Origin of the sequence: Hufsiella ginkgonis (assembly GCF_009834915.1) — a bacterium.
GTDB classification, from domain to species: Bacteria; Bacteroidota; Bacteroidia; order Sphingobacteriales; family Sphingobacteriaceae; genus Hufsiella; species Hufsiella ginkgonis.
This window is the reverse complement of the sequence record NZ_WVHS01000004.1, coordinates 230686-288356: the sequence shown is the minus strand read 5'-3', so window position 1 is coordinate 288356 and position 57671 is coordinate 230686. Positions and strand designations below refer to the sequence as shown.

Sequence of the window (57671 nt, the reverse complement as noted above, 5' to 3'; positions counted from 1 at the left end):
GTGGCAGAAGTGATATTGATCCAGAGTTTCGGCGGATTTGTCATTTTACCTATCTCTTCACCCAATAACCTGGTAGGTAAAAGCCGGGAGGCGAAGATCTCTTCCTTGTTTTTCCCGGTGTACCGGCAGTTCACATTTTTCCCGCATAGGTTAACGAGCAAGTCGGCGTTCTCCAGGCATGCAGCCCAGGTCCCGGTGGATTTTCCGTCCCAAAGCAGCGTTTTTACGTTCAGTTGGTCTGAAGCAGGCTTGCGGCTCAGGACGATCACTTCTTCCGCCAGGCTGCAGTAGTACCCGGCAAGTATGCCACCGAGGTATCCGTTCCCGCCGGCAAGCACTATTTTCTGGTAAGGTTTCATGATAATTGAATTAAGTGATGATGAAAAGTAAGGCGAGCCGGTACACGATCCAGCTGACCGTCATCAGCCATCCGAGCTCAAGGATCTTCATTCGCCGGATATGCTCGAGAAACATCAGGAATGCCACCCCCATAAAACCGACGGCGAAATAAAGAGGGGAGGCGCCTGCCAATTTGCCGCACCACATCACCGGCAGCAGGAGCAAAGCGCCGGCAAGTGAGATCGTCATCATGTTGCCTAGATAAGTCCATCGCTTTTCGTTTGCATAAAAACCGGCGACGATTCCCTGGAACAGGATCTGCCCGCCACATACAAAGTACTCGCGATACCAGGGGCCGGGAACTAAAATTCCCTTCAAATGCAGGGTATAACGGGAAAGAATATACGCCGTTACCAGCCAGGTAACGAACAGGTAGAACAGCCGATAATGTAATTTGAATGATGGTTGTACCATGTATTTCGCTTCGCCCGTGGGCGGAACGATCACCCGCCTGTTGAAGGAGATAAAAGCATATATCTTGCTCATTACCCAAACGAACGGTCCGAAGTGAAATAGAGCGCCGAGCACAGGCATGGCATTGGCCAATACCTTAAACAAGCTCCTGATGCCATAGGTTACTTCGCCCGTTTCGGTGTTTACCAGCGCAATTTCGTTTACCGCGCGCTGCATATCCACCGTTGCATATATCCCGGCCGAAATCTCCTGGTAGGAGGCACGTCCGTTTTTGTCCAATAACCCCGCTTGAGCGAGTCCCCTGGTATAAAGACTGCACATCGGGCACTCGGCATCATAGAGGATCGTATGGTTTTTAAGCGTTTTCACGATGGGGTTTTTAATTATTGTAATTTCAGAAAAAATTGAAAGTTTATGTCAAAAAAATTATTTAAATAGTTTGAATAAGCTTCCCCAAAACCAGCTTTCCTCTGCCTTCAGCATGGTCTCAAGTGTTTTATTTACATTTCCGGCGAGCTTATTGATATCTGCCACAGAAGTTTTGAACGTTTTATACGCCGGGTCTTTTTCGTCGCCGGTCACGGTGGTAAGCTCATTAAGCAGTTTGAGCACCGGGTCGAGCTCCCTCTTTTTGCGTTCCTGTGCTACCTGGCGGGCAATGGCCCAGGTATCTTTCTCTGCATAGAAATATTCTTTACGTTCACCGGGTTTGTGCTGCTTCTCCACCAGTCCCCAGCCGATCAGGTCTCTCAAAGTCATGTTCGCATTGCCCCTCGAGATGCTCAGCGCTTCCATGATCTCTTCGGTAGTTAATGCTTCGGGCGAAATGAGCAGCAAAGCATGTACCTGTGCCATGGTACGATTAATTCCCCACTCCGAACCTAACTTCCCCCAGGCCTCGATAAACTTTTGCTTTGCTTCTTGCAATTCCATGAAGCAAATATAAGGAAGTTTTTAAACTTTCAAATATTATTGAAAGTTTATTTTGTCTATTTTCCCGATTTGCTAGGGGATTGTCATAATTTAGGGAAGTGTAATCCCGTGGCCTGCCGGGGGCGGTTGAGAGAGGGGTTATCGCTATTTTTGAAAAAAAGCGATGAAAGTAGAGATCTGGTCGGATGTGATGTGTCCGTTCTGTTATATCGGTAAGCGGAACTTTGAAAAGGCGTTGACCCGGTTTCGGGAAGCGGGAGAAGTTAAGATAGAGTGGCATAGTTTCCAGCTTGATCCGGAGATGAAATCCGGTACCGGCAAGAGCGTGTATGAATATCTTGCGGAACGGAAAGGGATGACGTACGGGCAATCTGTTGCCATGCACGCGCAGGTAGTTGACGCCGCAAAAGCTGCCGGCCTTGACTATCGGTTCGACCTGGCAAAAGTAGCAAACTCGTTCGATGCGCACCGGCTAGTACAGCTGGCAAAGAAGCACGGTTTGGGCGACGAAGCGGAGGAAGCGTTGTTTAAAGCATATTTTACGGAAGGACGGGATATCAGCGATCATCCTACCCTCTCCGAAATCGGAGAAGCGATCGGGCTCGATAAAGAGGAACTGGGAGATCTGCTCGCTACAAACCGCATGGCTGATGAAGTAATGAACGATATCGGTGAAGCGTCGGCGATCGGTATCCGGGGCGTGCCATTTTTCGTGTTTAACAGGAAATATGCGGTTTCAGGCGCACAGCCGCCGGAGGTATTCCTGGGAGCATTAGAGAAGCTTAAAGCCGACCGCTAAACAGTACCGTTTACGGGGATCGCCGGTAGTCTGTGGGCATAGCCTTTGGCTTTCCCTTTCTTTTGCCGTTATTTGAGCTAAACCAATCACATACATATGTTTTCACACCACGTTCTATTTTACCTGAAAGAAAAAGATAACGCCGCTCACCTTGCCGAGCTTAAAGCCGGCTTACAGGGGCTGGTGAATATATCGTCCATCGAAAAGAGCTATATCGGGGTACCCGCCGGCACCAGTCGTGATGTGGTCGATGCTTCTTACTCAGCTTCATGGCTGTTGTTTTTCGCAGATGCTGCAGCGCACGATAGTTACCAGGTCGACCCGGTTCACCTGGCGTTTATCAGTAAGTGTGCTCATTTATGGGAGAAAGTGATCGTGTTCGACGATCATATCGGCTAAAAGTTATAACCTAAAAACGCTCCATTCGGAGCGTTTTTAGGTTATAACTTTATCCATTTATTGTTTTGGAGGAAGTCCGCCACGGCGCTCGGGCTGGGTAATTGCAGGCCATGCTCCGGGCTGACCGGTTCTCGGGTTGAGCGGAAGTACGCTTTTCTCACGTGAAGTTTTGGCCGGATCTTCGCAGGCCATCCAGACCAGGACCGCGGTAACGATGGCATTGCTTCGTACATCATCGAATACCACTTTATCGTACGTATCGCGGTTGGTATGCCAGGTGTAGCTTCCGTACAGCCAGCTATTGGAGCTGAGGGAGAAGGCCGGCGCCCCTGCTGCCACGAACGAAGCAAAGTCTGAGCCACCCCCGCCTGGTGAGCCGGGGAAGTTGGTTTCGATCTGCTGCCGCATCGGGGCAGGGACTTTAGACAGCCACCGACCGATATATTCATACGAATTGAGGAAGCCCTGCCCGGAGATATTCACAACACGGCCCGTACCATTATCCTGGTTAAATAAGGCCTGCAGGTTCTTTACTATTTCGGGATGGTCCTGTACGAATGCGCGGGAACCGTTTAATCCCTGTTCTTCGCTTCCCCAGTGACCTACCAGGATCGTGCGTTTGGGATTCGGGTAGAGTTTCTTTAAAATACGCATCGCTTCCATCATCGTGAGGGTACCGGTGCCGTTATCGGTAGCGCCGCTGGCGCCATCCCACGAGTCGAAGTGAGCGGACAGCATCACGTATTCATCTGGCTTTACCGTGCTCTTAATTTCTGCTACGGTATTAAAAGCGGGTACTGCTCCTTTTTCTTTGGATTCGGTGCGTACGCTGATCTTTGGATTGTCGCCGAATTCCGCGAGACGGTACACGAGGCCATAATCCTCCAACGAGATGTCTATTGTCGGGATTTTAGTCGTGTTTGCGCCAAAGATCTTGTTTGCACCAAATCCTGCCGACCAGTTGCAGGTTACGATACCTGCTGCACCCGCTTTTTCGAGTGCGAGATGAAGGTTTTTCACCGTCATGCCGGTTTTTCGGGTCCTGCCTGCCCATGCAGTCGTTTGTGCGGTTCGGGCTGCTTTCATTTTATCGAAAGATTCTTTGGTGGCAAATTCCTCCCAGTTGTAATCCGGCCGCCCGGTGGGCTGATTCATCGATACCAGCACGAATTTCCCCTTTACAGAAGGCATCCAGCTTACATACGCCATGGAATCCGCCAGGTCGGGCAGGATCACCACCTCACCGGTAATGGTCTTTCCGTTCGTACCGGGGCTCCATGCCAGCTGCATCCCCTCGAGCGAGCGTACCCGCGGAGATATAAGATCGATATGTGAGATGCCTCTTTCCCAGCCGCGCCATTCCCCCCATTGCTCGTTCCGTGCCTCAATTCCCCAGGAAGTATATTTTGCCACGGCCCAATCATTGGCCTGTTTCATTTGTGGAGTACCCACCAGGCGTGGGCCGATCACGTCGAAGAGCTCATGCGCCAGCTTTTCGAGCTGCGAATTGTCTGTCGCTTCCTTCATGATCATTTGTACAAACGGGTCCGGGGGTGGAGGCGGACCGAAACCAGGGCGCTGTGCAAATGCAACGCTTCCCTGGATAAACAATAGTGTTAAGAATAGCTTAGAGATTTTCATTCCCTAAGCTATAAAATCCTGTGTAAAAAAGGATGAACGACATCATTTTTTATCAACAATGCGGTAACTGTCCTGCTCTATGCTGTATTGTGAGTAAAAAAAATCAATGGTATGGAAGCGTATCATAATTATTACACGTCGGCTCCGGTTAATTCGAATTATAGTGATTATCACATATTTAGCCCGATTAGCTTACGGTTCTAAAGCGTATCAAAATTTTTATAATACGCTATTAGTCAGCATTTTATGAAAATATTTTCTTGTTTTTTGTTTTAAACTACCCTAGTTTTACGGCACCAATGAAACGGCTGTACTGCAGTCCGGAACTAACTAACTTTTATAAATCTTATTTCTATGACAAAAAAAATTACGTTATTGATCATGCTCCTATGTTTCGGTTTCACATTTGCGAGGGCGCAAAATGTAACCGTTAAAGGTGTGGTAAACGACTCGCAGGGCCAACCGCTGCCCGGTGTGTCAGTAGTGCTTAAAAGCGATAAAAAGGTAGCTACTTCTACCGGTATCTCGGGAGGTTATTCCATCAGCGTACCGGCCAATGGTACCCTGGTATTCTCGTTCGTGGGTTATGCCAGCCAGGAAATTCCCGTAAATAACCAGTCTTCCGTTAACGTGCGACTGAGCGACGACGTGACCAACCTGAGCGAAGTGGTTGTAGTCGGTTACGGCACGCAGAAAAAGAGCGTGGTTACCGGTGCGATCTCCAGCGTTAAAGCTGCAGACCTCGAGACGATGCCGATCAACCGTGTTGAGCAGGCGTTACAGGGCCGTACTTCGGGACTTACCATCGCCGCAGGTAACGGTCAGCCCGGAACCAGCTCGACCGTTCGTTTGAGAGGGTATACCACCTACTCGGGCAGCGGGAACAACGATCCGCTGTGGGTGATAGACGGTGTGATCGTAGACAACGGAGGGATCGGTTACCTCAACCAGAACGACATCGAATCCATCGAGGTACTTAAAGATGCTGCCTCGCAGGCGATCTACGGCGCCCGTGCCGCAAACGGGGTAATCATTATTTCCACCAAAAAAGGTAAATCCGGGAAGCTCCAGATCAACTACAACACTTTCTACGGAACGTCCTCCCCGGCAAAAAAACTGGACCTGCTGAACGCGACCGAGTATGCCACCATCCGGAACGAATCCGCATTGGCCGCAGGCAAAGCGGCACCTTACGCTACGCCATCAACCTATGGCGTGGGCACAGATTGGCAATCGCTTATTTTTAATGACAATACCGCCCGTCAATCGCACGAATTCAGCGTAGCCGGCGGAAATGAAAAACTCAATTTCTATTCTTCTTTCGGCCTGATCGACCAGGATGGGATCGTAGCCACCGAGATCTCCAAATGGAAAAGGTCGAACGTGCGCATCAACTCGACCTTTAAGCCGGCTAAATGGATCTCCTTCGGCGAAAACATGGGCTATAGCCATGCCAAGAACAGCAGCCTCGGAAATACCAACAGCGAGTTTGGCGGGCCGTTAAGCTCTGCCATCAACCTTGATCCTATTACGCCAGCCGTGGAAACAAACCCGGCCCTTATCGCCGCATCCCCGTATATCTTGCCAAACGTGCTGAGAGACGCGAACGGAAACCCTTACGGGATCTCTTCGGCCGTAGGCCAGGAAATGAGCAACCCGCTTGCTTATATCCGCACCCGCCTGGGTAACTACAGCTGGGACCATAACGTGGTTGGAAACGTCTTCGCTGATATCGAGCCTTACAAGAATGTAAAGTTCCGCTCCAGCCTGGGCTCCAAGATCGCCTTTTACGGTGGCGAAGGTTATACCCCGCTTTATTACCTAAACTCTTCGAGCACCAATACCAAAACACAGTTCAACCGTTCGATAAACAGTGTGTTTGCCTACAATTTTGAAAATACGCTGAGTTATACCCGCAGTTTTGGGAAACATAACGGCATGCTGCTGGTCGGCCAGGGCGTTTATATGGATAACGATACCAAAAGCCTGAACGTGAACTTTGCCAATGTGATCGCTACGAATTTCGACCAGGCGAACCTGAACTATAAACCGGTTGCAGGTGACCGTACTGCGGATGGCGGCGACGGTACTTTCCACAAAGTGAACTCGCTTTTCTCGCGTTTAACCTATAACTACGACGAAAAGTACCTGGTAACTGCGCTCATCCGCAGGGACGGATCTTCCCGTTTCGGCGCAAATAACAAGTACGGGGTGTTCCCTTCGTTCTCCCTCGGATGGGTACCTACCCGTGAAACCTTCTGGCCGGAAAATAAGGTGGTCAACACCCTGAAGATCCGCGGTGGTTACGGCGTTACCGGTAACGACGTGATCGGCGATTTCGCTTACGTTTCGCTGGTGGGCAGCGGTCGCAATTATACTTTTGGCACCACAGACGCCAGCACCATCGGCTGGAGCCCCGCAGCAGCATCCAACCCGGATCTGAAATGGGAAGAAACGCGCCAGACCAACATCGGCTTTGATGCTACGCTGTTTACCAACATGACTTTCACCGTCGACTTTTACAAAAAAGAGACCGTAGGCATCCTGCAAACCCCTCCTGTCCCTGCTTACCTCGGCGTAGGCGGCAGCGCACAAAACGTAGGTGCCATGCAAAATACCGGTGTTGAGTTCGAGCTGGGTTACCGCAAGAAGATCGGCGATTTTAACCTGGGCTTAAACGGAAACAGCTCCTTCCTGAAAAATAAGGTGACCAAGCTACTGCCAGGTATCCTGTTCATCCAGGACAACGCGGCAAGCTTCCAGACCATGGGTAACTTCACTCGGACCGGACTGGGCCGCTCGTTCAACGAATACTTTGGTTACGAGATGCTGGGCATCTTCCAGACACAGACAGAAGTAGATACCTATGTTGGACCTAACGGGACTTCGAAACTCCAGCCTAGCGCTAAGCCTGGCGATATCAAGTTCGCTAACCTGAACGGCGACAACGCCATCGACGCGAATGACCGTACTTACCTCGGCAGCCCGATCCCTAAAATGACTTATGGTTTAACGCTGAACCTTGGTTATAAGGCATTCGATATGGTGGCTTTCGGAAACGGTGTTACCGGCAATAAGATCTTCCAGGGATTGCGCAGGTTAGATGTAACTTATGCCAACTACCAGAAAGAGATCCTGGAGCGCTGGACCCCTACCAATCCTTCAAACACCATGCCCCGCGTAGTAGAGACCGATCCAAACGGTAATAATACCAAGTTCTCTAAACGTTACCTGGAAGATGGCTCTTACTTCCGCCTCAAAACATTCCAGCTGGGCTACACCCTGCCGAAGACGCTCACGATAAAAGCCGGAATGAACCGGGTGAGGGTATATGCCATGAGCGAAAACCTGTTCACTGCCACTAAATATACCGGCTATGATCCTGAGATCGGCGGTACCGTATTCAGCGTAGACAGGGGTGTTTATCCGCAGGCAAGATCATTCATGTTAGGTTTAAATGTTGGATTTTAATTAAAGAATAAAGCAGAAATGAAAAATAAATTAGCATATATCGCAGCCTTTACCCTGGGTATCCAGGTACTGGCAGGTTGTAAGGATTATCTCGAGGTAAACCCGAGAGAACGTGTATTGGTGTCGAATTACTATTCAACGCCGGAGCAGGCGTACGCATCGCTGGTTTCAGTGTATGACATATTCGGCAGCCAGGCGGGCGGCTACTACGCTAAGTTCAGTATCATGAACGTGGCTGCAGACGATAACCTGGCGGGCGGCGACTCCCCGTCAGATTTTGGCGACTTCCAGACAGTGAACACTTACACGTTTACGCCGAGCTCCGGCAATGGCTGCAGCGCGTATCTCTGGAGCAAAGGATTTACCGGCGCTTTCAGGGCCAATACCTTCCTGCAGAAGATCGGCGGCATTAATATGGACGCTAACCTGAAGAAACGTTATGTAGCGGAGGCGAAAACCCTGCGGGCCATCTTCTATTTTGACCTGGTACGCTTCTTTAAGAACATTCCGCTCATCCTCGAGCCCATAGAGACCGAGAAAATGTACGACGTTACCCAGGTGGCGCCGGCGGAAGTTTACAAACAGATCGAGAAAGATCTCAGCGAGGCCATGGCTGATCTTCCTGCAACCGTGCCCGCTGCTACAGAAGGCGGTCGCATTACCCAGGGTGCCGCCCACGCCGTGTTAGGTAAAGTTTACCTCTGGCAAAACAAATACGGACCGGCTGCTGCCGAGCTGGCCCTGGTGAACGGACCTACTCCTGGTGCTGTCAACCCCACTTACGGTTATAAACTGCTCGCTAACTTCGCTGATCTCTGGAACGTGAAGAATAAGTTTAATACCGAGTCGGTACTCGAGATCGTGTATAACTCTACTTCTAACGCAGGCTGGGGCAACTATTCTTCCGGGTCGGGAGAAGGCAACGTGATCGGTATCATTGTTGGTCCGCGTAACTACATCGCCCTGAAACCGGCACAAGCGCCCGACTATGTTTCCGGCTGGAGCACACAACCCTTCACCCAGGAGTTCTTCGACCTGATCCACTACGACCCCCGCAATAAGCCTACCGTGGCTAACCTCGACAGCCTTGAAAAAGCAGGTATCGTATCTTATAAACATGCTTACCAGAATACCGGTTACTTCATCGAGAAGTTTGCGGGACGCGTGTCTACCAAGGCCGCTTCGGGACAGCTTGAGCTGAACTTCCAGCAAGATATCTACGAGATCCGCCTGGCAGATACGTACATGCTCGAAGCGGAAGCGTTAATGCAAAGCGGAGCGTCGGTAGCAGCAGGCAGCCGTGCCTACCAGTTGCTGAATGCAGTAAGGGCGAGAGTAGGCCTCGGACCGGTTGCGGTTACCCTTGATAACATCATGAAAGAGCGCCGCATCGAGCTCGCTGCCGAAGGCCATCGCTGGCTGGACCTGGTGCGCTGGGGCAAAGCGGCCTCCGTACTTGCGTTTAAAGGCTTTGTAGCCGGGAAAAACGAGATATTCCCCGTTCCGCAGAACGAGATGAATAACACCAAGTTACAACAAAGTAAAGAATGGGGCGGAACCCTATAAAAACACTACATCCGTAAGAAATCACCTGGTACCAGGAGGCGGGATCCTGCTTCCTGGTACTTTTATGAAGTGAAGAGCGTGAAAAAACTAACCCCTCGCAATACCACGTTTGCTTGTGTTGCCGTACTGATGATCGCCTGCTCCGGGAAAAAAGACCCGGTTGGCCCCATGTACCTGCCCACACAACCCATTGTGCTTAAAGATTGGAAGTTTGAAACCAAACCTTCCTTTGCGGAGGAGTTTGATTATACGGGTAAGCCCGATCCGGCGAAGTGGGGGTACGACGTTGGCGGCTCAGGCTGGGGTAATAACGAACTGGAATATTATACGGATAATCTCAGCAACGCCGGTGTTGCCAATGGTAAGCTCACCATTACCGCCCGCAAAGAGGAGATCGGAAACAGGAACATTACTTCCGCCCGCCTGGTCACCAAAAACAAGGCGGACTTTTTATACGGCCGCTTCGAGATCAGTGCCAAATTACCTTCAGGAAAGGGCACCTGGCCGGCAATCTGGATGTTGCCCACCGATTGGGTGTACGGCGGATGGCCGCAGTCGGGCGAGATCGACATCATGGAACATGTAGGCTACGAGCAGGATGTGGTGCACATTACCACCCATTGCGAAGCTTACTATTTTAAGATCAACACACAGAAAACAAGTACGAAGAAAATTGACGGGGTTTCCACCGCCTTTCACAAGTATCGCGTGGACTGGACACCGGACGCGATCCGTGGTTTTATCGATGACCAAATGATCTTCGAAACCTTCAATGAGAACAAAGGCCCGAAATACTGGCCTTTCGACAAACGGTTCCATATCCTGCTGAACCTTGCCATCGGTGGCGATTGGGGAGGCGCCAAAGGTGTGGATGACAATATTTTCCCCGCATCCATGGAAGTGGACTATGTGCGCGTGTACAAACTTATCGAACAATAAAATGAACAATAGAGCAATAGCCGTTTCCCTCCTTTTACTTAGCTTTACTATCCCTCTTTTCGCGCAAAAAAAAACGGTTAAAGATGCCATCGACGTTAAGGTAGAAGCCTTACTGGCGAAGATGACCCTTGACGAAAAGATCGGGCAATTAAACCAGTACACCAGCGACCGCGACGCCACCGGCCCGATCAGTAAAGGCAGCAACAAACTCGAAGAAATTAAGCAAGGCAAACTGGGCTCGATGCTCAATGTGAGGGGCGCAAAAGACACGCGCTTTATTCAGGATGCCGCCATGCAGTCACGACTGAAGATCCCGATGCTGTTCGGGCTCGACGTGATCCATGGCTACCGGGTAACATTCCCGATCCCGCTGGCTGAAGCGGCAAGCTGGGACCTGGAAGCAATTGAGCTGGGCTCGCGCATTGCCGGACGCGAAGCTGCGGCCGCCGGTGTGCACTGGACCTTTGCACCCATGGTGGATATTGCCCGTGATCCCCGGTGGGGACGCGTAATGGAAGGCGCCGGCGAAGACCCGTACCTCGGATCGCTGATCGCTGCCGCCCGCGTAAAAGGATTCCAGGGCAATGGCCTGGGAAACCTGGACGCCATTATGGCCTGTGCCAAGCATTTCGCCGCATATGGCGCCGCAGTGGCAGGCCGTGATTACAATACCGTAGATATGAGCGACCGCATGCTTTGGGAAGTATACCTGCCGCCATTTAAAGCGGCCTTAGATGCCGGTGCGGCCACCTTCATGAATTCATTTAACGAGCTGAACGGCATTCCCGCTACCGCGAACAGCTACCTGCAGCGCGATATCTTAAAAGGGAAATGGGGCTTTAAAGGGTTCGTGGTAAGCGATTGGGGCTCTATCCGCGAAATGATCGCTCATGGTTATTCGAAAGACAACGCAGAAGCGGCCCGGCAGGCGTTAACGGCAGGAAGCGACATGGACATGGAAGGCCGCGCTTACATAAGCAGCCTGGCTAAACTGGTTGCCGATAAGAAAGTGCCTCTCGCCCTGGTAGACGATGCCGTGAAACGCGTGCTTCGCAAGAAATTTGAACTGGGGCTCTTTGATGATCCCTACCGTTTCAGCAATGCGGAGCGGGAAGAAAAAGAGCTGAATTCGCCCAAAAACCGCAAAGCGGCCCGTGATGTGGCCGCAAAAAGTATCGTATTGCTAAAAAATACGAACCAGCTGCTGCCGCTGTCAAAAAACGTCGGTGCTATTGCAGTGATCGGTCCGCTGGCAAAATCTAATACCGATATGAAAGGCTTCTGGTCCGTACAATGGGATAACGACCAGTTGGTTTCCCTATACGACGGGCTGGTGAACAAGCTTGGCGGCGAATCTAAACTGATCTACTCCAAAGGCTGCGGCATTAAAGACACTACCCGCAGCGGTTTCGCCGAAGCGGTGGCCGCCGCAAAAAAAGCGGATGTAACGATAGTAGCCGTAGGTGAGGCGTTCGACATGAGCGGCGAAGCAAAAAGCCGTGCCGATATTCACCTGCCGGGAATACAGGAGGACCTCGTTAAAGCCCTGGTAGCCACCGGTAAGCCAGTAGTGGTGCTGGTAATGGCCGGCAGGCCGCTGATCTTTAACTGGACCGCAGACAATGCTTCGTCTATTTTATACACCTGGTGGCTGGGCAGCGAGGCCGGGAATGCCATGGCGGATGTCCTTTTCGGAGATTATAATCCTGCAGGCAAGCTCCCTATTACTTTCCCGAGGTCGGAGGGACAAATTCCTATCTATTACGCTTCGAAAAGTACCGGGCGCCCGTCAACCAGCGACAAAGACATCGTTTATCGCTCCGCGTATATCGACTCGCCGAACAGCCCAAGGTTCGCGTTTGGGTTCGGTCTCAGCTATACCACCTTCTCTTATACCGACCTGAAGCTCAGTAAAACCCAGGTAAAGAATAACGAAACATTTACGGCCAGCTTTACCCTCACCAATACCGGTAAATACGCCGGTGAGGAAGTCGCGCAGCTTTATCTCCAGGACCGATTTGCAAGCGTAACACGGCCGGTAAAAGAGCTGAAAGCCTTTGAAAAGGTTATGCTGAAAGCGGGCGAAAGTAAAACGGTCACCTTTACCATCGATAAAGAGAAGCTTTCGTTTTATAACGCGCAAATGAAATGGGATACCGAGCCGGGCGAGTTTAAACTGATGATCGGGACGGCTTCGGACAAGATTTTGCTCGAAAGCAAATTTGAACTGCTATAAGGCAACGCTATGAGACGATCTATTATCAGCCTGGCGCCGTTGTTCCTGTGCCTGCTCCTGGTGCCGTTTATTGTTGTGGGCTGCAAGAAAAAAAGCGGTAACGGCGATCAGCCCGCGCCGGTAGCGCCCGTGGTTGTCGTACCCGTGAAGCCGCTGAAAACCGATGTCGCGTTTTGGCTCACCACGCCCGACCAGTTTTCGCTCTTCCAGAAGCAGAACGAGAGCCTTGTTTTTACCGCTACAACCAACCAGTTCCCGTCTGTTGAAGTAGACACGGCACAAACGTTTCAAACCATCGACGGTTTTGGCTATACGCTTACCGGTGGCAGCGCTTCGCTGATCAATGCCTTGCCCGCTTCGGCGAAAGACGCGGTTTTGAGGGATCTCTTCGCCGTAGATAGTACTTATATCGGGGTAAGTTACCTCCGGATCAGCATCGGTGCGTCAGACCTGAGCGCTTCGGCGTTTACATACAACGACATCCCGGTGGGGCAAACCGATCCTGACCTGCTGCAGTTCAGTATCGATAAGGAGAGAACGGACCTGGTTCCCGTGCTTAAAAAGATCCTTGCCATTTACCCGGGCATGAAGATCCTGGGATCGCCATGGTCGGCGCCCTTATGGATGAAAACCTCCGCTGCTTTCGTAGGGGGAAGTCTTAAGCCGGAATATTATCCCACCTATGCCCGGTATTTCGTAAAATACCTCCAGGCAATGCAAGCCGAAGGCATCACCATCGATGCCATTACCCCGCAGAATGAGCCGCTACATGGCGGGAATAATCCAAGTATGGTGATGACCGCCACTGAACAGGCTACGTTTATCAAAAACCACCTCGGCCCGGCGCTCCGTGCCGCAGGCCTGCAAACCAAGATCATTATTTACGACCATAATGCCGATCGCCCGGATTATCCCCTCACCGTCCTGAACGATGCCGCAGCCAGGCCGTTTGTAGACGGCTCGGCCTTCCACCTGTATGCCGGCAACATCAGCGCATTATCGCAGGTGCGCGATGCGTATCCCGACAAGAACATTTACTTTACGGAGCAATGGGTAGGCGGACCGGGGAATTTTGCGGGCGACCTGAAGTGGCACGTAGAGAACCTGGTCATTGGTGCTACCCGCAACTGGAGCCGCAATGTACTGGAGTGGAACCTGGCGGCCGATCCGTTATACCGTCCCTACACAGCCGGCGGGTGCAGTACCTGCCTGGGAGCGCTTACGGTGGGTGCATCGGTCTTGAAAAATGTATCGTACTACGTGATCGCCCATGCGTCGAAATTTGTTCGCCCGGGATCGGTAAGGATCGCCAGTAACCTGCCTGCCGGCCTCCCGAATGTGGCGTTTAAAACGCCCGAAGGCAAAAAAGTGCTCATCGTGCTGAATACGTCGGCAACCGTGCAAAATTTTAACATCAAATTTAATGGCAAACTGGTGACGAGCAGCCTCGCAGGCGGCGCCGTAGGAACTTACACCTGGTAAACATGCAACACACACATACATATACATGAAACAGTTCTCTTTTATTCTTTTGGTTTTAGCCGCATCTTCCCTGGCACAGGCGCAGCAGAAAACTGCCGTTAAAAAACCGCCTTTCGCCATCGCAAATAAAACGGCCACGGTGTATACCACAGCCGATCATTCGGACCTCCGTATTTCGAATACCGGTACTTTGACGTTCAAAGACCTGAAGCAACCGCTCGAAACACAGGTGGCCGTATTTGTGGACCCGGTTACCACGTTTCAAACACTGGTGGGCATCGGCGGAAGCCTGACGGACGCCACCGCGGAAACTTTTGCCAAGCTCCCGAAAGAGGCACAGGCGGAATTCCTGAAAGCCTATTATGACCGTACCAATGGTATCGGGTTCACGCTGGGGCGGACCAATATCGCCAGCTGCGATTTTTCGAGCGATATGTATGATTACGTAGAAGTTAACGATGCGGCATTGAAAACGTTCAGCGTGGCACACGACGAGAAGTTCAAATTTCCGCTGATGAAACGCGCCATCGAGGCGGCAGGAGGTAAGCTGACCCTGTTTGTTAGTCCGTGGAGCCCGCCCGCCTGGATGAAATCCAACAACAACCGCCTGCAGGGCGGCACGCTGAAGCCTGAATTTATGCAGAGCTGGGCTAATCACTATGTGAAATATATTAAAGCGGTTGAATCACGCGGTATGCCGGTTTGGGGCCTTTCCGTGCAAAACGAGCCTATGGCCACCCAACGGTGGGAATCGTGCGTTTTTACCGCCGAAGCAGAGCGCGACTTTATCAAGAATTTTCTCGGGCCAACACTGCAGAAACAAGGAATGGCCTCCAGGAAGCTGATCGCCTGGGACCATAACCGCGACCTGATCCAGCAACGGGCCAGCGTGCTGCTGGGTGATCCGCAGGCGGCAAAATATATATGGGGAATCGGCTACCATTGGTACGAGTTCTGGACCGGCAGCGATATGCTGTTTAACAACGTAAAAAGCGTACACGAATCATATCCCGGTAAGCAGCTGTTCTTCACCGAAGGTTGTAACGAGAAATTTAACGTAGACAGCATGATGCAATGGCGCCTGGGCGAACGTTACGGTTACTCCATGATCAACGACTTTAACAGCGGTACGGCGGGTTGGACCGATTGGAACATGTTGCTCGATGAGACCGGCGGGCCGAACCACGTAGGTAACTTCTGCTTTGCGCCGCTGCATGCAGATACCAAAACCGGCAAGCTGATCTACACCAACGCTTATTATTACATGGGCCATTTCTCCAAATTTATCCGCCCTGGCGCGAAACGCGTGGCCACTTCGGTAAACCGCGATAAGTTAATATCAACCGCATTTATCAACACCGACGGCAAGCTGGCCGTGGTGGTGATGAACCGCACCGCGGAAAAGCTCCCGTATAAATTATGGATCGGCGGAAAGGCAGCTGACGCCACCAGTTTACCACATTCTATTTCCACGTTCATTATCCAATAATACGTATGAAACGTCTTGGCAGCATCTTCTTTTTCGCGGCAGCAATATTCGGGTCGCCGGTAAACCCTGTGCTGGCGCAGGAAAAAGGCACGGTTGATCTGTGGTTAACCAAACCGGACCGTTCCGCACTTTTCGCGCAACAGCCCGCACTTAGCTTTACAGAAACTGCTGCAGCCGGACCGGTGATCGAGGTGAACGAAAAACAGGTATATCAGCCCATCGATGGGTTCGGATTTGCCCTCACGGGCGGAAGCGCCATGCACCTTGTGCGGATGAGCGCCGATAAGAGGGCCGCCTTGTTAAAAGAGTTGTTCGCTTATGATGAGAAGAATATCGGCATCAGTTACCTGCGGTTAAGCATCGGCGCGTCAGACCTGAATGAGAAGGTGTTTACTTATAACGATCTTCCGCAGGGGCAAACAGACCCGGAGATGAAGAAGTTCGATCTTGGGTTAGACCGCGCCGACGTGATCCCCGTGATGAAGGAGATCCTGGCCATTAACCCGAAGATCAAGGTGCTGGGCTCACCATGGTCGCCGCCGGAATGGATGAAAACCAGCTTCGACGCCCGCGGCGGCATGTTGCGCCCCGAGTATTTCGGCGCCTACGCGAAGTACCTGGCACGATACATTAAAGATATGAAAGCGGAGGGGATCACCATCGATGCGATCACGGTCCAGAACGAGCCGCTGCATCCGGGCAACAATCCCAGTTTGCTGATGCCGGCGCCGGACCAGGCGATCTTTATTAAACAGTACCTCGGCCCGCTGTTCCGGGCTGAAGAGATCAAGACTAAGATCATTATCTATGACCACAATGCCGACCGGCCCGATTACCCGATCTCTATCCTCGACGATCCGGAGGCGCGCAAATATGTTGACGGGTCGGGATTTCACTTATACGGCGGTACGATCGATGCGCTGAGCGATGTACACAACGCACATCCCGATAAGAATATATATTTCACCGAGCAGATGGTGACCGAGCGCCCCAACAGCCAGCAGCTGAACATCGGCTCACCCGTGCGGCGCCTGATCATTGGCGCTACCCGCAACTGGAGCCGCAACGTGCTGGAATGGAACCTGGCCGCCGATCCGCAAAACAGGCCCTTTACAGACAGGGGCGGCTGCCCATCGTGCCAGGGCGCGGTAACGATCGATAAAGACCTGGTGACACGAAACGTGGCCTATTACTCGGTGGCGCATGCATCGAAATTTGTACGGCCGGGTTCCGTCAGGATCGCCTCGCCGGAACCGGAAAACCTTCCCAACGTAGCCTTTAAAACGCCCGACGGTAAAAAGGTGCTGATCGTATGCAACGCCGGGCAGGCCGCACAGGTTTTCGCTATACGGTACCAGGGAAAAACGGCTGCAGCCACGCTGGAGCGGGGTGCGGTAGCTACTTACGTTTGGAAATAACCGGGCAATGAAAAGAGTTTTAGTTACCTGCTGCTGTTTACTGGTCGTGATTGTGGCCGCAGCCGCCACGCCGAAAAGCCGTTCGTTCTACCAGCAACGCCTCTGGGACCCGGATGCCGTTTACTTCACTCCCGGGAATTTTAAGATCTCCGCAGATGGCAAAGCCGATGTGTCTGATGCATTGCAGGAGGCCATCAACCAGGTGAAGATCAAATACAATTTCGGGGTATTGTTCATTCCCGAAGGCACTTACCTGTTAAGTAAAACGATCTGCATTCCGCAGGCCGTGAGGGTGATCGGATACGGGAAAAATCGCCCGGTTTTTGTGTTGGGAAAGAGTTCTCCCGGTTTCCGGGAAGCCGACCCCGGCATGAAAGGGCAGGCGAAATACCTCTTCTGGTTTACCGGCGGGATAGTTCAACCAGGGCAATCGCCACGTGATGCGGGAGCAGGAACATTCTACAGCGCACTTTCCAACGTGGATATCCGCATCGAAGACGGCAACCCGGCGGCGGTGGCGCTCCGGGCACATTTCGCGCAGCATAGCTTCATCGCCCATGTGGATGTGAATATCGGCAACGGCAAGGCGGGACTGTTCGATGTGGGGAACGAGATGGAAGACGTGCGTTTCTTTGGCGGCGACTACGGGATCTATACCACCAAGCCGTCGCCGGGATGGCAATATATGATGGTGGATACATATTTTGAAGGACAACGAAAGGCCGCCATAAAAACCCAGGAAGCAGGTTTGACCATTGTGCGCCTGCAGGCGAAGAATGTACCCACGGTGATCGAGATCGATCCAAACTACCACGAGAAGCTGTTCATGGAAGACTGCCTGTTCGACAAAGTGACGGGCCCGGCGATCGTGATCAGCAACGAAGGGAATGCGTTTAACCAGGTGAGCCTGCGTAATGTGGTGTGCCGGAACGTGCCTGTGCTGGCCAGCTACCGCAGGAGCGGAAAGCAAACGCCAGGAAAAGGCGCAATCTATCGCATCAGCAACTTTATTTACGGCCTTCATATCGACGGGATCGACGCGGCACCGGTATTTAAGACCACCGAAGATCTTACCCAGCTGAACGCACTTCCCGCGGAAGCGGTAAAAGATATTCCCGAACTGCCTGCCATACAAACCTGGGCCAACCTGAAAACGCTGGGCGCAAAAGGCGACGGCGAAACGGACGACACCAGGGCGATACAGGAAGCCGTAGATAAATACCCGGCCGTATATGTGCCGCAGGGATGGTACCGGATAACGGAAACGATCAGGTTAAAGCCCAATACGGTATTGATCGGGCTCAACCCGGTGGCTACCCAATTTATCCTTGCGGATAATACCGAAGCTTTTGGAAGTTTCGGTCAGCCGAAGGCCATGGTGGAAGCGCCTGTAAACGGGACCAATATTCTAACCGGCATCGGGCTTTCTACCGGCGCCTGGAATAATCGGGCGGTAGCCTGTAAGTGGATGGCAGGCGAAAAATCGTACATGAACGATGTAAAGTTTATCGGCGGGCATGGCACTATGAACCGTCCCGGTCCGCAGGGAGGAAGCCAAAACCGCGGTAGCGGGTTTAACCAGCAGCCATCCCGGGTACTGCAGGGGATGGACGTAGCCTGGGATACGCAATATTGGAGCTTATGGATCACCAACGGCGGCGGAGGTACTTTTAAAGACATCTGGACGGCCAATACTTTCGCAACATCTGGCATGTATATTTCGAATACAGCTACACCCGGAAGGATTTATGCCATGTCTGTGGAGCACCATGTGCGCAACGAAGTACGATTTAAAAATGTATCGAACTGGAAGATCTACGCCCTCCAGCTCGAAGAGGAGAGCCGCGAAAGCAGCAATGCACAGCCGGTGGAGCTCGACAATTGCAGCAATATGGTTTTTGCCAACCTGTATATGTTCCGGGTGATCAGGGTGAACACCCCGTTTTCGGCCGGGGTGAGGACCTGGGACCCGCAGAATATCGAGTTCCTGAACGTGCACAACTACAGCCAGACAAAATATACCACCACCCTGCCCATCTACGACATCAATTCTGATAAAGAGATCAGGCCCTGGGAGTTTGTTCGACTGAAGCTGGATAAGAGCACGGTACCGGCTTCCCCCGCGCAGGTACGGCTGCTGGCCAAAGGCTTTGAGTTTGCCGACGGGATGTGCAGCGACAGTAAGGGCAACGTTTACTTTAGCGAAACACGCTTAAAAAGGATCTATAGATGGTCGGCAGCGTCCCGGTCGCTGAGTTTGCTGGCCGACTTTCCGTGGGAACCGCTTTCCCTTGCCTGCGATAAAAATGACCAGTTGCTGGTGGTGTTCAAGTATACTCCGCGACCCGGTTACCTGGTAAATGGCAAGCCGGAGGTGTTCCCGCTGCCGGAAGATGCCGGCGGGACATCGTTCAGCGGCTGGGGAAATTCAGGCTTCGGTACCCTGGTATATTCGGTAGACCCGGAGCATCCCGAGGAGACTATGACAGCTTTAAAGAAAGTGCCAATGGGCTCGATCGCTGATGTGTACAAAGCGCTGTATCCGGCTAACCGGTGGCGCGATTACCATGATTTTAACACGGTGACCGTAGCCCGTCCAAAAGAAGCGTTTGTCGCGCCGGACGGTGTAACCATCATCCCGGTAGTGTACGATCTTGCCAGGTCAAATTCGCTGGCGGAAGCATTCCCCGGGAAACCGGTATACCTGGCGGACGAATATGACAAGCGCACCGTAAAATGCAGCGTAGACGCCGCAGGGTACTTGTCAGATCTAACCTACTTTGTAGAAAATGGGGAGTATAGTTCTGCAACGGACGCGCAGGGCAACCTCTACGTGGCCGATGGCGAGATCTACGTATTCGATAGAACCGGGAAGCAAACGGGCGTGATAAAAACACCGGAACGGCCGGTAACCATCGCCTTTGGCGGAAAAGAAAGGGAATACCTCTTTTTTACGGGAAGATCAGGCTTCTACCAAACAAAGATCCGGTAGTTAAACAGATTAACGTACATATTTAGTTCCTTTGGAACACCAATTTATTAGCGTTCGCAACGACCAATTATTAGCACATGTTAAAGAAACTGACCATTTTATTTTTCCTGGCCGGCATCACCTCCATCCAGGTGGCTGCCCAGGGCTTTTTGCACGCCGATGGTAAACGTATCGTGAACGGTAAAGGTGAGAATGTGTTGCTCCGCGGAATGGGGCTTGGCGGCTGGATGTTACAGGAAGGGTATATGCTTCGGATTAACCGCGAAGGGCAGCAATACCGCATCCGCGAAAGGATCGAAGAACTGATGGGGGCTAAACAAACGGAGGAGTTTTACAACCTCTGGCTTGCTAACCATACCCGGAAGACCGATGTTGATTCGATGAAAGCCTGGGGATTTAATTCCATCAGGTTGCCCATGCATTTTAACCTGTATACGCTGCCCGCAGACAAGGAACCCGTCGCCGGAAAAAATACCTGGCTGGAAAAAGGCTTCGCTATTACAGATAGCCTGCTTTCCTGGTGTAAAGCGAACCGGATGTACCTCATCCTCGATTTACATGCGGCGCCCGGCGGACAAGGCAACGACCTCAATATTTCTGACCGCGACCCTTCCAAGCCCTCCCTTTGGGAAAGTGAAGCCAACCAGCAAAAAATGATCGCTTTGTGGAGAAAGCTGGCGGAACGCTACGTAAATGAGCCCTGGATAGGCGCTTATGATATTATTAACGAGCCGAATTGGGGATTTGAAGACCTGGCCAATGATAAGAACGGCATCAAAGAGAAAAAGAATGTGCCGCTGCGCAAGCTGATGGTCGATATTACCAAAGCGATACGCGAGGTAGATAAAAATCACCTGGTGGTAATTGAAGGGAACGGCTGGGGAAATAACTATAACGGGATCCTGCCCGCCTGGGATAACAACATGGCCCTGAGCTTTCACAAGTACTGGAGCTATAATGATCCGGGCTCGGTAAACCACATGCTAAAGATGCGCGACGAATACAACATCCCGGTGTGGCTTGGCGAAACCGGCGAGAACTCGAACGTTTGGTTTACCGAGGCGATCCGCCTGTTCGAGACCAACAACATCGGCTGGGCCTGGTGGCCTTTAAAAAAGCTCGGGTTCAATAACCCCATGGAGATCCGCTCGAACCTGAACTATGATGCGGTGGTAAACTACTTTAACGGTCGTCCGGGCGCCGGGAAACCGAAAGAAAGTAATGCTTATAGCGGCTTGATGGAACTGGCCACCTATACCCGGCTGGAAAATACCACCATCCACCGTGATGTGCTCGACGCCATGTTCCGGCAGCCTTTCTCTGCTGACGCGAAACCGTTTAAAGCGAACAAGATCATGCCAGGCGCCGTGGTTAAAGCGGTCGACTTTGACCTGGGCAGGAATGGAGTGGCTTATTTCGACAAGGATACGGCAGATTACCATGTTTCCACCGGTAAAAACACGCCGGGTAACCGGGGCCGGGTGTACCGCAACGATGGGGTCGACATCCGCAAAGATTCTACCCTTTATGAACAGTATTTCGTGAACGGTATCGAGGCAGGCGAATGGCTTCAGTATACCGTTAATGTAATCAAAAAGGGAAAATACAACCTCAGGCTGCGGGTTTGTGCCGATAACGCGAACGGGAAATTGTCTGTTTCCAGCGGGAAGGTGACGTTTGCAAAAGAAGTGGCCGTTCCAAATACCGGCAACGAGAAGAACTTTACATTCGTGGAAATAAAGAACGTGGCGCTTAAAGCGGGCAAACAAGTGATCAGGATCTATGCCGACAGCGGCGGATTCGGGTTTAGCGAGATCCGGTTTACCAACTAACGTTACATAACATGAAAGGAGCTACCCGTTTGTTCCTGGTGCTGGGCCCGATCATGCTGCTGGTAGTGGCATTTTCACAGTGCATGGACGGGTTTGCCCGGGAGGACCCGCGGGGAGCCGAATATGCCGGCGCCCAAAGCTGTAAAAAATGCCACGCAGGAGTTGCGGCTTCTTACTTTCATACCGCACATAACCAGACGTCGATGATGATCGACAGCGCCAAAGGCCTCGAACATGTGATGGGCGCCGATCCCCTGTTCGCTTTTAACGACCTGACAAAGATCCGCGTGGAAAAACGCGATAGCGGTATTTACCAGGTAGGATACTATGATGGCAGGGAAGTGCGCAAAGAACGTTTCGACCTGAAGATCGGCTCGGGCGCACATGCGCAAACATACGCCTATTGGAAGGGAAAACGGCTGTTCCAGCTGCCGCTTTCGTATTTCAAACAGGTGAACGGCTGGGCGAACAGCCCGGGTTACGTACCCAACCTGATGTACTACGACCGGGTGGTTCAAAGCAAATGCCTCGAGTGCCATAGCTCGTTTATCGGGCAGAATTTTGTACAGGATGGCGCCCTGAAAGTGGCCGAAGAGATGGAAAAAGGCTCATTTATCGCGGGGATCGATTGTGAGCGCTGTCACGGTCCGGCGAAAACACATGTGGAGTTTCATCTCGCCCATCCCGAAGAAAAGAAGGCGAAGTTTATGGTAGCCTATCGTTCGTTGAGCCGGCAGCGGCGGCTGGAGACCTGCGGGGTTTGTCATTCGGGCAACGACCTCGAATCGCAGCGCTCCACTTTTGGCTTCCGCCCGGGCGACACGTTATCGCAATTCTACATCCTGCAGTTCGGCGCCGCAACGTCCCGCGAAGCGGATGTACATGGCAAACAGGTGCAGATGCTGGCGGCCAGTAAGTGCTTCCGCGAAGCGAAAACCATGGACTGCCTTTCTTGTCACGACGCACACGATGGTGCGAATGCCAGTCTTGCACTATATTCGCAGAAATGTATGAGCTGCCACAATGCGGCTTCGCATGCGGCGGTGGGATTAACTCCCGCTGTGATGAAGGCGAATTGTATCGATTGCCATATGCCGCAGCAACCGTCGAAAGTGATCACTTTTAAAGTGGCCGGGAAAGAAGGGGTTACACCCTATTTATTGAGAACGCATCGCATTGCGGTGTACGGGAAAGACGGTGTTAACGGCCGCCCGCCCGCAGCCAGTTCCGGCGATGTGCGTTAAGTTTTTTAAAATGAGGATGATGTACAGGACGGGCTTGTTTTGTTTGTGGATATTTTTGGGGATAATGGCCGTTCCCCGGCAGTTGCGGGCGCAGCAGGTGGTAAACTATAGCGACAGCCTGGATGAGCATATTTTCTCGTACAAAGAGATCGAGTACCTGGAAGACCCGCAAAGCAAATTCACGCTCGGACAGGTAACCGGTCCGCTGGCACATTCGTTTAAAGGAAGCGAGCTCTCGACGCCGAAAAACTTTAATATCCGTTCTGCCTATTGGTTCAGGGTCAAGATCAGGCGCGCCAAACATACCGAACGGCAGTGGATCCTCGAGTTTTTCGATCAGACGATAGACGATATCGCCGTGTTTTCGCCGGGTAAGGACCATATTTTCCGAAAGACCAGCTTCGGGAACAAGCGGCCGTTTAACATCAGGCAATATCACCACAAGAACTTTACGCTGATCCTGGATAATTCGCTTACAGGCGAGCAGGTTTATTATATCCGCATCAAATCGCACCAGCAGGCCAACGTGATCGTGGTGCTCCGTTCTGTGAACTGGTTTATCCAATATGCGCTTGACGAGTATTTTTTCTTCGGCGTGTTTTACGGGATGATCCTGGTATTCAGCTTCTACAACCTCATGATGTTTTTTGCCATGCGGCAGAGCCAGTACGTATACTATATCTTGTATAACCTGAGCATCGGCTTGTATGAAATGAGCGCCGATGGTGTGGCGTACCAATATTTATGGCCCAATTCCCCGGGCTGGAACCAGTATGCGTATGGCATAGCCCTATACCTGGCCAGTACTTTCGCCCTGTTATTTACCAGGAAACTATTGTACCTCCGTTCAAAAGCGCCACAGCTCGATAAACTGCTAATTGGCACCATCGCACTGCGCACGCTCTTTTTGCTGGCTTGCCTGCTGGTAAATCGCAACTGGTTCAACTATAAGATCATCGAAGCCCTTCCGTTGCTGGTGGCCTATTTTTCAGGTTGGTACGTGTTTAACGCAGGGTACCGTCCGGCGCGGTTTTTCGTGCTCGGGTATAGCTTCCTGCTCATTGGCTTTGTGATTAAGACGCTCATCGCGTTCGATCTCGACTGGATCCCATTTGGACCGGTAACCCATTATAGCCTTAGCTTTTGCTTTGTTACAGAAATGGTTTTTGTATCGTTCGCCATCGGCGACAGGGTGAGGTTGTTAAGAAAGAAGAAAGAAAAGGTGCAGCGGAGGATCTTCCAGCAGATGAAGATCAACGAGGACCTGAAAGATGCCCTGAACAAAAAGCTCGAATCGGAAGTGCTTGAGCGCACACGGGAGGTGATCGAAAAGTCGACTATCATCGAGGCGCAGAACCACGAGCTGCTCGCCGTGAACGACCTGCTGAAACAACAAGCAGAAGAAATTACGCGGATGAACACGCTGCTGGAGCAGGATAACCAGGAGCTGCACGAAAATATCGATAAGGTAACGCGCGCCCGGGTAATGTCGCTCGAGGTGGATTTTACCGAGTTCAGCAAGATCTACCCGGACAACGAAACCTGTTCCCGGTTCCTGGCGGATCTTAAATGGGGTAAGGGATATGCTTGCCGGAAATGCGGCGGAATGCATTCTATCCACGGGCACCTGCAGTTTAGTCACCGGTGCGCCAAATGCGGCTACGAAGAGTCGGTGACCACCAACACCATCCTGCAAAATTGCCGCATCCCCATCAACAAGGCGTTTTATATGATCTTCCTGATTTATTCCTCTAAGGGGAAGATCTCCTCGCATAAGCTTTCCGAGATCCTTTCTATCCGCCAAAGCACTTGTTGGGCATACGGTATCAGGATCAAGAAAGTGATGGAAGACCGGAAAAAAGAGCTCAAAAATGCCGGGGAGGCAGGATGGAGCAAGCTTGTACTGGAAAATTAGTAATGCAAGATGATTTATCGTACGAATGAACCTTAAATTGATTCAGAACAACGAAAAACTTATCCGGCGAAAGACAATAGCCATGATTAAAAGACCGATCCGATTTCTACTGAGCCTGGTATGTTTGCTGGCCGTACTTTCAACTGTCGAAGCACAAGACCGCATCTCCCAAACCATCAACTCCAACTGGCAATTTTACAAAGGCGATCTCCCGGGGTTCCCTGCCTCACCGGCGACGGTAAAATGGGAGACCGTTTCCGTACCGCATAGCTGGAACACGACCGATGTACTGGACGATGAGCCCGGCTACTACCGCGGCACAGGCTGGTACCAACGCCGCATCTTTGTTCCTTCCTCCTGGAAAGGCAAGGATATTTACCTGTATTTTGAAGGAGCCGCGCAGGCAGCCGAGGTGTATGTGAACGGAAAGAAAGCCGGCGGGCATACCGGGAGCTATACGTTTTTTAGCGTTCCCGTAAAGGAACTGCTGCAGTTCGCAGCATCGGGCAGCGCGGTGAACGAGATCCAGGTTAAAGTAAACAACAGCCATAACGAGGATGTTCCGCCATTATCGGCGGACTTTACATTTTTCGGCGGATTGTACCGCGACGTACACCTGGTTGCTGTAAGCCCGGTACATTTTGATATGGACAACAATGCCACCAACGGCGTTTTTGTAAGCACGCCAAAAGTGACCGCGGGCAGCGCCGATGTAATGGTAAAAGGCAGCTTCGTTAGCAATTTGCCTAAAGCGGGCAGGGTACGGGTTCGTACTACGATCGTAGACGGCGACGGAAAAACGGTGGCCGAGCAGCAATCCATGGTGAAAACGGTGCCCGGGGCTCAGCTAAGTTTTTCGCATAACCTTTCCAACCTGCTAAGCCCGCATCTTTGGTCGCCGGAAACGCCGTACCTCTACCAGGTGATCTCCAGGCTTGAGGACGCCGATACCAAAGTTAAGCTCGACGAAATATCGAACCCCTTAGGCTTCCGTTGGTACGTGTTCGACCCGGGAAAAGGTTTTTTCCTGAACGGCCAGCCGGTAAAGCTGGTAGGAACCAGCCGTCACCAGGATTTTAAAGACATGGCCAATGCACTGCCCGATGCCATGGCGATCCGCGACGTGGAACTGCTGAAGGCCATGGGAGGCAATTTCCTGCGTGTGGCGCATTACCCGCAGGACCCGGCCGTATTACAGGCTTGCGACAGGCTGGGGATCCTTACTTCGGTGGAAATCCCGGTAGTGAACCAAATTACAGAAAGCGAGGCGTTTGCAGAGAACTGCAAGGTAATGCAGCGCGAGATGATCCGGCAAAACTACAACCATCCGTCGGTGATCATGTGGACCTACATGAACGAAGTATTGCTGCGCCCGCGTTATGACAATGGCTCCGAAAAACGCGAAGCTTACATCCGTGCCGTGGCGAAGCTTGCGCAGGAACTGGAAGACCTCACCCGGGCTGAAGACCCGTCGAGGTATACCATGATCCCCAACCATGGGGCTTTCGAGCTCTATCATAAAGCGGGCTTGACAAGGATCCCGAAACTGGTAGGTTGGAACCTCTACCAGGGCTGGTATGGCGGCGAACTGGGCGGGTTTGCGAAATACCTGGACATGCACCATAAAGAGCTTCCCGATAAGCCCCTGCTGGTTACGGAGTACGGAGCGGATGGAGATCCGCGCATCCATAGCTTCGAACCGGTTAAATTTGATAAGTCGCTGGAATACACCTTGCTGTATCACCAGGCTTACCTGGAAGCCATTATGGAGCGGCCTTTTGTTGCCGGTGCGATGATCTGGAACCTGGCGGATTTTAACTCTGAACAGCGGGCGGAAGCAATGCCCCACATCAATAATAAAGGCATTACCACCATCGACAGGCAGCCTAAAGATCCGTACCTGTTTTACCAGGCGAACCTGTTAAAGCAGCCGTTTATCCGCATCGGCGCGGCCGCCTGGACGCTACGCAGCGGGATCGCCGCCTCCGAAACGTCGCTGGTATGTGTGCAGCCCGTGGAAGTATTTACCAACCAGCCGTCGGTTTCTCTGCGGTTGAACGGCAAACTGATCGGTACCGCCGCCGCCCGGCAGGGTATCGCCCGGTTTAACGTCCCGTTCGCAGATGGCGTGAATTTGCTGGATGCTTCGGCGGGCACAGACCTGGCCGACCAACTCAGGATACAGTTTAAAATGATCCCCAAAGACCTGCGGAGCGCCGCGCTGCCTTTCCGGGAGATTAACGTGAGCCTTGGCTCGAAGCGTTACTACGCCGACGAAAAGCTGCGGCAGGTTTGGCTCCCGGAACAGGCCTATACACCCGGGAGCTGGGGGTATGTTGGCGGACAGGCGTTCGCCATGAAGGGCGGAAGCCAGAGCTACGGCTCGAATAAAGACATCCTTGGTACCGAAGATGACCCGATCTACGAAACCCAGCGCACCGGGCTAAGCCAGTTTAAGCTCGATGTACCGGCAGGGGAGTACGAGGTGACCTTGCTGTTTGCCGAGCTGGTATCAGGAATTAAACGGGAGGCCCTGGTGTACAACCTTTCGAACACCACGCAAAACGAGGAAGCGGCGACCCGAATTTTTGATGTAAAGCTAAATAATGTACCCTGGCTGGAAAATCTCGGTACCGCTACTTACCTGGAGCCCGAGCGGGCATACGCTACCAAAACAACCGTGAGCGTAAAGGGAACAGCGGGGATTGTGATCGACTTTACAGCGAGAAAAGGGGAGGCGGTCCTGAACGGGGTGCAGGTGAGGAGGGTGCTTTAGGGGTTCACGAAAAGGTGTGAATGTTACGCAAAAAACACGGAGAATTAATCGTCGCGCCCTTTATGAACATCTCCGCGCCCTCCGTTAAATTCAGGACCATCATAACGATTTTACACTTCCCCGGCAGGAAATTGTTAGAAAATGCTGATCTTTAGGCGGTTTGATAAGATCAACTGCACTGCTTGTATTTACACCTGCTCTCCACTGTGAATTGCCTGCCGAACCCCAGGTGCGGCCTGTTTGGCTGTCTTTTACTCCTGTTCCTGCTTTCCTGTTCCAGGAAAGAAAACCGTATTTCCGACCTGCAGATCGAGCATGACCTGCTGCGTGTCGATAGTCTTTATATTAACCGGAAATTCGGGGAAGGTACCGCATTACTTAACTCCCTGGGGCTGCGGATCAAGCGCAACAGTCCCCAGTCGGTAAACTACTACCGGCTTAAGGTAGTGCATTATGAAGGGAACGCCGCCATGATGAGAGCCTATGCAGACAGCGCGCTTTCGTTCTTTTCTACCCCCGAATTGACCGAGAAATATAAAGAGCAATACGTGCAGGTGCTGCTCATGAAAGGCGACGTATGTATGCGTGAGCGAAAATATAACGATGCCCTCACCTACTTCTATCGCGGAAAGGTATTGCTTGAGCGTAACAAAGGAGCCTGCGGCATCAGCGATTTTACTTCGGCCATGGCCGGATTGCTGTATGGACAGAAAAAATTCGCCCAGGCGGCGGCTTATTGGGTCGAAAGTTACCGCTGGATGGAAAAATGCAAAACCGAAGGTACTGCCCAGCGCTACTTTCATATCCAGCAGGGAACGCTCAACAACGCAGGATATGCTTTCGAAAACGCAGGCATGATCGATAGCGCACTGTACTATTACCAGAAAGATGTAGACCTGATCAACGGGGCGGAAGGCAGTAAAATTATTTCGCGGCGCGCCCTCAACTCGGCCCGACTGGCGGTGTACGATAACATAGGCAGCGTTTATACCAGGCTGAATAAACGCAAACTGGCGAAAAGTTTCCTGCTAAAAAGTGTAGCCCTGGACCTCCGCCTGGATGGCGCCGTGATCCCGCCGTTGGTTAAACTAGCCAGGATCCATTTAATGGACGGCGACTACAAGGCCGCCGATTCCGCCTTTCAGCGAAGCCGCCTGCTGCTAAATAAGTTTAAAGATGCAAACCTAAGCTCGGAGATCAAATGGTACAAGTTCCGGTCGGAATATTATTTTAAACAGCACAAGCTTGCGGAAGCTTACCGTACCCTGGAGGCATACATCCGCATAAAAGATTCGGTAGAACGCATCGATGCCGAGCTGAACAAAATGGATGTGAACAAGGAGTTCAAATCGCTCCAACAGGAAAGCAGCCTTAATAACCTCGAGAAACGCGAAGAATATAACCGCTACTACCTGATCGGTGCGGCTATTTTCCTGCTCATGCTGGTGATCATCGTGATACTGGTCAGCAAAAACCTCGGGCAGGTAAAAAAGAACAGCCGGGTAGCGAACCTCAACAACCTGCGGCTGCAGCGAACGCTTTCGGAGCTCGAGCTGGCCAACAAGAACTACATCCGCATTATGCGGGTAATGGCGCACGACCTCAAGAACCCGCTATCGGGCATTATCGGCCTCGTTTCGGTGCTGCTGGAAGAGGATGGCTTTACGGAGGACCAGATTTCGATGCTCAAACTGATCGAAAGTACCGGCTCGCATTCTATCGGGATGATTAACGAGCTGTTAAAATCGGGCCTGGCCGATGAGCGCGAGCACATGGTTAAAACGCCCGTTAACCTGCAAACGCTGTTAAACGACTCGGTAGAACTGCTCCGGTTCCGCGCCGGTGAAAAACACCAGGAGATCGTTTATGAGCACACAGAGCCTGTCTGGGCGGAAGTGAACCGGGAAAAGATCTGGCGCGTATTTAATAACCTGATCATTAACGCCATAAAGTTCAGCCCTAATAACAGCAGGATCAAGGTGGAGATCAGGCAATTTAAGCGGAAGGTAGTGATCGTGGTTTCTGATAGGGGAATAGGTATCCCCGACGAAAATAAAGAACTGGTGTTTGAAATGTTCACGCCGGCCAAGCGGATGGGCACCAATGGGGAGCAGCCGTTCGGCCTGGGCTTATCGATCTCCAAACGCATCGTCGAACTGCACAACGGCAGGATCTGGTTTAAGGATAACCCGGATGGCGGGACCGAGTTCTTTATCGAGCTGCCGGTATAAAGCCCGGTAAACCGATAGGTGCTGCAACCGTTTCACCACGATTTTCCGGTTGCGGGTGCGGGCATGATCAGCATAACCTCCTTCGCCCTCGTTCCGGCGTTTATTTTTTTTCTACAGCAAGCACTTTCCGTGCCGAGCCAAGCGCACCTTGCATATCGCTGCCTTCTACAATCACGGTGTAAGTACCCGGGAGATCGGCGGCAAAGAACGAAACCGTAGCCATGCCGTCTTTATCCGTGACGATATCCGGCGCCCAGAAAATGGTAGAACGGCGGTCGGATCCCGCGGCAAGCGTGGTTTTTACATCGTACCGCGGACTGTAAAAAGTGGCGGGGACGCTTAACGGCAACGGGCGGAATACGTACGTCCCCGTTGTTTTTTTCATAAACGGGCCATGACCGGTACGTGTGGTCACCTCGATAAAACAATGTTCCCATGGGATAGATAGCGGGGGCAGAAAGCGGGTATTGTAGCTCATCTGGTACTTGCCGGTGCGCATTACTTCGATGCCTTTAATGTCGTCTGCGCTATAGTAGGAAAAAAAGGTCTCGAGGTGTTCGCGGTAGGAGGTGCCCTCCATGCGGGTAAAATCCACGTTGGTACCGTCAATGATCAGGTGTACCAGCATGTCGTTTACCATGTAGAACCAGCGGCCGCCCTTAAAACCTTTTAACGCGAAGCCTTTAACGTTCTCCTTCAGCAGGTCGCCGAGAGTTTTCCGGCCGGATTTAACCATAAACTCCTCATCCAATATCAGGTCGGCCTCGCCGGGCCCGTTCAGGTTTTTCGAGCCGGTGATCACCCTTTTCGTGCGGATGGCTACCTCGTTCATTAAGATCCCGCCGTATTTTTTAGCGTCCTCCTTTTTCTCCTGCACCTTGTGGGTAATAAAGTTCAGCCGCAGCGGGTCGGTGTTCAGGTACCAGGGCGCAATACGTTCCTGGGGTTGCGTAAACATAGGCGGAACAAACTCGTTCACTTCGATGCCTACGTTAAAACTTTTGCCTTTCTTGTTCCGGGCCTGCAGGAAAAACGCCGTACTATCACTTACCGGGAGGTTCCTGAACGTAAAAATGCCTTGTTCATTGGTTACGGTATCTAATATGGCGGTCGGTTTTTTGGATAGCAGTACAAGACCGCTGTTGGCGACGGGCTTGTTCATGATGTTGGTTACGCGTCCCCTTACGGTAAAAGATTTTTCTGCTTCGAACGGCGGGGCCGACGGTTTGCCGAAAACCTGCAGCCAGCTATAGCCAACCCAGCCCTGGGTGAGCATCAGGTGGTCGATGTCACGCGAAACACCCGCGCCGGCAGTAAAATAATAACCGGGATCTTCTACGGCGCCCTTCAGGTCGGAGGTGAGCAGCATGGAAGCAAGCAGGCTGGTCTCCTTCGTGCTGTCGCGTTTAACCTGCGAATCATCGGTTACTGCCAGCGAGAAAGTTCCGCGTACCGGTTCACCCGTTTCGCCGGTTACCTGTACCCGCAATGCGATGCTGTCGCGCACCTGGTATTGGGGTTTTGCGTAAATAGCCAGCCTTAACTGGTCATGGTGGTTAACAAATACGATCCGTTCATTTAGCGGCGTTTTGGTTTCGTTAAGCAGCGTAAACCGTACGATCCCCGTGGCAAACAATTTCTTGCTGAGCTTCATCGTGGCGGTTCCCTTGCTGGCGTTAAAAGAGGCGCCATAGCAGGGCACGCCCCGGGTTTGCGCCACCAGGTAGTACATAGCGGCGGCTTGCACCAGGTCTTCAGAGAATGCTACGGTAACCTCCAGCGAGTCGCTTCCGGCGATGTCGGCAACGCGGAGCACGGTACCGGTGTTTTTTACCGCCGGCAGCGGATATGTTTTTACGGCTCCTCCCGGGAGCACGACCTTTGCGGTGTACGTTTCGCCGGGGAAAGGATCCAGGGGAAATGCACCCATGCCGAGATGCCCGGACTTAAAGGCGCCAACTTCCTGGAGCTTGCTGTTGAGCACGGTACCCGAAATGTTCCTGCCTTTCCCATCCTCGCCGATGGCTTTAAAACCGACCGTAGTTTCAAGGTGACCCACGAGGTTTCCCCCTTCAGGCAGGAACTGGAGATCGATATTTTCCAGGTTTTCCGGCGTTACCGGGAATGAAAGCTTACGCTTGCCCTGTCCGTTCCGGCGATCCTCTACCAGTACCGAAAGGTTATCCGCTATAGAACGCTGCCCCAGCGGGAGAGTCACCTCCAGCGAGCCATCTAATTTTGTTTCCAGGTCCTCTTTATAGAGGGTTTTCTTCCCGGCCAGTACGCTCAGCCGCATTTCGCGAAGCGCTACCGGTTCTTTGTTAAGGTCGGCAAAACGCAAGGCGAGCCTGGCACTGTCGCCGCTGCTTTTTTTCTCCACCCGTATGCGGGCGTTCACCATCCAGTCTTTTTCGTTAAGCTCCGAAACTTCGAAACGCGCAACCGGGATAAAATCTTCGCCGAAGTTTCGCATCCAGTTGGTGTATACGCGCAGGGTATAGCTCCCGGCGGGAAACGTTTTGTCGATCGCGATGTTCGCACGCCCGAGCCCATAAAGTAGCGGGATCATTTCGCGTTTTATCACTTTATTGCTGTCGTTGGCAACTTCCGTATAAAGCAGGCCGCTCCTTGTCGCGCCCGTGAGGTCCTTTGCGTTGAACAGGTACGTTTTAAACCAGAGCGTATCACCCTGCACATACCACGGTTTATCAAGCTGTACATACGCTTTTTCGATGGGATGGCTCTCGGCGAAACTGGTCATCGCGCCAAGGACCACCCGCACGCTTTCCCTGGTCGGAATTTGTGCATACGCAGTCCCCGTTCCGTAAAACGCGAACGATAACAGGCAGTATAAGCGAAGGGATTTCATGCCGAAAGATAGTAATTAATGGCCTTATTGATCGTTTTTCACGGATAGTTAGCGCCGCCAAACGCCGTGTTCCGGTCGCACCGGCATATAGCCGCCTTCGAACACCACGGTCAAGTGTTTTTTTTAATGGAAAGCTCGGCAACCGGCCATGGCCCCGGAACACCATGTGCGCACTTTCGCCGGCAGGATACTGCGCTTTGGCGCCTGCGTACGGGAAGATGAGAAAAATGACGGCAAACAGACACCCCGACGGGTAGCTTCATGCTGAAAGATAGGGATATTTCCTAAAATTGCACTAAATCACGATCATCATGAAATACAACCTATTAGGCAATACGGGCCTCAAGGTATCTGAGCTTTGTCTTGGTACCATGACCTTTGGCGGCAAGGGCGGGATCTGGACCCAAATCGGCGACCTGCAGCAGGAACCCGTGGATCAGCTAATGAAAAAGGCGGTCGATGCCGGCATCAATTTTATTGATACGGCTAATGTATACTCCGAGGGATTATCAGAAGAGCTTACCGGGAAAGCCATCCGCAACCTGGGCCTCGATCGCGACGACCTCGTGATCGCCACCAAGGTACGCGGCAAGATGGGTGATGGCCCGAACCAGGTCGGTCTCTCGCGCAAGCACATCTTTACGCAGGTAGATGCCAGCCTGAAACGTCTGGGTACCGACTATATCGATCTTTACCAGATCCACGGATATGACGCGCTCACGCCTATAGAAGATACCGTGGATGCGCTCGATGCCCTGGTGCAGGCCGGCAAGGTGCGCTACATCGGCGCCAGCAACCTGAGCGCCTGGCAGATGATGAAGGCACTCAGCTATTCTACGTATAACCGTAAGGCGAAATTCGTATCGCTGCAATCCTATTACACGCTTGCTGGCCGCGACCTGGAACGCGATATCGTACCCATGCTTACCGATCAGCAGGTGGGTTTGATGGTCTGGAGCCCGCTTGCCGGCGGCCTGCTCAGCGGCAAATTCAACCGGTCGGGCGAAGCGGAAGCCGGCTCGCGGCGGGCTACGTTCGACTTCCCCCCGGTGAATAAAGACCGTGCATTTAATGCAGTGGATGTGCTGCAAACCATGGCGAACGAAAAGGGTGCTACCGTGCCCCAACTCGCCCTGGCCTGGTTGTTGCACCAGGAAGTGGTAACCACGGTGATCATCGGCGCGAAAAAACCGGAACAGCTGGAGGATAACCTCGGAGCGGTAAGTGTGACCTTTACCCCCGAAGAGCTTCAGCAGCTGGATGAGGTGAGTAAGCTCCCGGCGGAATATCCCGCCTGGATGATTGAGCGACAGGGCGCAGACCGGAAAAATAACTAAGATGGCGTTGTGCGTTTGACGTTGTACGTTCCTGCAAAATACTTAAAACAGGATCGGTAACGTCAAACGTACGTCTAACCCAAGCGCGTATGAGCAAGGTCAGCCAAGAGAAGATCATTGAATCGCGGATGAAACTGCGTGCCAGGTTCGAAGAAAAAATGCGGTTAACCCCGTCTGTTGCGGACGACAAGCCCAGGGGTTCGGGACCGGAAAACAGGCATGGAATGCCGCAGCTGCCCATCGGGCAAACCGCCACCAGCAAATGGCCGGTGCTCGATCTCGGCTACCAGCCGGAAATTGGTTTGGGCCGCTGGCGGCTCATGGTAGATGGCGAAGTAGAGAACCCCGTCCGCCTCACCTGGAACGAGTTTATGGAGATGCCGCAAACTGACGATGTTTCTGACTTTCATTGCGTTACCACCTGGTCAAAGCTTAATATGCGCTGGCGGGGGGTGCGGCTGCTGGATATCGCCGCATTGGTGCAGCCCAAAGATACCGCCACCCACCTCTTATGCTATGGGTACGATACCTATACCACCAATATTTCGTTGGAAGAGGCCCTTAAACCTGATGTATTGCTGGTCCACACCTTCGAAGGAAAGCCCCTGGAACGCGAACACGGCGGCCCTGTGCGGATGATCACGCCCCAGCTTTACGCCTGGAAAGGCTCAAAATGGATCAAACGCATCAGGTTTATGAATGCCGACGAAAAGGGATTCTGGGAAGAACGCGGCTATTCGAATACCGCGTACCCCTGGCGGAATGACAGGTATGATGATGAGGGGTAGCAATAACGGCCTGCGGCTAAATTTGGCGCCCTGTTAAGTGATCTTCCTTCTGGTACACCTCTTACCTAGCCAGCGGCCACCGATGTGATCCACCAGGTATTGCCGAAGGGATCGGTTACCCCGCACGTCCTTCCGTAGTTTTGATCGCTCAGACCCATTATTGAAACGGCGCCGTTTGCGAGTGCGCTTTCATAGCTGTGATCCGCGTTTTCTACGTATACGAACAAGCTGGCCGGTACGGGCGGCCAGTCGTCGGACGCATCGCAAAACATGATGGTCGAGCCGCTGATCTCGACCTCCGCATGCATGTACGTGGTTTGATCGTCGCGTTTAACCTCGTTAATGACTATTGCGCCGAACACTTTCCCTGTAAAATCGATAAAACCGGTGGCATTGTTTAGCATCAGGTAGGGCATTACCGACTGGTGTCCTTTTGGAATTTCCATGTTATTTGTTGTTAGTGAGGTAAAGATAGGATAACTCGCCTTAGAAATTTACCATAAAGACACAATTAAGGATGCGATTGTTGATAAATTGCGTCCTTTTCACCCTGGTTGTTTTTCCACGTTCCGGTGGCAGCAATCAGGCATATAATTGTTAATAACTTATGGAATTAGGTATCAGCAGCTTTGGTGAAATAGTCCCCGACCACGTAGCAGGGAAGGCGGTAAATGCGCACCGGCGCATACAAGACCTGTTGGAGGAAATTAAACTGGCCGACGAGATCGGTCTCGATGTGTACGCCCTGGGAGAACATCACCGGCCTGATTACGTGATCTCGGCGCCCGAGGTGGTGCTGGCTGCGGCGGCTGGCGCTACACGTCGTATCCGTTTGTCGAGCTCCGTCACCGTGTTAAGCTCCGCCGACCCGGTGCGTACGTTCCAGAATTTCGCTTCTTTAGACCTTGCTTCCAACGGAAGGGCGGAGATCATGGCCGGCCGCGGATCGTTTATCGAGTCGTTTCCGCTGTTCGGGTATAACCTCGACGATTACAACGACCTGTTTACCGAAAAGCTGGACCTCCTGTTAAATATCAACAGGAACGAGATCGTAAACTGGCAAGGGAAACACCGTGCTCCCATTCGTAACCTGGGCGTATACCCGCGGCCGTTACAGCCGGAAATTCCCATTTGGCTTGCGGTAGGAGGAACGCCGGGCTCGGCCGTGAGGGCAGGGAAAATGAACCTGCCTATGACACTGGCCATCCTTGGCGGCCAGCCGGACCAATTCATCCCATTCGTGAACCTTTACCGGCAGTCGGCGGCCGACGCAGGACACGACCCGGGAAAACTGCAGCTGGCCATCAACGTGCATTGTTACCTCGCAGCCGACCCGCAGCAGGCGGTAACGGAGTTCTACCCGTCGTACGAAACCGTGATGAACCGCGTAGGCAGGGAAAGAGGCTGGTCGCCGCTTACCAGGCAGCAGTTCGAGTACCTGCGTACCAGCGGCCCATTAATGGTTGGCACCGCAGAGCAGGTGGCCGAAAAGATCATTTACATGCATGGACTGTTTAAAAATACGCGGTTCCTGGCGCAGGTGATGAACGGCAGCATTCCGCATAGCAAGGTAATGCGGTCGATCGAGCTGTTTGGAACGGAAGTAGCGCCGATAGTGAGGAAGGAATTAGGTGCGTAGCCGATCTTCGTTTTTACGCTTGATCCTTCTTTCTGCCGCGGTAAGATCTCCGCGCGTCCCGACCGCGTGATGTTAGGCTACCCCGTGATCTCCTTCGGGGAGTTTGCACACATGAGTTAGCCGGCTGGCAGACACCGTTAGGATAACAGGACGGAAAGAACCAGCATTAAATGAGATAATCCCGGCCACCCTGCCGGGTTCGGTCCATCTAATCAACACGATCCTGCAAATATTTCATCCTACGGGGTTCAGGGAAGCCCGTTCACATCATTTGTCGCAATCATCCCGCATTTTGTCGTTCCGGGATATGCTGCGATTCTGCGGATACGAGTATGTTTGTATAAACTAAAGCAACAATTGATCAACATGGAAACAACAGGAAAAACCGCTATCACCGTAGAGTCAACCGTTAACGCACCGGTAGAAAAAGTTTGGGAGATCTGGGGAGAACCCGAACACATTAAGAAATGGAACAGCGCTTCCGACGACTGGCATACCCCGCACGCGGAAAACGACCTGCGCACCGGCGGAAAATTCCTATCGACAATGGCGGCAAAAGACGGCAGCTTCAGCTTTGATTTTTCCGGGGTATATGACGAGGTGGTAGAACATAAAAGCATTGCCTACAGCATGGCCGATGGCCGGAAAGTTAGCGTAACCTTTACCCCGGAGGGCGATGGCACCAAAGTAACCGAAATCTTCGACGCGGAAACTCAGCACTCCGTAGAGATGCAAAAGGCCGGCTGGCAATCTATCCTGGATAACTTTAAGAGATATACGGAAGCGCAGGCGTAAGAAGGATACCGTTTCCCTTATTCCCTGTTTTTGTGCTGCTGCTATCGCTACCTGCTGGTTAAGGCGAAGGATGACGCCGCCCATACGGGGGGATAAGGTGGACGTATATTATCTTTCGTCAGACCGTTTCCCCTGGGCGCTGGATATTCCTGCTGCCGGATTTAACTACCCCTGTGAGTCGGTAAATATCAATAACGCTTACCTGAAGTTTGGTGCCTGGGTAAATTCCGGGGGTACCGCTTACAGCGACTGGTACAGCAATACCGTCCAGGGTTACCGGAATACGGAGAATATTTTCCCATGAGCGGGAAGTTTTTAGCCGGCTAACCCCGGTTATTTCAATCCCGGTTCGAACACCTCGAAGTATTCGATAGGTATAGGCCCGCCCCCCTGCGGGATAATTTCCAGCGTATGCGGCCCATTGACGTCGGCCTCCTGATGCGATCTCTAACCTGGTAAGGACCATCCATGTGCGCCGCTGAGTGCCGGAACAGCCGTACCTCCGGAAATGCTGATGTGGCACCTCAGCGAAAAGCCGGAGATTGCCGCCCTGCAGCTGTTAAATATCCTGTTTACGGTTCCGCAGATGTACGGGCAGGCAGGTGAGCCTTGCGAAAATAAATATGACTAAGGATGGCATCAACTGGCGGTGCCGATAGCGGGTATCGTGACCCTACAATACAGAAATTCAATTTTACCTGTATAAATCTTCAAATTTACCCATATTAGCAAGGCGCCAGCTACTAACCAAAATACTGTCAATGAAACGATTACTCTTATTGTGCAGCCTTACGGCGATGTTGTTTCTCCAGGTAAGCGGAAAACAGGTAAAACAACCGCTAACCGCTGACGTGGTCATTTATGGCGGTACTTCAGCGGCGATCACCGCCGCGGTGCAGCTGGTAAGAATGGGAAAGAGCGTGATCGTGGTATCGCCAGACAAACACCTTGGCGGGCTCTCTGCCGGCGGGTTAGGGTTTACCGACACCGGCAACAAACAGGTGATCGGCGGCCTTTCACGGGAATTTTACCAGCAGGTATATGCTCACTATGAAGAAAATAGCGCATGGAAATGGCAGCCAAAGGCGGAGTATGGCAACAAAGGGCAGGGCACCCCGGCCATAGATGGCAGCCAGCGTACCATGTGGATCTTTGAGCCTCATGCAGCGGAAAAGATCTTCGAAGATTTTGTAAACAAATATCATATCCGGGTGGCCCGCAACGAATGGCTGAACCGTGTTTCCGGGGTTAAGAAGGCGGCTGGCCGCATCATTTCCATTACCACCCTTAGCGGGAAAACTTATACCGGCAAAATGTTCGTCGACGCTACCTACGAGGGCGACCTGATGGCGGCTGCGGGCGTAAAATACCATGTGGGCCGCGAGGCCAACAGCGTGTATGGCGAGGAATGGAACGGCGTCCAGGCAGGCATCCTGCATCACGGCCACCATTTTAAAATGGACATAAGTCCTTACCTGGTACCCGGTAAGCCGGCAAGCGGGTTATTGCCCAACGTTTCTGCCAAAGACCCGGGTAAAAGAGGCGAAGGCGACCACCGCATCCAGGCTTATTGCTATCGGCTATGCCTCACCAACAACGCGGGTAACCGCGTGCCGTTCCCCAAACCCGCGGGATATGACCCTAAACAATACGAGCTCTTGCTGCGTGTGTTTAACAGCGGCTGGCGCGAAACCTTTAAAAAATTTGACCCGATCCCCAATAAAAAGACGGATACCAACAACCACGGGCCCTTCAGTACCGACTTTATCGGGGCAAACTATGATTACCCGGAAGCGTCTTACGCCCGCCGCAAAGCGATCCTGAAAGCGCACGAAACCTACCAGAAAGGGTTGATGTACTTTATCGCCAATGACCCGCGCGTACCCGCCGACGTACAAGGCGAAATGAAGACATGGGGCCTTGCCAAAGACGAATTTACCGATAACGGCAACTGGCCTCACCAGATCTACGTGCGGGAAGCGCGCAGGATGATCGGCTCGTACGTGATGACCGAGAACGAGGTGCTGGGCAAACGTCCCGTTCCGCAATCCATCGGCATGGGATCCTACACCCTCGACTCGCACAACGCCCAGCGCTACATAAAACCGGACGGCTTTGTGCAGAACGAAGGCGATATCGGGGTGGATCCCCATAACCCTTACCAGGTCGCTTACGGTTCCCTGGTGCCAAAAAAGGAAGAGTGCCAGAACCTGCTCGTGCCCGTTTGTATGTCCAGCTCCCACATCGCCTATGGCTCTATGCGCATGGAACCGGTGTTTATGATCCTTGGACAAAGCGCAGCCACCGCCGCAGCACAAGCCATCGATTCCCGCAAAGCGGTACAGGACATCGATTACGAGGCGCTGAAAAAGCGATTGCTGCAGGATAAGATGGTACTCGAACTAAAATAGCATGCTTATAGTATATACCAGCCATCTGTTATACATTTGATCAACTAACCAATCCTTATGCCTACTATTAAAAAGCTCCTGCGAGGCAGGTTCCCGATGTTAACCGTTTTTACAGGCGCCGTACTGGCGTTCAGCGCGTATCGGTTTTATTACCCTGACGATGCCGCCTCGGGGCTCGAAGCGGCGCCCGGTCTCGAAGTAAAAGTGTTCGCCGCCGAACCATTATTGCTGAACCCCACCAATATCGATATCGACGAGAAAGGACGCGTTTGGGTATGCGAGGCCATTAACTATCGACCGGTACAAAACCCGGCCAACCCGAAAAGACCGGAAGGCGACCGCATCCTCATCCTCGAAGACAACGACGGCGATGGCAGGGCCGACAAGCAGAAGGTCTTTTACCAGGGGAATGATGTGAACGCCGCCCTGGGCATCTGCGTGCTTGGTAATAAGGCGATCGTGTCCGTTTCGCCGAACGTGTTCATTTTTACCGATACGGATGGCGACGATAAGGCAGATAAGAAAGAACTGCTGTTTACCGGCATCGATGGCGAGCAGCACGACCACGCCGTGCACGCTTTCAGCTTCGGACCCGATGGAAAGCTGTATTTCAACTTCGGGAACGAAGGAAAGAATATAAAAGACAAGAACGGCGAACCCCTTAAAGACCGTTTAGGCAATGTAATAGCCGACAATGGCAAGCCCTACCGCCAGGGAATGGTGTTCCGCTGCAATATGGACGGGTCGGATATCGAAGTGCTTGGCAATAATTTCAGGAACAACTACGAGGTGGCGGTAGATTCGTACGGGACCTTGTGGCAGTCGGATAACGACGACGACGGTAACCGCGGCGTGCGGATCAACTACGTGATGCAGTACGGCAACTATGGTTACCAGGACGAAATGACCGGCGCAGGCTGGAGAGCACCACGCGCCAACATGGAAACGGAGATACCGCTTCGCCACTGGCACCTGAACGACCCGGGCGTAGTACCCAATTTATTGCAAACCGGTGCCGGTTCACCTACCGGTATCCTCTTGTACGAGGGCGATCTGCTGCCGGAAGTTTTTCGTAACCAGGTCATCCACTCGGATGCGGGTCCGAACGTGGTACGTGCATACCCGGTTAAACCTGATGGCGCCGGTTACAAAGCGGAACTGGTCAATATTCTGACCACGAAAGACGATAAATGGTTTCGCCCATCGGATGTAGGTATCGCCCCGGATGGCTCGCTGATCGTGGCCGACTGGTACGATCCTGGCGTTGGCGGTCACCGCATGCAGGATGTAAATAAAGGACGTTTGTTCCGGGTGGCTCCCCCGGGGACGCCTTACAAGGTACCGGCGCCAGACCTTAAATCCGCCGAAGGCGCGCTCCACGCACTGAACAGCCCTAACCTGGCGACCCGTTACCTTGGCTGGACTAAGCTGAACAGCCTCGGTAAAAAAGCGGAAAAGGTACTGGCCCGGCAATTCCAGACAGACGCCAACCCGCGTTTCAGGGCAAGGGCCTGCTGGCTGCTATCGAAATTAGAAGCGAAAAAAGCGAAAAAATATATCGGCCTGGCCGTTGCAGACGCAAACGCGGATATCCGGATCACCGGTCTTCGCGCCGCCATGGAATTAAAAATGGACGTAAATCCCCTGTTAAATAAGCTAGCCTCCGATCCTTCTCCGCAAGTGAGGCGCGAAGTGGCGGTGCAGCTGCGGTTTAATACCACGGCCGAAGCGCCTGCTATCTGGACCAGGCTTGCCAACCAGTACGATGGTAACGACCGCTGGTACCTGGAAGCATTGGGCATCGGTGCCGGGCTGCAATGGGACAAATGCTTTAATACCTGGTACCAGCAAACTGACCGCAATATGGCAAAAAAGGCTACGCGCGACATTACCTGGCGTGCCCGTACACCGGCGGCCATGGCGCTGCTCCCCGGGTTGATCAGCGATCCGTTGGTACCTGCGGCGGAGTTGCCCCGGTATTTCAGGGCCTTCGATTTTTACCCGGAATCGCCCGGGAAGCAGCTGCTGCTGACAGGTTTGCTTAACGGCGGAGGCGCCAGGAACACCCAAATAAATATGCTTGCCCTGGCACAGATCTCACCGGAAAGCGCCGGCCAGCCACAGGTTCAGGCGGCGTTGCAGCAGGTGCTGGAAGCGAATAAGGGAAAGATCGAATTTATAGAAATGGTGAACCGCTTTAAGATCAGGAACCAGGACGCCGGGTTGCTGAACATGGCGCTCACCCAGCCTTCAAGCCCGATCGGTATGGAGGCCGCCAAGTCGCTGCTGGCAGGCAATCCCGATCTGCTGGAGAAAAATATCAACGGGTCTGACGAAAGCGCGACCGCCATTTTCACCGCCCTCGGTACCTTCGGCGACCTGAAAACACTGAAATGGATGGAAACAGTGAGCACCAACCCGGCCAGGAACATGCGTGTGCGTCAATCGGCCATTAAAACCATGGGCATGAGCCGTACCGGTGAAGACCGCATCCTCGCCATGGTGAAGAAAAAGAACATGGAGCCCGGTTTACAGCAGGCCAGCGCGAGCGTATTGTTCCGGGCATCCAGGCCCGCTATCCGCGAAGAAGCCGCACAGTATATTACCAACCCGTCGAAAGAAGGGAAACCGCTGGCGCCTATCGATAAGCTCGCCGTGCTGTCAGGCAATGCGGTAAACGGCAAAGCCGTGTTTGCCGCCAGCTGCCTGGTTTGCCACAAAGTAAATACTGCCGGCAGCCTGTTCGGGCCGGAGCTTTCGGAAATCGGCAACAAGCTGCCCAAAATCGCCTTGTACGATGCCATCCTGAACCCAAGTGCGGGCATCAGTTTCGGTTATGAAGGGTACGTGGTGAAATTAAAAAACGGCACCACCGTAGAAGGGATCATCGCCAGCGAAACGAATGATAAACTGGATGTCCGCTTCCCGGGAGGAGCCGTGATCAGCTACCCCAAAGCGGACGTCGTGTCGAAGTCGCTGTCGGGCAGCTCGCCCATGCCGTCGAACCTGCAGCAGGGCATGACCCAACAGGAGCTGGTCGACCTGGTAGAATACCTCACCACGTTAAAAAAGGTCGGTAACTGATATCCATCCCGCTATGAAAAAAATCGCTTTGGGGTTTTCCCTGTTAGTTGCAGCGGCAATCTGCCTGGTATCCTGGAGAAACGGGCCCGCTTCCGCGAAAGCGCCCGCAGCAAAAAAGAAGATCCTTTTTATTGCAGGCGCCTGCTCCCATGGCGCCGGTGAGCACGAATTTAAAGCGGGTTGCAACCTGCTGGCAAATGAGCTCACCGCGGCGCTTCCGGGAAAACTGGAGACGGTGGTGTACAACACCTGGCCGCCGGACCCGCAGGCGTTTGAAAATGTGTCGGCGATCGTGCTTTACATGGACGGAGCCGATGGACACCCCGCCATCAGTCACCTCGGCGAACTGGATGCGCTCATGAAAAAAGGAGTGGGGCTGGCATGCCTCCACTTTGCCGTGGAAGTTCCGTATGGCAAGCCCGGGGATTCGTTTAAAGACTGGATCGGGGGATATTTTGAAGTGAACTGGTCGGTAAACCCGATATGGAACGCCGATTTTAAGACGCTTCCAAGGCACGAGATCACGAACGGGGTAAAGCCCTTCGCCATAAAAGACGAGTGGTATTACCACATGCGTTTCCGCGAAGAGATGAAAGAAGTAACGCCGATTTTATCAGCCGTGCCCTCCGACGAACTATACGAGAAACCATATGGGCCGCGCACCAACAATCCTGTATTGCGGTCGGAAAAAGGCAGTGCGCAGGTGGTAGCTTGGGCAACGGAACGCCCGGACGGAGGCCGCGGTTTCGGTTTTACCGGCGCACATTATCACAGGAACTGGCTCAATAACGATTTCAGGAAACTGGTGCTGAATGCGCTAACCTGGACTGCCGGCGTGGCGGTACCTAAGAAGGGCGTAAACTCTCCTACGCCCGGCGAAGAGGAAATAAAAGCGAACCTTGAAAGTAAGCCTTGCGGGAAGAAGTGACGATAAACGCCGGATTTGAACATGGACAAGGCTGGAGAAACTAGGCGCACTACGCAGTAAAACCGCACCTGGCGCCAGCGCACAGTTCCTTGCCGATGGCGCTTTCGTGGCGACAGATGGACGTAAAGCAGGGAATACCAGACCGTCGGGACCAAAATTACACCAGGAAGTTTGACAGCGCAACAGGGCCATTCCGCATACGTGATGCTAACACTTGCCACACTTACCGCGGCAAACGTCCTGGCCGAAGTGCGGAAGGAGCGCATCCGCGAGCTTTGCGCACAGGGGTTTTCAATGAAAATATTGCAATCGTTTGCGTAGATTTGTTAACCAAGATCGAACCGTAGCCCGATATGCGCTGCCGCCTGGTCCAGCACCAAAAGACAGCGACAGCGCCGGCGACAATTACCGGCGCCGGTACGCGGACTGATCGTACTGGTCCGCCGTGAAAATATCGATACTGTTTATAACTAACCTGTTGAGATCCGTTCGAAAACGGTTATATGAAGGTGACGCCGTTAAAATCTGCCATGGCCGCCACGCGTTCGCAGTTCCTTATCCGGTAAGAACGGTTCGATCGGCATGGGGATTATACCCCGGTGGACAGTTGGGAAGGCAAAAAGATCTGTACCTGGGTACCAAGGCCATTAGTTTCGCTGGCGCCGTGTAACCTGTATTATTGAGTGGTTAATATTAATTTGTTTTATGAAGTTATTTACGTTTTTGCTCTTTTTCCTGCTCACAGCTACGTGTGCGGTGGCACAGCAAGATGCCGCTTATACACCAGTTTTGCTGACCGGCCCCAATAGTTTTAAACCGCTTCCGGCGAACTGGAAGCTCGTTTCGGAGGTGTTTTTTAACCCGCTGGCGGATGGGGACCCGGTACTGAAAAACGGCACCGGTGTGCTGGTAAATATTCCCGCGAAGAATAAAAAATGGAACGAGGGGCACCTCTTAACCAATATGGAGCATGGCGACCTGGACCTCGATCTCGACCTGATGATGGCCAAAGGCTCCAATTCCGGCATCTACCTGCAGGGGCGCTACGAGGTTAGGCTGTCTGACAGCTGGGGAAAACAGGACCCCGACTACACCGATGCAGGCGGGATCTACAAGCGCGAGGCCAATACTGAAGGCGCCGAGGGTCGCCCGCCCGCCCAGAACGTAAGCAGGGCGCCCGGTTTATGGCAGCATATGCAGATCGTGTTCAGGGCGCCCCGATTTAATGCGGAGGGGAAAAAAACCGAAAACGCGCGCCTGGTAAAGGTGATCTACAATGGCGTAACGATCCAGGAAAACATCGAGCTTTCGGGCCCCACAACAGGAGGCATTGCCAGCGACGAAACAGCGATGGCGCCATTAATGTTCCAGGGCGACCATGGGCAGGTAGCGCTGCGCAACATCAGGTACAGGGTCCCTCCAGCCAATACCGAACCGGTGCGCAGGGCATCCGCCGTGGTAAACCCGATCCTTGTTTCTCCGGGCGTCGCCCCGGTGGTACATCGTGGATTTCTAAACTACAACGGTAAAAAACTCACGGCGCCCGTAGCCGTCGGTTACCCGCAAAAAGTAAGCTATGCCTACGACCTCGATAAAGGCCGCCTGCTCGAAGTATGGCGCGGCGATTTCCTGGATGCCACAGGGATGTGGTACAGCCGAGGCGAACAGCAACTGGCAGTGGCGCTGGGCAGCCTGATCGTCCTCCCGGGAAAACCAACGCTGGCTTTCCTCCCGGGAAAAGATTCGGTCTGGCCTGATTCTAACACGGCCGCCTATAATTACCTGGGCTACGACCTGCTGAAAGACGGCAGTCCCGTGTTTAAATACCAGCTTGGCGACGCCATGATACGAGAAACGTTGACACCGGACAATTCCGGTAAAAGATTTACCCATTCCATCTCCGCCGAAATGGCGAAAGAAGCAAAAGACCTCTGGTTCCGGGTGGCGGAAGGAAGCGATATCGCCTTACAACCCGGCGGGCTCTACGCGGTTAACGACAAACAATACTATATCCAACTTCCCGAAAAAGTGAAACCCCTGATCCGAAAAACTGCCGCAAACACCACCGAAATGCTCTTGCCCGTAACCATCAAAGACCAAAAAGGAGGGGTTAACTATGAACTGGTTTGGTAGGCTGGCAGCAAACGCGTTAACCTGCGCGTTGTGCTTCTCGTATTCACAGGCCTCTTTCGGGCAGCAGGCGCCCGCTGCCATCCTGCCAGATAAAGAAGAGGATTATTACCGCCTCCTTACGCTGCCCATACCGCAGGGCACCATCCTGGAAATAGGAGGCATGGCCACCTTGCCCAACGGAAGCCTCATGGTGTGTACGCGCCGCGGCGAAGTCTGGAACATCTCCAACACTACGGGTCCGGGGATGCCTGTTTATAAGAAATTCGCTTCCGGGATGCATGAGGCGCTCTGGCTGGCGTACAAAAATGGAGACGTGTATGTTACGCAGCGCAGCGAGCTTACCCGGCTGCGCGATACCGATGGCGATGGCCGCGCAGATTCCTACGACAAGGTGTATTCCTGGCCTATTTCAGGCAACTACCATGAATATGCTTACGGGCCGATGTTCATGCCCGACGGCAATATGCGAGTAACCCTTAACCTGTCGTGGATCGGTAAGGGCGCAAGCCTCACCAAATGGCGGGGATGGATGCTGGAGATCACCCCGGATGGTAAAATGACGCCCATTGCGGCGGGCCTCCGCTCCCCGGCCGGGTTTATGATGAATGCCGCCGGAGATGTATTTTACAGCGAAAACCAGGGCGATTGGGTGGGCTCGGGCCGTATCACACACCTCGAAAAAGGGGATTTTGCCGGTAACCCGGCCAGCCTCCGGTGGTCGGGCGAGCCCGGCTCTCCCGTAAAATTAACCCCTGCCGATATCCCCGATACCGGAGAGCCGATGTTCGATGTGGCCAAACGCGTGCCGGGATTAAAGCCTCCGGCTATCTGGCTCCCCTATGGCATCATGGGCAAATCTACGTCCGAGCTCCTGAATGACTATACCGGCGGCAAATTCGGCCCCTTTGAAGGTCAGCTCTTTGTAGGCGACCAAACCCAAAGCAAGATCATGCGCGTCGCCCTCGAAAAAGTGAACGGCGTGTACCAGGGCGTATTGTTCCCTTTCCGGGAAGGATTCAGTTCGGGTATATTACGGATGGTTTGGGGACATGACGGTTCATTGTTCGCCGGCATGACCAGCCGTGGATGGAGCGCTGTAGGCAAAGAAGAGTATGGTTTGCAGCGGCTGGTATGGACCGGCGCCATGCCTTTCGAGATGAAAACCGTGCGGGCTATGCCCGATGGCTTCGAGATCGAGTTTACACAACCGGTGGATAGGGCCATTGCTGCCGATCCCGCTTCTTATGCCATCACCGGGTTTACCTACAAGTACCATTCTACGTATGGAAGCCCCGTGATCAACAATGCCGCCTGTCCCGTACTGGGCGTGGTGGTCTCCCAAGACGGGATGAAAGCGCGGATCGTGGCCGATAGTATCCGTATGGGGTATATCCACGAGATCAAAGCGGAAGGTGTTCGCTCTGCCAAAGGAAAGCCCCTGCTGCATAATTTTGGCTATTATACGCTTAACAGCATCCCGGCAGGAGAGAAGCTGAAAATTACGGCCGTACGCCCGGCCATTGCACACCATGCAGGTATGCAGGGGATGCCGGCCAAAACGCCGGCGCAAAAACCGGCAGTCGCCGTACCATCTGCCAAACGCGTGATCGCCCAACCTGTTTCCTGGGGCAAAGCCGAAGCGGACTACACCGTTGTGATCGGTACTAAACCCGGTCTGAAATTCGACCAGGCCGTGTTTTACGTAAAAGCGGGAAGTAGGGTAAAGCTGGTATTTAACAATAACGATGACATGCAGCATAACCTGGTGATCGTTCAGCCGGGAACCGCCATCGAAGTGGGCGAACTGGGAATGAAGATGGGCCTGCTCGGCGAAAAAAACAATTACGTTCCCCAAACCCCTAAAGTGTTGTACCATACGAACCTGCTTGGCCCAGGTACGAAGGAAACCATCTACTTCACCGCTCCCACGAAATCCGGCGACTACCCTTACGAGTGCTCTGTACCGGGCCATTTTTACGTAATGCAGGGCATCATGAAGGTCCTGAACTAACTCCCGGTTATTCCTTATTCCATGAAACAAACATCCGCCCTCCTCACAATCCTGTTTGCGGTGCTGTTTCTTTCCTGGAACCTGGCGCCCGGCGACTCACCGGCTTCCGGCGCGGATTGGCGTGAATACCTGGGTGGAGCAGATCGCAACCATTATTCAACGCTCACCCAGATCAACCAAAGCAACGTCAGCCAGCTGGAGATCGCCTGGGAATATCATACCGGGATCCCGGGTGCTATACAATGTAACCCGGTCATTGTGGATGGCGTATTGTATGGAATGAACGCTTCGGCCCAGCCATTTGCGCTGAATGCCGCCACGGGCGAAGAGATCTGGAAACGCAAAACGGAAGCTGTTAGCGACCTGAATACCAGCCGCGGGCTGACCTACTGGGAAGAAGGCGGTAATAAGCGTATCATTTTCACCAACGGCGAATGGTTATATGCCGCTAATGCGGCGACAGGCGAGCTCATTGCCAACTTCGGAAACGGCGGGCGCGTGAGCCTTAAAACCGGGTTGGGAAGCCATATCGGCGACAAGTGGGTGGTTTCCAACGCGCCGGGTACCTTGTTCGGCGACCTGGTGATCATGCCGTTACGCGTTTCCGACGGCGATAACGCCGCAATCGGCCATATCCAGGCATTCAACGTGCGTACCGGCGAACTGGCCTGGGTTTTCCACACCATCCCTCTCCCTGGGGAGTACGGGGCCAATACGTGGCCCAAAAATGTCCACAATAAGGGCGAGATCGGGGGCGTAAACAACTGGGCAGGGATGGCCATCGACCGCGAAAGGGGGATCGTTTATGTGCCGACTGGCTCTGCCGCTAATGATTTTTACGGCGTAAACCGGCGCGGCAGCAACCTGTTCGCCAATTGCTTACTGGCGCTCGACGCCCGCACAGGGAAGCGCATCTGGCATTTCCAGTTTGTGCACCACGACCTGCTCGACCGCGATTGCCCCGCCGCACCCAACCTGGTGACCCTTACCAGGAACGGCCAAAAGATCGATGCCGTAGCACAGGTAACCAAGCAAGGGCTTGTATTTGTGTTCGACCGGGTAACAGGTGCGCCGTTGTTCCCCATCCGCGAACGGCCCGTACCTGCTTCCGATATTCCCGGCGAACATGCCTGGCCCACCCAGCCGTTCCCGCTGAAACCCGCGCCATTTGTGCGGCAATCGTTCCGGGAAAGAGACATCAGCCCGCTCGCCCCCGATCGCGCCGAACTATTGGCCCGGTTGCGGAAAAGCCGCTCCGAAGGCCCTTATACACCGCTGAGTAAACGTGGCTCGGTTATTTTCCCGGGGCTCGACGGAGGCGCAGAGTGGGGAGGTGCGGCTGCCGATCCGCAAGGTGTGCTGTACGTGAACAGCAACGAGATGCCCTGGCTTATTTCGCTTAAACCCACACCTGCCAACGACGAACTGGCGGGAATGACCGAAGGCGGACGACTATACACCACCAATTGTGTGACCTGCCATGGCGCCGAACGTAAAGGCAATCCGGGCAGCGGTTTCCCCTCCCTGGTGAACGTTGCCGATACCCGCTCCAGGGCAGAAGTAATGCGCCTCATTACCGCCGGAAAAGGTATGATGCCCGCTTTTACGAAATTTAAGACGAAGGAGAAGGACGCGATCGTCGCTTTTCTTTTTAGCGACGAGAAACGGGAAGCACCAGCAGTAGCCAGGCCAGCCACGGTTTCCCCGCGGCAAAGTCCGCTGCAGATCAGCGGGTACAGTAAGTTCCTGAGCAAAGACGGCTATCCTGCCATCAGTCCTCCCTGGGGTACGCTCAACGCGATCGATCTCAACACCGGCGAGTACCGCTGGAAGATCCCTTACGGGGAATATCCCGGACTCCTGGCCAAAGGCATTCCGCAAACCGGCGCCGAAAATTATGGCGGTCCCATAGTTACCGCGAGCGGGCTGCTGCTGATCGCCGGTACTAAAGACGGCAAGTTCCGTGCCTACGACAAGGCAACCGGCAAGCTGATCTGGGAAGTAAAGCTTCCGTTCGCATGCTTCGCCACTCCGAGTACTTACATGGCCAACGGCAAACAATATGTCGTACTGGCCTGCGGCGGCTCCAAGCTCGGAGCACCAAGAGGGGATAGCTTTGTGGCATATGCGTTGCGGTAGCTGAAAGTAGTGGCTGTCAGCTATCAGCTGTCAGATATTAGCTGTCAGCTAAGGCTACGGCCCGGGCAACGTAGTTGGTTCCAGGATACGGGTTTGGCGCCAAACCGGAGGCTTGGTTTGCCGTAGTGTCGGCTTGCACTAAAAGCCAAAGGCGATGAGGTGAGGCCACCCGGGCTATGCTCCCATTATGGCTTGTTACAAAAAACACGTGGATGTGCTGGTGAAAACTACAGGACACGCAAACGGGTTTCTGGCATAACATCCTGACACGCCCCGACTCTTACCAGGAACTTTCTGGCACGGCGATCGTCACCATGACCATCGCCCGCGGGTTGAATAATGGCTGGCTCAGCAAAGAAGTTTATGAGAAGTGTGCGCGAAATGGATGGGAGGCGATCGCGTCCGCCATCGAGACCGACGGTAAGGTGCACATCTGCGTTGGCACCATGAGCAGTGAAGATGGATCCTATTACCTTACCCGCCCGAAGATCGACGACGATTCGCATGAAATTATCGGTTTGATCTTTGCTGGGATTGAAATGGAGAAGCTGGTTGGCAAAACCGGCAGGTCCGAGTAATAGCGATTAATCCAAATGTTATGAATCAAGAAAAAATTGTAGTCAACCGTTCCACAGCAAATCCCCTGTTAAGGCCGCAGGATCTCCGGCCGTCAATGCCCGGCATGAAGATCGAATGCCTGTTGAATCCCGGCATGTTCGAGTTCGAAGGAAGAACAGGCATGCTCGTGCGTGTGGCTGAACGTCCGCCGCAGGTGGATGGTAAAGTGTCCTTCCCGATTTTCAATGCCGGGGGATTGATGGAAATCCTCAATTTCGACGCGGACGATGAGTACCTCGATCTCTCTGATGCCCGGCTTGTTACCTATAACGGCGTCGTTTACCTGTCTACCATCTCGCATCTGCGGCTGCTTTGGTCAGACGACGGCGAGAATTTTACCGAGCCGGATCCGTCCTTCAGCATCTTCGGATCCGGGGCACTGGAAACGTTTGGCGTGGAAGACTGCCGTGTTTCGAAGGTTGGCGGCACCTACTACCTCACCTATACCGCAGTATCAGAAAATGGTGTGGGCGTTGGCATGATCAGCACCAGCGATTGGAAGACGCTGCATCGCCACGGCATGATCATTCCGCCACATAACAAGGATTGTGCATTGTTTGAAGAAAAGATCAATGGACTCTACTATTGCCTGCACCGCCCGAGCGGCATAGACCTGGGCGGGAATTATATTTGGATAGCCTCTTCACCCGACCTCATCCATTGGGGAGATCACCGCTGTATCCTGCGTACCCGTGCCGGGATGTGGGACAGTGCCCGTGTGGGCGGTGGTTGCGCCCCGATAAAAACCGACCGCGGCTGGCTGGCGATCTACCACGGCGCCACGGCGCAGCACAGGTATTGCCTCGGTGGCTTGCTGCTCGATCTGAATGATCCCGCGAAAGTGCTTGCCCGCTCAGGAACGCCCATCATGGAGCCCCAAGAACCTTACGAAGTGCAGGGCTTTTTTGGCGAAGTGATCTTTACCAACGGGCACATCATAAAGGGCGATGAGCTTACGGTATATTACGGTGCAGCCGATGAAGTGATCTGCTCCGCGAAATTCTCCATTAACGCCATACTCGAATCGCTGGTCCCGGTGTAACCGGCCACAACGGGATCCCGTTTACATTCCTCGTTAACGTTACCTGCTTAACCGGGTAAGATATCGCGGCTGTACGCATTCGGGATGCTGCTGAGCGGTGTTTCTAGGCTAAATGCCGCAAGTTTAAGGTTAAATTAGTGTGTGTGTCACGGCTGAGATATCCTTTCCCTTACATTTAATGAAGGTAAAAGGTTATCTTTAGGTGGTTAAACCAGTAAACTGAACGATAAAGATGATCTTTAATTTGAACCCGAAAAAACATGCTTTCCGCTTTTTGCAGGCGGTTGTGGTACTTTTATTACCGTCGCTGCGCGCGGATGCGCAGTCAAACAGCCCCAACCCTTTACCGGTTCCCGAGAAGATGGTTCCGGGCATGACGGAATTCTGGGAACCGGCGGTAAAGGTAGTGTCCGCGGGCACCGGCACATCGGCGCCTTCAGATGCCATTATCCTGTTCGACGGGAAGAACCTTTCCGCCTGGCATGGAAAAGACAAGGGTGCCGCAAAATGGGAAGTTAAAGACGGTGCGATGACCGTTACAAAAGGCACCGGAGATATTACCACCAACCAGGAATTTGGTGACTTTCAATTGCATATCGAGTGGTCTTCACCCGCCCAGGTGACAGGAAACAGCCAGGGCCGGGGCAATAGCGGTGTGTTTTTGCAGGATCGTTACGAGCTGCAGGTGCTCGACTCGTACGACAATCGCTCTTACTCCAACGGGCAGGCAGGGAGTATCTACAAACAATCGCCGCCCCTGGTGAACGTAACCCGCAAACCCGGTGAATGGAATACCTACGATGTGATATACACGGCGCCGCGGTTCACCGAATCGGGCCGGTTGTTTTCGCCCGCCCGTGTTACCGTACTGCATAACGGGGTACTGGTGCAGAATAATTTCGAAATAAAGGGGGTCACCGAATATATTGGGCTGCCGGCTTACAAGGCGCATGGCAAAGGGCCGCTGCACCTGCAGGACCATGGTAACCCGGTGCGCTACCGCAATATCTGGATCCGCGAATTATAAACGCCGGCTTCTGACCCTGTCGTTTCTTCCGTAAATAAATGGTCTTTTGCGTAAAAATAATCTTACGAATCAACCGCTTTATACCGGAGAGGCTTTTTATCCTTAAGTTGCTGAATGAAGACAGGTCGCGCGGTTATTGCCTTTTTGAATTTCCTGTTGCTTTCAGACCATGCCTATGCGCAGGCGCACGATTGGGAGAATCCCCTGGTTACCAGTTCGAACACCGAAACGCCGCATAGTACCTTCATTCCTTTTCATGATGTCGTTACCGCGTTGAGCTTTGACGAGAAGCGATCGGCTTATTACCGGTCGCTTAACGGAACCTGGAAGTTTAAATGGGTACGCACCCCCCTGAAAACGCCGGCAGATTTCTTTATGCCGGGGTACAATGTTTCGCGCTGGGACGATATCCGGGTTCCCGGGAACTGGCAGCTGCAGGGCGACTATGACCCTCCTGTGTTTACCAACATCAGGTACCCGTTTCCCGCCGATCCGCCCAGGGTCCCCAAAACTGATAATCCTACGGGGCTGTACCGCACCACGTTCACCATACCGGGAGGCTGGCGGGGTAAACAGGTATTCCTGCATTTCGCGGGTGCGCAATCGGCAATGTATGTATGGGTGAACGGGAAGAAAACAGGCTACCACGAAGACGGGATGACGCCGGCGGAATTCAACATTACCCGCTTATTAGTGCCGGGGAAGAATACCCTGGCTGCGGAGGTGATCAACTGGTCAGACGGGAGTTACCTCGAGGACCAGGATTTTTGGCGCCTAAGCGGGATCTTTCGTGACGTGTTTCTCTTTGCGTCGCCTGCACTGCATGTACGCGATCTGCAGGTGCGTACCACGTTCGACAGGATTTACCGGGATGCGACCCTGGGGCTCCGCATCCGTCTTAAAAATTCGGGAGCGATGACCGGGGCGGGTTATCAGGTAAAGATCTCGCTGATGGATATTAACCGGAAGGTGGTATTTAACCACGACCTCGCCGCGGCGGATGTGCGCCCTGGCCGGGAAATAGACGTCAGCTTCCGGAAGCTGGTCCGTAATCCCTACAAATGGTCGGCGGAAACGCCTTCGCTGTATATCCTCCAGCTGCAGCTGACAGATGGTGTAGGCAAGGTGCAGGAAGTGATCACCCGCAAGATCGGCTTCCGCGATGTGAAGATCAGGAACGGCTTATTCCTTGTGAATGGTCGTGCCGTTAAGATCAAGGGCACTAACCGGCACGAGTTCGACCGGTATACGGGCAGGTATATTACCCATGCGGCTATGGTCCGGGATATCAGGCTGATGAAACAGCTTAATATTAACGCGGTTCGTACCTCGCACTACCCGAATGCGACCGATTGGTACAACTTATGCGATGAATACGGTCTTTACGTAATGGACGAGGCCAACATCGAAAGTCACGGATTGTGGGCCGGTGAAAAGATCTACCTGCCCGAATTCGCCGCATGGCGAAAGCCTTTCCTCGACCGCGGAACCGCGATGGTGGAGCGCGATAAAAATCACCCCTCGGTTATCTGCTGGTCTATGGGAAATGAAAGCGGCTGGGGAAAGAACTTCGATGAGCTGTATGCGGCCATTAAGAAGATCGACCCTACGCGCCCCATTCACTACGAAAGCAAAACGCCGGCGTATGCCAACGTGCTGTCGAGGTACGACATTATTTCGACGATGTACCCCTCTGTGAATGAAATGATCAGGCTGATGAACCTGGATCCCGGCCGACCCGTGATCATTTGCGAGTATGCACATTCCATGGGCAACAGCCTGGGTAATTTCCGGGACTACTGGAGGGCCTTTTATGCTTACCCGAGGCTGCAGGGCGGCTTTACCTGGGACTGGGCAGACCAGGGCCTCCGTGCCAAAACGGCTGCCGGCCTGGAGTACTGGAACATTGTGAATTACCTGGACGGAGCCAATGCCGACGATGGCCTCGTAAATCCCGACAGGCAGCCTCAGCCGGAAACCAACGAGCTTAAAAAGGTGCTGCAAAATTTTAATGTGAACGATGTTGATGTAGCTAGCGGCAAGATCGCCGTAACGAACGGGTATTATTTCCGGTCGGCGGCGGACGTGGCGCTCCATTGGTCGCTAAAGGAGAACGGCCGGGTGATCCAATCGGGTACGATATCCGACCTCCGCATCGGTCCGCAGCAAACCCGGCAGCTGAAAGTGCCTTTCGACGAAGAGCTTCTCAAAGCAGGTGAAGAGTACTTCCTCGATTTCAGCTTTAAACTAACGAAAGGCCAGAAATGGGCGGGTAGGGGATTCGAGGTCGCATCCAGCCAGCTCAGGCTGCCGGCGCAGGCCGGGGCGCCGCCGTTAACGAGCCTGCGCACATTGCCCGCGCTGAAACTTTCCAAGGGAAAAGACCTGGTGATTACAGGTAAAGGGTTTACCGTTGCTTTTGCAAAAGCGACAGGCGCATTAAACAGCCTGCGGTTCCAGGGAAAGGAATGGCTGAGCGGCGAAGTGATGCCCGGTTTCTGGCGCGTGCCTACAGACAACGACGAAGGCGGCGGGAAAACAAGTTATGCGTACCGTTGGCGGACGGCGGGCCTCGGGCAGCCGAAGGTCGACCCGGTGCATATGGCCGCGGTTCAGGCTTACCCGCAAGTGATTATTGTTACGGTTCAAAATAAGGTGCGGTTCAGGAACGCTGCGGTCACCGCACAGGTTAAATATACCGTGTTTGGCGATGGAAGCATCCGTATACATTCCAATTTCGGAATTCCTCCCGGCCTCCCGCCGCTCGCAAAAGCGGGATTGTATTTTACGTTGCCCGCAGTGCTCGACTCCGTGGCATGGTACGGTCGCGGACCATTTGAAAGCTATTCCGACCGCAAGGAGAGTGCCATGGTGGGGTTATATGGCGGTAAAGTAAGCGACCAGCATTTTCCTTACGTGATGCCGCAGGAAAACGGCAATAAAACAGACACACGGTGGATGCTGCTCACTTCGGCGAACGGCGGGGGCCTGTTATTCACCGGCAGCCCGTTGTTTAATTTTACAGTGCAAAACTACTCGCAGGCAGCGCTCAACCGCTCGAAAAACACCCATATACTGACGCGCGGCAGCCGTACTTACCTGGCGATCGACCTGCTGCAGATGGGGCTGGGCGGCGACGATAGCTGGAGCCCGCGCGTGCACCCGGAGTACCTGCTGAAGGCGCGGCGCTACGATTTTACGTTTATGTTAAGGCCGGTGCCGGCGGGCGCCGATGTTACCAGGCTGATAAAGCAGAAACTGCCGGTAGTAAACAGGGTACGGTGACGGGTTGGCAGCCGCTGATTTTAATTGGTGTGATGCCAAACAAGTGATCATTACCGGAGCTCCACTACCCTGATCGCGGCGGAAACATACGGCGGAATTCGTTGGCGTAGTGGGGAAGATAATGTCAACTTGTTAGTAAAACGACTCGCTTTGTTAACAATTCTTTAACCTAAACCTTGCTTCTCTGAAAATTATACTTCGTATTTTAGCGGGAACTATCTACCTGTACATCTATTATACATTACGCAACTTTATGGAAAAACTGTTACCCGTACGCTTTGCCGGCATTCGCAGACTATGTTATGCGCTTATCGGGTTTTCGCTGTTAATTGCTGCCGCACCTGTCGCACGCGGGCAGGCATTTACAGCCACGTATCCCTTTACGGGTGTGGTTGCCAATACCGGTGGCGCAACTGACCCGACACCGGTACCAGCGGTTGCCGGGGTCACCTTCGGTTCCTTTTCGTCTGTAGGCGCCTCGGCTAACCCGAATGCCGGCGGCCGGTTTTCGTTTACCGGCTGGTCTGCCGGGGCCACCAATTCGAGCAATACCTTTACGGGCGGGATTAATACCGGTCAATATTTTCAGGTAACTATTTCTCCTTCGCCGGGTGGCTCGTTCTCGTTAACCGCTATTGATTTTAAGCTGCAGCGATCCGGTACCGGCATCAGGCAGTACAGTGTGCGAAGCAGTATCGACGGTTATGCCGCCAACCTGCCGGCATCCATCAGCCCGGCAAATGCCTCGCTGAGCGTGGTTGGTTCGAATGTGTTCCAGGTCGATGATGCCAATACCGCGGCCAATACCGGCAGCGTAATTACGCTGGGTGCGGGGTTCGCCAACATCACTGCACCGGTTACTTTTCGTTTTTATGGCTTCAACGCCGAAGCGGCCGGCGGCACCTTCAGTTTAGACGACGTTAACTTTACCGGGTCGCTCGGGGATAATACGGCCCCGGTAAATACGGCAACGTACCCAAAAGTGACCAACCTGGCCACCACCACGCTTGATCTTACCAGCAACATCAACGAGGCCGGCACTACCTACTACGTGTTGTTACCGGCTGCCGGCAGTACCGCACCTGCTACCACCGCTCAGGTAAAAGCCGGCACGGATGGAAATGGAGCGGCGGCGTTTAAATCGGGCAGCTTTGTTAATACCGCCAATACCGATGCTACGGTGAATATCTCTGGTTTAACCCCCGGAACGGCATATACTATTTATGTAGCAGCCGAGGATGCGATCCCTAACCTGCAAGCCACTTTTGTTACGCTCAATGCCACTACGATGGCGCTGCCCGCCACCATTACCGCCTGGGAGCTGGCGGGTGCGGCAGGCAACGAGGTGAGTATCGCGCCGACCTCGCTGAATACCAACTTAAATACCAC

At 53.1% G+C, this 57671-nt stretch carries 37 protein-coding genes and 1 pseudogene (2 of these 38 only partly in view); 32 read left to right on the top strand and 6 right to left on the bottom strand.

Annotated elements, in window-relative coordinates; translation table 11 throughout:
• The 3 genes in view from GS398_RS17490 to GS398_RS17480 are tightly spaced (at most 57 nt apart) and all read right to left on the bottom strand, a layout consistent with a single transcriptional unit that may run on beyond the window.
• Positions 1–359, bottom strand: the beginning of a protein-coding gene (locus tag GS398_RS17490) for a TIGR01777 family oxidoreductase (protein ID WP_160908105.1). 571 nt of this gene lie to the left of the window's left edge; only the first 359 of its 930 coding nucleotides appear in the window; its start codon is at positions 357–359; the stop codon falls past the left edge of the window.
• Positions 360–369: 10 nt separating this feature from the next.
• Entirely contained in the window at positions 370–1182 is an 813-nt protein-coding gene (locus tag GS398_RS17485; protein WP_160908104.1) for a DCC1-like thiol-disulfide oxidoreductase family protein, read from the bottom strand.
• Positions 1183–1239: 57 nt separating this feature from the next.
• A complete protein-coding gene (locus GS398_RS17480; protein ID WP_160908103.1) occupies positions 1240–1746 on the bottom strand; it encodes a GbsR/MarR family transcriptional regulator in 507 nt (168 codons plus the stop codon).
• A 163-nt stretch (positions 1747–1909) separates the two neighbouring features.
• Here GS398_RS17480 and GS398_RS17475 point away from each other — a divergent pair, with 163 nt between their 5' ends.
• A complete protein-coding gene (locus GS398_RS17475) occupies positions 1910–2545 on the top strand; it encodes a DsbA family oxidoreductase (RefSeq protein WP_160908102.1) in 636 nt (211 codons plus the stop codon).
• Between the two features lie 96 nt (positions 2546–2641).
• Entirely contained in the window at positions 2642–2944 is a 303-nt protein-coding gene (locus GS398_RS17470) for a Dabb family protein (protein ID WP_160908101.1), read from the top strand.
• Between the two features lie 57 nt (positions 2945–3001).
• Here the strand turns inward: GS398_RS17470 and GS398_RS17465 are convergent, their stop codons facing one another.
• Positions 3002–4585, bottom strand: a complete 1584-nt coding sequence (locus GS398_RS17465) for a M20/M25/M40 family metallo-hydrolase (protein WP_160908100.1) — start codon at positions 4583–4585, stop codon at positions 3002–3004.
• A gap of 354 nt (positions 4586–4939) precedes the next feature.
• Here GS398_RS17465 and GS398_RS17460 point away from each other — a divergent pair, with 354 nt between their 5' ends.
• From GS398_RS17460 to GS398_RS17400, 13 genes are all read left to right on the top strand, one after another.
• Entirely contained in the window at positions 4940–8056 is a 3117-nt protein-coding gene (locus tag GS398_RS17460) for a SusC/RagA family TonB-linked outer membrane protein (RefSeq protein WP_160908099.1), read from the top strand.
• Between the two features lie 18 nt (positions 8057–8074).
• Positions 8075–9622 (top strand): RagB/SusD family nutrient uptake outer membrane protein, encoded by a 1548-nt coding sequence (locus GS398_RS17455; protein WP_160908098.1) that lies wholly within the window; start codon positions 8075–8077, stop codon positions 9620–9622.
• Between the two features lie 78 nt (positions 9623–9700).
• Positions 9701–10561 carry a glycoside hydrolase family 16 protein gene (locus GS398_RS17450; RefSeq protein ID WP_369410274.1) on the top strand — a complete coding sequence of 287 codons (861 nt, stop codon included), beginning with the start codon at positions 9701–9703 and terminating at the stop codon, positions 10559–10561.
• A 1-nt stretch (position 10562) separates the two neighbouring features.
• Complete coding sequence (gene bglX, locus GS398_RS17445) at positions 10563–12797, top strand: beta-glucosidase BglX (RefSeq protein WP_160908097.1); 2235 nt, start codon at positions 10563–10565, stop codon at positions 12795–12797.
• Between the two features lie 9 nt (positions 12798–12806).
• Complete coding sequence (locus GS398_RS17440) at positions 12807–14279, top strand: glycoside hydrolase family 30 protein (RefSeq protein WP_160908096.1); 1473 nt, start codon at positions 12807–12809, stop codon at positions 14277–14279.
• A 25-nt stretch (positions 14280–14304) separates the two neighbouring features.
• On the top strand, positions 14305–15768 hold the full coding sequence (locus tag GS398_RS17435) for a glycoside hydrolase family 30 protein (protein WP_160908095.1): 1464 nt from the start codon (positions 14305–14307) through the stop codon (positions 15766–15768).
• Between the two features lie 5 nt (positions 15769–15773).
• On the top strand, positions 15774–17186 hold the full coding sequence (locus GS398_RS17430; RefSeq protein ID WP_160908094.1) for a glycoside hydrolase family 30 protein: 1413 nt from the start codon (positions 15774–15776) through the stop codon (positions 17184–17186).
• A 7-nt stretch (positions 17187–17193) separates the two neighbouring features.
• The gene (locus GS398_RS17425) at positions 17194–20178 is read left to right on the top strand and encodes a glycosyl hydrolase family 28-related protein (RefSeq protein WP_160908093.1); all 2985 of its coding nucleotides are present in this window, start codon (positions 17194–17196) and stop codon (positions 20176–20178) included.
• Positions 20179–20255: 77 nt separating this feature from the next.
• Complete coding sequence (locus tag GS398_RS17420) at positions 20256–22010, top strand: cellulase family glycosylhydrolase (protein ID WP_160908092.1); 1755 nt, start codon at positions 20256–20258, stop codon at positions 22008–22010.
• An 11-nt stretch (positions 22011–22021) separates the two neighbouring features.
• Entirely contained in the window at positions 22022–23254 is a 1233-nt protein-coding gene (locus tag GS398_RS17415; protein WP_160908091.1) for a multiheme c-type cytochrome, read from the top strand.
• A gap of 64 nt (positions 23255–23318) precedes the next feature.
• A complete protein-coding gene (locus GS398_RS17410; RefSeq protein ID WP_160908090.1) occupies positions 23319–25169 on the top strand; it encodes a 7TM diverse intracellular signaling domain-containing protein in 1851 nt (616 codons plus the stop codon).
• Between the two features lie 25 nt (positions 25170–25194).
• Positions 25195–27945 carry a glycoside hydrolase family 2 TIM barrel-domain containing protein gene (locus GS398_RS17405; protein ID WP_202406115.1) on the top strand — a complete coding sequence of 917 codons (2751 nt, stop codon included), beginning with the start codon at positions 25195–25197 and terminating at the stop codon, positions 27943–27945.
• A gap of 182 nt (positions 27946–28127) precedes the next feature.
• Positions 28128–30176, top strand: coding sequence for a sensor histidine kinase (locus tag GS398_RS17400; protein ID WP_160908089.1), 2049 nt, complete (start codon positions 28128–28130; stop codon positions 30174–30176).
• A gap of 100 nt (positions 30177–30276) precedes the next feature.
• On the opposite strand, the gene GS398_RS17395 is transcribed toward GS398_RS17400, so the two are convergent.
• Entirely contained in the window at positions 30277–33045 is a 2769-nt protein-coding gene (locus GS398_RS17395) for a carboxypeptidase-like regulatory domain-containing protein (protein ID WP_160908088.1), read from the bottom strand.
• 311 nt (positions 33046–33356) lie between these two features.
• Here GS398_RS17395 and GS398_RS17390 point away from each other — a divergent pair, with 311 nt between their 5' ends.
• Together GS398_RS17390 and GS398_RS17385 are read left to right on the top strand one after the other, a co-directional pair.
• Positions 33357–34382, top strand: coding sequence for an aldo/keto reductase (locus GS398_RS17390; RefSeq protein WP_160908087.1), 1026 nt, complete (start codon positions 33357–33359; stop codon positions 34380–34382).
• Positions 34383–34471: 89 nt separating this feature from the next.
• A complete protein-coding gene (locus GS398_RS17385; RefSeq protein WP_160908086.1) occupies positions 34472–35170 on the top strand; it encodes a molybdopterin-dependent oxidoreductase in 699 nt (232 codons plus the stop codon).
• 65 nt (positions 35171–35235) lie between these two features.
• On the opposite strand, the gene GS398_RS17380 is transcribed toward GS398_RS17385, so the two are convergent.
• Complete coding sequence (locus GS398_RS17380) at positions 35236–35616, bottom strand: VOC family protein (RefSeq protein ID WP_160908085.1); 381 nt, start codon at positions 35614–35616, stop codon at positions 35236–35238.
• Positions 35617–35777: 161 nt separating this feature from the next.
• Between GS398_RS17380 and GS398_RS17375 the strand changes: the two genes are divergently transcribed.
• The 15 genes and pseudogenes from GS398_RS17375 to GS398_RS17305 form a co-directional block, all read left to right on the top strand.
• Positions 35778–36809, top strand: coding sequence for an Atu2307/SP_0267 family LLM class monooxygenase (locus GS398_RS17375; protein ID WP_160908084.1), 1032 nt, complete (start codon positions 35778–35780; stop codon positions 36807–36809).
• Between the two features lie 366 nt (positions 36810–37175).
• Positions 37176–37604 (top strand): SRPBCC family protein, encoded by a 429-nt coding sequence (locus GS398_RS17370; protein WP_160908083.1) that lies wholly within the window; start codon positions 37176–37178, stop codon positions 37602–37604.
• Positions 37605–37674: 70 nt separating this feature from the next.
• Positions 37675–37908, top strand: coding sequence for a DUF4842 domain-containing protein (locus GS398_RS17365; protein WP_160908082.1), 234 nt, complete (start codon positions 37675–37677; stop codon positions 37906–37908).
• A 457-nt stretch (positions 37909–38365) separates the two neighbouring features.
• Entirely contained in the window at positions 38366–40015 is a 1650-nt protein-coding gene (locus GS398_RS17360; protein WP_160908081.1) for an FAD-dependent oxidoreductase, read from the top strand.
• A gap of 57 nt (positions 40016–40072) precedes the next feature.
• Entirely contained in the window at positions 40073–43099 is a 3027-nt protein-coding gene (locus tag GS398_RS17355) for a PVC-type heme-binding CxxCH protein (protein WP_160908080.1), read from the top strand.
• A 13-nt stretch (positions 43100–43112) separates the two neighbouring features.
• Entirely contained in the window at positions 43113–44027 is a 915-nt protein-coding gene (locus tag GS398_RS17350) for a ThuA domain-containing protein (RefSeq protein WP_160908079.1), read from the top strand.
• A gap of 171 nt (positions 44028–44198) precedes the next feature.
• A complete protein-coding gene (locus tag GS398_RS17345) occupies positions 44199–44348 on the top strand; it encodes a hypothetical protein (RefSeq protein ID WP_160908078.1) in 150 nt (49 codons plus the stop codon).
• 384 nt (positions 44349–44732) lie between these two features.
• Positions 44733–46160, top strand: a complete 1428-nt coding sequence (locus tag GS398_RS17340) for a 3-keto-disaccharide hydrolase (RefSeq protein WP_160908077.1) — start codon at positions 44733–44735, stop codon at positions 46158–46160.
• Positions 46144–48171, top strand: coding sequence for a plastocyanin/azurin family copper-binding protein (locus tag GS398_RS17335; protein ID WP_160908076.1), 2028 nt, complete (start codon positions 46144–46146; stop codon positions 48169–48171). Before GS398_RS17340 ends, GS398_RS17335 begins: the two co-directional genes overlap by 17 nt.
• Before the next feature lie 21 nt (positions 48172–48192).
• On the top strand, positions 48193–50310 hold the full coding sequence (locus tag GS398_RS17330; protein ID WP_160908075.1) for an outer membrane protein assembly factor BamB family protein: 2118 nt from the start codon (positions 48193–48195) through the stop codon (positions 50308–50310).
• A 236-nt stretch (positions 50311–50546) separates the two neighbouring features.
• Positions 50547–50888: pseudogene (locus tag GS398_RS17325) on the top strand (glycoside hydrolase family 88 protein); the annotation flags it as partial.
• 20 nt (positions 50889–50908) lie between these two features.
• Complete coding sequence (locus GS398_RS17320; protein WP_160908074.1) at positions 50909–51970, top strand: glycoside hydrolase family 130 protein; 1062 nt, start codon at positions 50909–50911, stop codon at positions 51968–51970.
• Between the two features lie 232 nt (positions 51971–52202).
• Entirely contained in the window at positions 52203–52997 is a 795-nt protein-coding gene (locus GS398_RS17315) for a 3-keto-disaccharide hydrolase (protein ID WP_237488237.1), read from the top strand.
• A 114-nt stretch (positions 52998–53111) separates the two neighbouring features.
• Entirely contained in the window at positions 53112–56282 is a 3171-nt protein-coding gene (lacZ, locus tag GS398_RS17310) for a beta-galactosidase, LacZ type (RefSeq protein ID WP_160908073.1), read from the top strand.
• A 253-nt stretch (positions 56283–56535) separates the two neighbouring features.
• Positions 56536–57671, top strand: partial view of a T9SS type B sorting domain-containing protein gene (locus GS398_RS17305; protein WP_160908072.1) — the start only. 4798 nt of this gene lie beyond the right edge of the window; the window shows 1136 of its 5934 coding nt (coding positions 1–1136); the start codon lies at positions 56536–56538; its stop codon lies beyond the right edge, outside the window.

What these genes read in the sequence shown, in the direction of transcription:
- GS398_RS17335 (WP_160908076.1), top strand. Translation starts at nt 46,144, where the DNA reads ATGAACTGGTTTGGTAGGCTGGCAGCAAACGCGTTAACCTGCGCGTTG.
- GS398_RS17435 (WP_160908095.1), top strand. Translation starts at nt 14,305, where the DNA reads ATGAAACAGTTCTCTTTTATTCTTTTGGTTTTAGCCGCATCTTCCCTG.
- GS398_RS17420 (WP_160908092.1), top strand. Translation starts at nt 20,256, where the DNA reads ATGTTAAAGAAACTGACCATTTTATTTTTCCTGGCCGGCATCACCTCC.
- GS398_RS17430 (WP_160908094.1), top strand. Translation starts at nt 15,774, where the DNA reads ATGAAACGTCTTGGCAGCATCTTCTTTTTCGCGGCAGCAATATTCGGG.
- GS398_RS17365 (WP_160908082.1), top strand. Translation starts at nt 37,675, where the DNA reads ATGACGCCGCCCATACGGGGGGATAAGGTGGACGTATATTATCTTTCG.
- GS398_RS17470 (WP_160908101.1), top strand. Translation starts at nt 2,642, where the DNA reads ATGTTTTCACACCACGTTCTATTTTACCTGAAAGAAAAAGATAACGCC.
- GS398_RS17405 (WP_202406115.1), top strand. Translation starts at nt 25,195, where the DNA reads ATGAACCTTAAATTGATTCAGAACAACGAAAAACTTATCCGGCGAAAG.
- GS398_RS17315 (WP_237488237.1), top strand. Translation starts at nt 52,203, where the DNA reads ATGATCTTTAATTTGAACCCGAAAAAACATGCTTTCCGCTTTTTGCAG.
- GS398_RS17375 (WP_160908084.1), top strand. Translation starts at nt 35,778, where the DNA reads ATGGAATTAGGTATCAGCAGCTTTGGTGAAATAGTCCCCGACCACGTA.
- GS398_RS17425 (WP_160908093.1), top strand. Translation starts at nt 17,194, where the DNA reads ATGAAAAGAGTTTTAGTTACCTGCTGCTGTTTACTGGTCGTGATTGTG.
- GS398_RS17360 (WP_160908081.1), top strand. Translation starts at nt 38,366, where the DNA reads ATGAAACGATTACTCTTATTGTGCAGCCTTACGGCGATGTTGTTTCTC.
- GS398_RS17410 (WP_160908090.1), top strand. Translation starts at nt 23,319, where the DNA reads ATGGCCGTTCCCCGGCAGTTGCGGGCGCAGCAGGTGGTAAACTATAGC.
- GS398_RS17440 (WP_160908096.1), top strand. Translation starts at nt 12,807, where the DNA reads ATGAGACGATCTATTATCAGCCTGGCGCCGTTGTTCCTGTGCCTGCTC.
- GS398_RS17460 (WP_160908099.1), top strand. Translation starts at nt 4,940, where the DNA reads ATGACAAAAAAAATTACGTTATTGATCATGCTCCTATGTTTCGGTTTC.
- GS398_RS17480 (WP_160908103.1), bottom strand. Translation starts at nt 1,746, where the DNA reads ATGGAATTGCAAGAAGCAAAGCAAAAGTTTATCGAGGCCTGGGGGAAG.
- lacZ (WP_160908073.1), top strand. Translation starts at nt 53,112, where the DNA reads ATGAAGACAGGTCGCGCGGTTATTGCCTTTTTGAATTTCCTGTTGCTT.
- GS398_RS17320 (WP_160908074.1), top strand. Translation starts at nt 50,909, where the DNA reads ATGAATCAAGAAAAAATTGTAGTCAACCGTTCCACAGCAAATCCCCTG.
- GS398_RS17455 (WP_160908098.1), top strand. Translation starts at nt 8,075, where the DNA reads ATGAAAAATAAATTAGCATATATCGCAGCCTTTACCCTGGGTATCCAG.
- GS398_RS17340 (WP_160908077.1), top strand. Translation starts at nt 44,733, where the DNA reads ATGAAGTTATTTACGTTTTTGCTCTTTTTCCTGCTCACAGCTACGTGT.
- GS398_RS17370 (WP_160908083.1), top strand. Translation starts at nt 37,176, where the DNA reads ATGGAAACAACAGGAAAAACCGCTATCACCGTAGAGTCAACCGTTAAC.
- bglX (WP_160908097.1), top strand. Translation starts at nt 10,563, where the DNA reads ATGAACAATAGAGCAATAGCCGTTTCCCTCCTTTTACTTAGCTTTACT.
- GS398_RS17355 (WP_160908080.1), top strand. Translation starts at nt 40,073, where the DNA reads ATGCCTACTATTAAAAAGCTCCTGCGAGGCAGGTTCCCGATGTTAACC.
- GS398_RS17475 (WP_160908102.1), top strand. Translation starts at nt 1,910, where the DNA reads ATGAAAGTAGAGATCTGGTCGGATGTGATGTGTCCGTTCTGTTATATC.
- GS398_RS17350 (WP_160908079.1), top strand. Translation starts at nt 43,113, where the DNA reads ATGAAAAAAATCGCTTTGGGGTTTTCCCTGTTAGTTGCAGCGGCAATC.
- GS398_RS17395 (WP_160908088.1), bottom strand. Translation starts at nt 33,045, where the DNA reads ATGAAATCCCTTCGCTTATACTGCCTGTTATCGTTCGCGTTTTACGGA.
- GS398_RS17380 (WP_160908085.1), bottom strand. Translation starts at nt 35,616, where the DNA reads ATGGAAATTCCAAAAGGACACCAGTCGGTAATGCCCTACCTGATGCTA.
- GS398_RS17330 (WP_160908075.1), top strand. Translation starts at nt 48,193, where the DNA reads ATGAAACAAACATCCGCCCTCCTCACAATCCTGTTTGCGGTGCTGTTT.
- GS398_RS17390 (WP_160908087.1), top strand. Translation starts at nt 33,357, where the DNA reads ATGAAATACAACCTATTAGGCAATACGGGCCTCAAGGTATCTGAGCTT.
- GS398_RS17385 (WP_160908086.1), top strand. Translation starts at nt 34,472, where the DNA reads ATGAGCAAGGTCAGCCAAGAGAAGATCATTGAATCGCGGATGAAACTG.
- GS398_RS17415 (WP_160908091.1), top strand. Translation starts at nt 22,022, where the DNA reads ATGAAAGGAGCTACCCGTTTGTTCCTGGTGCTGGGCCCGATCATGCTG.
- GS398_RS17465 (WP_160908100.1), bottom strand. Translation starts at nt 4,585, where the DNA reads ATGAAAATCTCTAAGCTATTCTTAACACTATTGTTTATCCAGGGAAGC.